The organism is Micromonospora sp. LZ34 (genome assembly GCF_052981855.1).
In genome coordinates this window covers 1-43,444 of record NZ_JBRIQN010000049.1, presented here as the reverse complement: position 1 = coordinate 43,444, position 43,444 = coordinate 1, and the positions used below count along the sequence as shown (strand labels likewise).

The 43,444-nt window shown below is 73.0% G+C and carries 29 protein-coding genes and 2 pseudogenes; 15 read left to right on the top strand and 16 right to left on the bottom strand.

Annotation, left to right across the window (positions count from 1 at the left end):
- Nucleotides 1–2,103 (bottom strand): sensor histidine kinase (locus tag ACVCAH_RS31650; RefSeq protein ID WP_447139908.1); only part of this gene is annotated, 2,103 nt, incomplete at its 3' end.
- 217 nt (nucleotides 2,104–2,320) lie between these two features.
- Nucleotides 2,321–3,811 carry a catalase gene (locus ACVCAH_RS31645; protein ID WP_447139907.1) on the bottom strand — a complete coding sequence of 497 codons (1,491 nt, stop codon included), beginning with the start codon at nucleotides 3,809–3,811 and terminating at the stop codon, nucleotides 2,321–2,323.
- Nucleotides 3,812–4,111: 300 nt separating this feature from the next.
- On the opposite strand from ACVCAH_RS31645, the gene ACVCAH_RS31640 reads away from it, so the two are divergent.
- The 5 genes and pseudogenes from ACVCAH_RS31640 to ACVCAH_RS31620 all read left to right on the top strand — a co-directional run bounded on the left by ACVCAH_RS31640 (nucleotide 4,112) and on the right by ACVCAH_RS31620 (nucleotide 8,431).
- Nucleotides 4,112–4,705 (top strand): hypothetical protein, encoded by a 594-nt coding sequence (locus tag ACVCAH_RS31640; RefSeq protein ID WP_447139906.1) that lies wholly within the window; start codon nucleotides 4,112–4,114, stop codon nucleotides 4,703–4,705.
- A 10-nt stretch (nucleotides 4,706–4,715) separates the two neighbouring features.
- Nucleotides 4,716–5,681, top strand: coding sequence for a hypothetical protein (locus tag ACVCAH_RS31635; RefSeq protein ID WP_447139905.1), 966 nt, complete (start codon nucleotides 4,716–4,718; stop codon nucleotides 5,679–5,681).
- A gap of 221 nt (nucleotides 5,682–5,902) precedes the next feature.
- Nucleotides 5,903–7,560 (top strand): annotated as a pseudogene (locus ACVCAH_RS31630) (sodium:solute symporter family protein).
- 16 nt (nucleotides 7,561–7,576) lie between these two features.
- Nucleotides 7,577–7,894 carry a hypothetical protein gene (locus ACVCAH_RS31625; RefSeq protein ID WP_447139904.1) on the top strand — a complete coding sequence of 106 codons (318 nt, stop codon included), beginning with the start codon at nucleotides 7,577–7,579 and terminating at the stop codon, nucleotides 7,892–7,894.
- Between the two features lie 156 nt (nucleotides 7,895–8,050).
- A complete protein-coding gene (locus ACVCAH_RS31620) occupies nucleotides 8,051–8,431 on the top strand; it encodes a hypothetical protein (RefSeq protein ID WP_447139903.1) in 381 nt (126 codons plus the stop codon).
- 123 nt (nucleotides 8,432–8,554) lie between these two features.
- Here the strand turns inward: ACVCAH_RS31620 and ACVCAH_RS31615 are convergent, their stop codons facing one another.
- Nucleotides 8,555–10,330 carry a glycoside hydrolase family 6 protein gene (locus ACVCAH_RS31615; protein ID WP_447139902.1) on the bottom strand — a complete coding sequence of 592 codons (1,776 nt, stop codon included), beginning with the start codon at nucleotides 10,328–10,330 and terminating at the stop codon, nucleotides 8,555–8,557.
- A 593-nt stretch (nucleotides 10,331–10,923) separates the two neighbouring features.
- Here ACVCAH_RS31615 and ACVCAH_RS31610 point away from each other — a divergent pair.
- The gene (locus ACVCAH_RS31610; RefSeq protein ID WP_447139901.1) at nucleotides 10,924–12,066 is read left to right on the top strand and encodes a hypothetical protein; all 1,143 of its coding nucleotides are present in this window, start codon (nucleotides 10,924–10,926) and stop codon (nucleotides 12,064–12,066) included.
- A 1-nt stretch (nucleotide 12,067) separates the two neighbouring features.
- Nucleotides 12,068–12,745: a class F sortase gene (locus ACVCAH_RS31605; RefSeq protein WP_447139900.1), complete on the top strand. Its 678-nt coding sequence runs from the start codon at nucleotides 12,068–12,070 to the stop codon at nucleotides 12,743–12,745.
- A 58-nt stretch (nucleotides 12,746–12,803) separates the two neighbouring features.
- Here the strand turns inward: ACVCAH_RS31605 and ACVCAH_RS31600 are convergent, their stop codons facing one another.
- The gene (locus tag ACVCAH_RS31600) at nucleotides 12,804–17,861 is read right to left on the bottom strand and encodes an NAD-glutamate dehydrogenase (protein WP_447139899.1); all 5,058 of its coding nucleotides are present in this window, start codon (nucleotides 17,859–17,861) and stop codon (nucleotides 12,804–12,806) included.
- A gap of 289 nt (nucleotides 17,862–18,150) precedes the next feature.
- Between ACVCAH_RS31600 and ACVCAH_RS31595 the strand changes: the two genes are divergently transcribed.
- Complete coding sequence (locus ACVCAH_RS31595; protein ID WP_447139898.1) at nucleotides 18,151–20,097, top strand: penicillin-binding transpeptidase domain-containing protein; 1,947 nt, start codon at nucleotides 18,151–18,153, stop codon at nucleotides 20,095–20,097.
- A gap of 531 nt (nucleotides 20,098–20,628) precedes the next feature.
- On the opposite strand, the pseudogene ACVCAH_RS31590 reads toward ACVCAH_RS31595, so the two are convergent.
- From ACVCAH_RS31590 to ACVCAH_RS31565, 6 genes and pseudogenes are all read right to left on the bottom strand, one after another.
- Nucleotides 20,629–21,750 (bottom strand): annotated as a pseudogene (locus ACVCAH_RS31590) (arginase family protein); the annotation flags it as partial.
- A 66-nt stretch (nucleotides 21,751–21,816) separates the two neighbouring features.
- Entirely contained in the window at nucleotides 21,817–22,722 is a 906-nt protein-coding gene (locus ACVCAH_RS31585; RefSeq protein ID WP_447139897.1) for a tetratricopeptide repeat protein, read from the bottom strand.
- A 198-nt stretch (nucleotides 22,723–22,920) separates the two neighbouring features.
- Nucleotides 22,921–24,609, bottom strand: coding sequence for an acyl-CoA mutase large subunit family protein (locus tag ACVCAH_RS31580; RefSeq protein ID WP_447139896.1), 1,689 nt, complete (start codon nucleotides 24,607–24,609; stop codon nucleotides 22,921–22,923).
- A gap of 109 nt (nucleotides 24,610–24,718) precedes the next feature.
- Nucleotides 24,719–25,132 carry an Asp23/Gls24 family envelope stress response protein gene (locus ACVCAH_RS31575; RefSeq protein ID WP_447139895.1) on the bottom strand — a complete coding sequence of 138 codons (414 nt, stop codon included), beginning with the start codon at nucleotides 25,130–25,132 and terminating at the stop codon, nucleotides 24,719–24,721.
- Between the two features lie 128 nt (nucleotides 25,133–25,260).
- Nucleotides 25,261–26,196 (bottom strand): methylmalonyl Co-A mutase-associated GTPase MeaB, encoded by a 936-nt coding sequence (gene meaB, locus ACVCAH_RS31570; RefSeq protein WP_447139910.1) that lies wholly within the window; start codon nucleotides 26,194–26,196, stop codon nucleotides 25,261–25,263.
- 80 nt (nucleotides 26,197–26,276) lie between these two features.
- Nucleotides 26,277–27,476, bottom strand: a complete 1,200-nt coding sequence (locus ACVCAH_RS31565; protein WP_447139894.1) for an acetyl-CoA C-acetyltransferase — start codon at nucleotides 27,474–27,476, stop codon at nucleotides 26,277–26,279.
- Nucleotides 27,477–27,538: 62 nt separating this feature from the next.
- Between ACVCAH_RS31565 and mce the strand changes: the two genes are divergently transcribed.
- From mce to ACVCAH_RS31540, 5 genes are all read left to right on the top strand, one after another.
- Entirely contained in the window at nucleotides 27,539–28,009 is a 471-nt protein-coding gene (gene mce / locus ACVCAH_RS31560; protein ID WP_447139893.1) for a methylmalonyl-CoA epimerase, read from the top strand.
- Between the two features lie 339 nt (nucleotides 28,010–28,348).
- On the top strand, nucleotides 28,349–29,704 hold the full coding sequence (ccrA, locus tag ACVCAH_RS31555) for a crotonyl-CoA carboxylase/reductase (protein WP_447139909.1): 1,356 nt from the start codon (nucleotides 28,349–28,351) through the stop codon (nucleotides 29,702–29,704).
- Between the two features lie 288 nt (nucleotides 29,705–29,992).
- Entirely contained in the window at nucleotides 29,993–31,255 is a 1,263-nt protein-coding gene (locus ACVCAH_RS31550) for a cell division protein DivIVA (RefSeq protein WP_447139892.1), read from the top strand.
- A gap of 174 nt (nucleotides 31,256–31,429) precedes the next feature.
- A complete protein-coding gene (locus ACVCAH_RS31545; RefSeq protein WP_447139891.1) occupies nucleotides 31,430–33,625 on the top strand; it encodes a hypothetical protein in 2,196 nt (731 codons plus the stop codon).
- Between the two features lie 190 nt (nucleotides 33,626–33,815).
- Complete coding sequence (locus ACVCAH_RS31540) at nucleotides 33,816–35,075, top strand: AI-2E family transporter (RefSeq protein ID WP_447139890.1); 1,260 nt, start codon at nucleotides 33,816–33,818, stop codon at nucleotides 35,073–35,075.
- 7 nt (nucleotides 35,076–35,082) lie between these two features.
- On the opposite strand, the gene ACVCAH_RS31535 is transcribed toward ACVCAH_RS31540, so the two are convergent.
- From ACVCAH_RS31535 to ACVCAH_RS31515, 5 genes are all read right to left on the bottom strand, one after another.
- A complete protein-coding gene (locus ACVCAH_RS31535) occupies nucleotides 35,083–35,892 on the bottom strand; it encodes an alpha/beta hydrolase (protein ID WP_447139889.1) in 810 nt (269 codons plus the stop codon).
- Nucleotides 35,893–35,958: 66 nt separating this feature from the next.
- Nucleotides 35,959–36,285: a hypothetical protein gene (locus ACVCAH_RS31530; RefSeq protein ID WP_447139888.1), complete on the bottom strand. Its 327-nt coding sequence runs from the start codon at nucleotides 36,283–36,285 to the stop codon at nucleotides 35,959–35,961.
- Between the two features lie 88 nt (nucleotides 36,286–36,373).
- Nucleotides 36,374–38,164, bottom strand: a complete 1,791-nt coding sequence (locus tag ACVCAH_RS31525; protein ID WP_447139887.1) for a 3-hydroxyacyl-CoA dehydrogenase family protein — start codon at nucleotides 38,162–38,164, stop codon at nucleotides 36,374–36,376.
- 172 nt (nucleotides 38,165–38,336) lie between these two features.
- Nucleotides 38,337–39,407, bottom strand: a complete 1,071-nt coding sequence (locus tag ACVCAH_RS31520; protein ID WP_447139886.1) for an alpha/beta fold hydrolase — start codon at nucleotides 39,405–39,407, stop codon at nucleotides 38,337–38,339.
- 129 nt (nucleotides 39,408–39,536) lie between these two features.
- Nucleotides 39,537–40,073 (bottom strand): FHA domain-containing protein, encoded by a 537-nt coding sequence (locus ACVCAH_RS31515; protein ID WP_447139885.1) that lies wholly within the window; start codon nucleotides 40,071–40,073, stop codon nucleotides 39,537–39,539.
- Nucleotides 40,074–40,350: 277 nt separating this feature from the next.
- Between ACVCAH_RS31515 and ACVCAH_RS31510 the strand changes: the two genes are divergently transcribed.
- Nucleotides 40,351–41,847 carry an aldehyde dehydrogenase family protein gene (locus tag ACVCAH_RS31510; protein WP_447139884.1) on the top strand — a complete coding sequence of 499 codons (1,497 nt, stop codon included), beginning with the start codon at nucleotides 40,351–40,353 and terminating at the stop codon, nucleotides 41,845–41,847.
- A gap of 51 nt (nucleotides 41,848–41,898) precedes the next feature.
- Here the strand turns inward: ACVCAH_RS31510 and nucS are convergent, their stop codons facing one another.
- Complete coding sequence (gene nucS / locus ACVCAH_RS31505; protein ID WP_447139883.1) at nucleotides 41,899–42,558, bottom strand: endonuclease NucS; 660 nt, start codon at nucleotides 42,556–42,558, stop codon at nucleotides 41,899–41,901.
- 71 nt (nucleotides 42,559–42,629) lie between these two features.
- Between nucS and ACVCAH_RS31500 the strand changes: the two genes are divergently transcribed.
- Complete coding sequence (locus tag ACVCAH_RS31500; protein ID WP_447139882.1) at nucleotides 42,630–43,247, top strand: DUF4126 domain-containing protein; 618 nt, start codon at nucleotides 42,630–42,632, stop codon at nucleotides 43,245–43,247.
- The last annotated feature ends 197 nt before the right edge of the window (nucleotides 43,248–43,444 follow it).

The window sequence follows — 43,444 nt, the reverse complement described above, 5'->3', positions numbered from 1 at the left end:
GATCTCCCCCGCCGGCGCGGCCGGAGCCGGGCCGCCGAGCGGTCCGGCCGGGTCGGCCGGCCCGTCGCCGGGCGCGACCGCCGGCGGGCGCGGCCGGGTCGTCCGGGCGGTACGCGGACGGGGCAGGCCGGCCAACCGGTTGGCCCGGTCCATCCGGCGCCGCCCCGGCGTCGCCCCGGCCGGCGCCGGCTCCGCGTCGGCCGGCCCCGGCAGCGGGGACGGCTCGGCGGTGACCAGGTCGGCCGGAAGGAGCACCACGGCGGTCAGCCCGGCGGGGTCGGCCGGACGCAACCGCACCCGGACCCCGTGCCGGGCGGCAAGCCGGGCCACCACGAACAGGCCGAGCCGGGCCGTCTCGCTGGCCTCGAACTCGGGCGACCGGGCCAGCCGCCGGTTCGCCTCCTCGATCGCCGCGGCCGACATGCCCAGTCCCCGGTCGGTGATCTCGATGGCGTAGCCGTTGGCCACGTGCTCCCCGGCGACCTCGACCCGGGTGTCCGGCGAGGAGAACGCGGTGGCGTTCTCGAGCAGCTCGGCGAGCAGGTGGATCACGTCGCCGACCGCCCGCCCCAGGGCGCCGGCGGACTGCACGGTGGTGATGTCGACCCGGTCGTACGACTCGACCTCGGAGATCGCGCCGCGGATCAGGTCGACCATGGCGACCGGGTTGCGCCAGCCCCGGCCCGGCGCCGCGCCGGCCAGGATGACCAGATCCTCGGCGTGCCGGCGCAGCCGGGTGGCGAGGTGGTCGACCCGGAACAGCTCGGCCAGCTCGTCCGGGTCCTCGGTGTGCCGCTCCATCCGGTCGAGCAGGGCGAGCTGCCGGTGCACCAGCCCCTGGCTGCGCCGGGCGATGTTGAGGAAGACCTCGTTGAGCCCGCGGCGCAGGGTTACCTCGTCCACCGCGGCCCGCACCGCCGTCCGCTGCACCTCGTTGAAGGCCCGCCCGACCTGGCCGATCTCGTCCGCGCCGTACTCCAGCGGGGGCGCCTCCCGGGCCACGTCGACCTGCTCGCCCCGGCGCAGCCGGGCCACCACGTCCGGCAGCCGGTGTTCGGCCATCTCCAGCGCGGCCGTGCGTACGCCGGTGAGCCGTTGCGCGAGGGACCGGCCGACCCGCAGCGCCACCACGATCGCGACCACGACGGCGGTCAGGCCGAGCAGGCCGGCGGCGGCGAGCCGGACCAGGACCCGCACCGCCAGCGGCACCGACCGCTCGGCCAGGCCGTCGGCCTGGGCCAGCTCGAAGTCGCGCAGCGCCTGCTGGACGGCCTCGTAGCTGGCCTGCCACGCCGGCCCGTCGACCGGTGGCCGGTCGGACCGGTCGGCCGCCACCAGCGTGTCCTGCATGGCGCGCAGCCGGCCGAACGCCTCCTGCTCGGTGAGCCGCTGGTAGCCGGCGCGGTCGGCGTCGGGCAGGTCGGCCACCGCCGTCTCGGCCAGGAACCGCTGGTTGCCGATGGTCTGCACCAGCTGGGTGTGCTCCCCGTCGGCGAACCGGCCGGCGGCCAGCGCCCCGGCCAGCAGCGCGTCGGCCTGGCCGAGCAGCTCCCGGGCGCGGCCGAGCGCGGTGACGGCCAGCGCCTGCCGGTTGAGTTCCTGGTCGGGCAGGGTCGCCATGGCGGCGAAGGTCTGGAAGGCCGACGAGATCATCCCGCTGTAGAGGTTGAGCGCGCCGACCCGGTCCACCTCCCGCCGGTCGATGAACCCGCGCCCGACCGGCACCGCGTCCAGGGCGGTGACCAACTGGTCCAGTCGGGTGTCCAGGCGGTCACCGGCGGCGTCCCGCAGGTCGTCGCCCGCGATCCGGCGGCGCAGCTCGGCCAGCGCCCGGTCGGTGCGCGCCCGCTGCTCGGCCAGCGCCGGCAGCGGCGTGGACCCGGCGAGCTGGACCACCGAGAGCCGGCGCTCCCGCTGCAACTCGGCCACCACCGCCTCGCCCGGGCGGCCCAGGTCGTAGAGGAGGGTGCGGGCGGCCAGCAGGTCGAGGGCGGGCCCGAAGGTGAGCGTGGTGGCGAAGATCCAGAGCGCCAGCAGGGCGGTGACCGGAACGACGACCAGCGCGGTCAGCTTGGACCGAATCGGCCAGTCGCGGGTGTTCAATCAGACCTCGCCCGGAAGGATGGCAGCAGCGGCAACCACACCGACCGGGTGGCTCCCGGCCGGCCGGAGCCCGGCCGCGGCGCCGGCAGGGCGCCCTCGGCAGGATACGTAATCTGCGCCCGATGCACTACCGTCCGTCGCGCCCTCCACCGTGGACCCGGACGGACGACGAGCGCCCCGCCGGTCGGCCGGCGGGGCGCTCGTGAGCTGGCGGGGATCAGGCGTTGACGGAGAGGCCGAGCCCCTCGGCGACCCGCCGGCCGTAGTCCTCGTCGCACTGGCTGAAGTGCCAGACCATCTTCTCCTGGATGTGCTTGTCGCACTGGGCCAGGTTGGTGACCAGGTTGAGGATCAGGTCGTCCCGCTCCCAGTCGGCCATCTCGCGGTAGCGGCGACCGGCCTGGGCGTAGTTGTTCTGCCGCTCGATCGGGGCCTTCATGATCTGGCCGGAGACGAACGGGCGGTACTCCCGGTAGGACTCGTCGGCCTCCCGGAGGCCGGCGACCGAGGACGGCTCGAAGTTGATGTGCGGGTTGGCGCCCCGGTTGTCCACCCCGTACGACATCTGGCCACCGCCCTGGTTGGTGCTGACCGGCACGTCCTCGCGGGGCCGGTTGACCGGCAACTGGAGGTAGTTCGGGCCGACCCGGTAGCGCTGGGTGTCCGAGTAGGAGAAGGTCCGCCCGACCAGCATCTTGTCGTCGGAGAAGTCGATCCCGTCGACCAGCACGCCGGTGCCGAAGGCGATCTGCTCGTTCTCGTTGTGGTGGTCGGTGATGTTGCGGTTGAGCGTCATCATGCCGACCGGCAGGTAGGGGAAGTCCTCCTCGGGCCAGATCTTGGTGTCGTCGAGCGGGTCGAAGTCCAGCTCCGGGTGCTCGTCGTCACTCATGATCTGCACGTTGAGCTCCCACTGCGGGTACTCGCCGCGCTCGATCGCCTCGTAGAGGTCCTTGGAGGCGTGGCCCAGGTCGGTGGCCTGGATGGCGTTCGCCTCGTCCTGGGTGAGGTTGTGCTCGCCCTGCTGGGAGAGCCAGTGGAACTTGACCAGCACGCCCTCGCCCGCGGCGTTGACGAAGCGGTAGGTGTTCACCCCGGAGCCGCGCATCGTCCGGTAGTTGCGCGGGATGCCGTACGGGGAGAAGAGCCAGGTCAGCATGTGCATCGACTCGGGCGTGTTGGACATGAAGTCGAAGATCCGGTTCGGCTCCTGGCGGAAGGTGACCGGGTCCGGCTTCAGCGCGTGGATCACGTCGGGGAACTTGATCGCGTCGCGGATGAAGAAGACCTGGAGGTTGTTGCCCACCATGTCCCAGTTGCCGTCCTCGGTGCGGAACTTCACCGCGAACCCGCGCGGGTCGCGGGCCGCCTCGGAGGAGTCCCGGCCGCCGATGACGGTGGAGAACCGGATCGTGACCGGGGTCTTCCTGCCCCTGGTCTGGAAGAGCTTGGCGCGGGTGTACTTCGACGCCGGCTCGTCGCCGATGGTCCCGTACGCCTCGAACTCGCCGTGCGCGACGAAGCCGCGGGCGTGCACCACCCGCTCCGGGATGCGCTCCCGGTCGAAGTGACTGATCTTCTCCAGGAAGTGGTAGTTCTCCAGCGTCGCCGGGCCGCGCGAACCGACCGTGCGCTGCTGCTGGTTGTTGTGCACGGGGTGACCCTGGCGGGTGGTGAGGGTCGGCTTGCTGGCCTGGGGGTCGCTCATCGCTCTCCTCCTGATCGTGTTGCGGCATGCCTCGCGGGGCGTTACGACTGGCGGTCGGGGCAGCGGCCCCGGTACGTCACCTCGGTGGACGCCAGCGCGAAGGCGGCGGCCCGGGGTCGACCGGCATCACCCACCCAAGCGCGTTTTCTGGAATGAGTCAAGTTTTGGGCTGCGGTGACTCTGTGTGACGCGTCATCACCGCAGGTGGGGGACCGTCCGCCGGATCGGTCAGGAAAGTGCCGCGCAACGGGATTGGCGATCAGCGAGCCGAGGGAATACCACCAGGCGAAGGAGGAGGCCATGTCGCCCACGCAGATAATCGTCACAGTCCTCGTCGTCCTGGTGATCGTGGCGCTGGTCGCGGTCGCCCTGGTGGCCGCGCGACGCCGGTCGCTGCGGCACCGCTTCGGGCCGGAGTACGACCGGGTGGTCGCCGAGCGGGACAGCCGCACCGCCGCCGAGCGGGAGCTGCGGGACCGGGAGCGCCGGCACGCCGAGCTCACGCTCACCCCGCTATCCCCCGAGTCCCGGGCCCGGTACGCGGCCGCCTGGGAGGAACTCCAGGTCCGGTTCGTCGACTCGCCGGGCGAGACGGTGGGCGACGCGGACGAACTTCTCACCCGGCTCATCGCCGAGCGCGGCTACCCCACCGGGGACTTCTCCGACCAGATCGCCCATCTCTCCGTCGAGCACGCCCGGACGCTCACCCAGTACCGGGACGCGCACGAGATCCACCTGCGCAACACCCGGGGCGAGGCCAGCACCGAGGAACTGCGCCAGGCGGTGGTGCACTACCGGGCCCTCTTCGCCGACCTGCTCGGCGAGGAACCCGTCGCGCCCCGGCCACCGGAGCAGCGCCACCCGGACACCCCGCACGACGTCACGAACCGCTGAGGAGATCACCATGCGCCACGAAGAGCAGCAGGTGAGCAAGGAGAACCCGGAGGCCGTCCGGTCGGCGCCGGTGCCGGTTCCGCCGCCGGAGAACCGGGCCGGCCGGGCCGACGTGCCGGAGGACGTGCTCGAGGACCGGGGCACCTTCGACGACCCGAGGGTCGCCGGCGAGCGCGACGGCGGCCGGGCCGCCGACCGGCGGGAGAGCACCAACGCCGACCGGCGGGCCGGCGCGGCGGACGAGGAGCGGACCGAGTTCCACGAGCCGGGCCCGGTGCCCACGGCGTTCGGCGCCACCAGCGTCGGCGGCGCGGTCGCCGCGTCCGCGCTGGCCAGCCCCCGTCCGGAGGACGAGCCGGACCCCCGGACGGAGTGGACCGCCCGGCCCGGCGACGGAGCCGCCGACGGTCCGCGCGAGGGGCGACGGGCCGATCCGACGGCCGAGTTCCACGTGCCGCGCGGCGCCGCGGAGCAGCGGCCCGGCGGTGATCCCGAGCCGCCGTCCGGCGGCGGGACCGTGCTGCCGCCGGACGCCACCGAGGGCGCCCCGGAGCGGCGGGCGGACCTGACGGACTGGGCCGGGAAACCGGACGCGGCCGGGGCGGCAGGGTACGGCAGCGCGACCCCGGCCATGGTCGACCCGGACACCGCGCGCCCGGAGGCCGGACCCGCGACCGGCGTCCGGCCCGCACCCACCGTGCCGGCCGAGCCGGCCACTCTCTTCGAGCCGGACGCCGCGCAGCGGTTCCGGGACCGCTGGCGCGATGTCCAACTGCGCTTCGTGGACGACCCGCGGGCGGCCACCGGCGAGGCCCAGGCGCTGGTCGACGAGGCCATCCAGGCCCTTGCCTCGGCGCTGTCGGCGCAGAAGAGCCGGCTCGGCGCCTGGCAGGACGCCGGATCGGTGGACACCGAGCAGTTGCGGGTGGCGGTCCGCCAGTACCGCGACTTCCTGGACCGGGTCCTCGGCCGCTGACCGTCGCGAGGGCGCCCCCGGCTTGTTCCGCCGGGGGCGCCCCGCCCTGTCCGGGACGGCCCGGGGTCCGGACGAGCGGCTGCCGGGCCCGTCCGGCGGAGTCAACCGGAGGCGGCCGGGGAAGGACGGACTCGGGCGACGACAGGCGTGAAAGTTCGCGTCCGGGGTACCTGGGGCGCGCGCGGACAACCGGCGCGCAGGGCGGACGAAGGGCGACGGGGATGGACGGCGGCGGCCTCCGGCTGAACATGAACGTCCTGGACTACGGTCTCCTGGCGCTCTACTTCGTCACCGTGCTCGGCGTCGGCTTCGCCGCCCGGCGGGCGATCCGGACCAGCGTCGACTTCTTCCTCTCCGGCCGTTCGCTGCCCGCCTGGGTGACCGGCCTCGCCTTCGTCTCGGCCAACCTCGGGGCGTTGGAGATCATCGGGATGGCGGCCAACGGCGCCCAGTACGGCGCGATGACGCTGCACTACTACTGGATCGGCGCCGTGCCGGCGATGGTCTTCCTCGGCATCGTGATGATGCCCTTCTACTACGGCTCCAAGGTCCGCAGCGTGCCCGAGTACCTGCGGCTGCGCTTCAACCGCCCGACCCACCTGCTGAACGCGATCAGCTTCGCGGTCGCCCAGGTGCTCATCGCCGGGGTGAACCTCTACGCGCTGGCACTGATCATGCAGGCGCTGCTCGGCTGGCCGCTCTGGGTGGCCATCGTGGTCGGCGCGCTGATCGTGCTGGCGTACATCACGGTGGGCGGGCTCTCCGGGGCGATCTACAACGAGGTGCTCCAGTTCTTCGTGATCGTGGCCGGCCTGCTGCCGATCACCATCCTCGGCCTGGTCAAGGTGGGCGGCGTGGCCGGGCTGATGGACGCGGTCCGCGACTCCAAGCTCGGCGAGGCGGGGCTGCACACCTGGCAGGACACCGGCACCACCGCCAACCCGCTCGGGGCGCACTGGATCGGCATCGTCTTCGGCCTCGGCTTCGTGCTCTCCTTCGGCTACTGGACCACCAACTTCGCCGAGGTGCAGCGCGCGCTGTCGGCCAAGAACATGAGCGCGGCCCGGCGTACGCCGATCATCGCCGCGTACCCGAAGCTGCTCATCCCGGTGGTCACCGTGATCCCCGGCCTGGTGGCGCTGGTGACCGTGCAGGGGCTGGGCGCGGAGAGCGGCGACCTGGTCTACAACAACGCGATCCCGCTGCTGATGCGGGACCTGCTCCCCAACGGCGTGCTCGGCATCGCGGTGACCGGCCTGGTCGCCTCGTTCATGGCCGGCATGGCCGCCAACGTCAGCGGCTTCAACACCGTCTTCACCTACGACATCTGGCAGGCGTACGTCCGCCGCGACCGGCCCGACGAGTACTACATCCGGATCGGCCGCTGGCCACCGTCGCCGGCGTGCTGATCGGTATCGGCACCGCGTTCATCGCGGCCGGCTTCAGCAACATCATGAACTACATCCAGGCGCTCTTCTCGCTGTTCAACGCACCGCTGTTCGCGACCTTCATCATCGGCATGTTCTGGAAGCGGATGAGCGCCGCGGCCGGCTTCCTCTCCCTGCTCCTGGGCACCCTGGCGGCCCTGGCCACCTACCTGCTGTACAAGGGCGGGGTGGTGCACTTCAACTCCGACCTAGAGGAGAGCTTCTGGGGCGCCGGCATCGCGTTCGTCACGGTGGCGGTGGTCGCCGCGATCGTCACCCCGTTCACCTCGCCCCGGCGGGACGAGGACCTGCGCGGGCTGGTGTACGGAATGGGCGGGGTCGACCTGAAGGGCGACGTGCTCACCGGCGACGCGGTCTGGTGGCGCTCCCCCGTCATCCTCGGCGTGATCGCACTGATCCTGTCCGCCCTGCTCTACGTGCCGTTCTTCTAGGAAGGGGCGCTCGGCCATGGCCATGGACAACCTCGACCCGCGCGGACACGACCAGATGGTGGCGGCCACCGAAGAGGCCCGCCGCCGGTCGGCGGCCGCCCGGCTGTTCGACATCCGCCGGGTGATCGGCGGCCTCTTCACGGTGTACGGGGCGATCGTCACCCTGGTCGGCGTCTTCGACGGCGCCGCCGCGGTGGAGAAGGCCGAGGGGGTGCGGATCAACCTCTGGGCCGGCCTCGGCATGCTCGTCTTCGGGGTGTTGATGCTGCTCTGGCAGTGGCGCAACCCGGTGGAGCCGCCCGCGTCCCCGGACGAGGATCGTCCGTCCTCCTGAGCCCGCACGGGGATCGCCCCGAGGTTGGCCGAACGCCCGTCGTCGGACATACCGCCCGCCCGGGCCGGACGAACGCCCGACGGCGGGCATGCCGCCCGCGTCCCGGGGTAGGCCAGGGGGATCAGGGAACGCGCCTGGGGACAGGAGGGCAGCGACATGACGGACCGTGACCGTGACCGACCGCTGGAGGAGAGCCCCGAGGTGGCCGCGGCGGTGGAGGACGACACCGGCGTCCCGCAGCTGATGACCGGGGGCGGCGCCGACCGGGACAATCCCGCCTTCGCCGGCCCCGGCGAACGCGTGGAGCGGAGCGCGGGCGAGAACCTGATCGGTGATCCGTACGCGGCCGGCACCGGCGCCACCGGAACCGGCACCGGCGCCGCCCCGGACAACATCCGCACCGGTGGCGAACAGCCGTGGGATCCGGAGGACCTGGTGATGGCCCGGGGCCAGGACCTGACCCCGGAGAACCTCGAACGGGCCCGGCGCGACCTGGCGGAGCTGGGCCAGGCCGCGATCGAGAAGACGGTGCCCTGACCGGGCGCACCCGCCGGGCCGAGCGAGGGGCCCCCGGCCCGACCGGTGCGCGGTCGGGCCGGGGGCCCGGGGAACCTGCCGCTGGAGCGCCTCACCTACTGCCAGCGGCCGGTGGGCGTCGGCTCAGGAGAGCGGCGGGTACGCGTTCTGCATGAGCTGCGCGAACTGCGCGGGGAACCAGGCACCGGAGATCGGCGCGTCCGGCAGGGCCCCGGTGGGGTTGTTGCCGTTGCGGGGGTTGCCGGTGTAGGTCGGGTCGCACATCCGGTCGAAGCCCTTGCCCTCGTTGTTCGGGATCTCCCGGCTGGAGCCGTCCGACTCACCCGGCGGCTTCACCCAGACGTACGCGTCGATGCCGGGCTCCGGCGCGGCCTTCGGGCGCTCGCCCAGGCCGGCCCCGGACTGGTTGCACCAGTTGCCGGCGTGGATCCGGCGGTCGACCCGGCCGCCGTTGACGTAGTCGTTGACGCTGGTCATCGGGCCCGGACCGGTGGGCCGGGCGGAGCCGCCCCAGCCGTTGCGGGAGGTGTCGATCAGCATGCCGATGTTGCTGTCGAAGCCGACCTGGACCAGCTTGTTGCGGAACGCCTGGGCGAAGGACAACTCGTCGACGTACTGGTTCCAGTCGATCCACGTGGACTGCCGCACCGTCTGCCCGTTCACCGTGTCTGTGACCTTGACGTACGGCTCGCGCAGGGCGGAGTAGTTGGCCGTGTTCACGATGAAGCCGTGCACGTTCGCCACCGTGCTGCCGGAGGCGACGGCGGCGCTCTTCAGCATGTCGGCGGTCGGGCCGAAGTTGCTGTCCCAGCCGATCCAACCGTGGTGCGCGGCGTCGATGTAGTTGTAGACGTTGCGGATCGCGCCGAGCTTGGCCAGCGCGTAGCCGACACCGTTGACGTACGCGCCGTTGGCCTTGACCGTGTCGCACATCGTGGTGCCGCCGGGCTGGCCGGAGGTGTTGGTCACCAGGTTCGGCAGTGAGTCGATCTCGATGATGTTGATGATGCGCAGGTTCGCGTACTTCGGATCGCCCTGGATCGCCGCGATCGGGTCGATGTACTCGGCCTTGTACCTGGGCAGCTCGTCGGGGCCCAGCTCACCGTTGGAGGCGAGCGCCGCGCAGTCCCGGCCGGGCAGGTTGTAGATCACGAACTGGATGTAGTTGGCGCCCTGGCGCAGCGCCTCGTCCAGGTGGTCACGCACGCCCATCGCGCCGTTGGAGCTGCTGTCCGGGGTGCCGTTGATGGCGGCGATCCGGTCCAGCCAGACCGCGGTCGGGTTGTTGGAGACCCGGTTGCCGCCCGCGACGGACTCGGCCTTGGCCTTCCATTCCGGGTTCACGTAGCCCCGGGCGTTCAGGTACGGGTTGTCCACCTTGGTGCCGGGCGGCGGGGTGGTCGGCGGCGGCGTGGTGGGGGGCGGCGTGGTCGGCGGTGGCGTGGTGGGCGGCGGCGTGGTCGGGTTCGTGCCGCCGTTGCAGGTCACCCCGTTCAGAGTGAACAAGGTGGGCTTCGGGTTGCTGCCGCTCCAGGCCCCGTTGAAGCCGATGCTGACGGTGGCGCCGCTGGCCAGGGAGCCGTTGTACGACTCGTTCTGCGCGGTCACGTTCTGGCCGGACTGGGTCCACCGGGCCGACCAGCCCTGCTGCACGCGCTGGCCGCTGTCCGGGAAGGTGAAGCCCAGCGTCCACCCGTTGAGCGCGTCGCCGATGTTCCTGATGTTGACGGTGGCGGTGAATCCGCCCGGCCAGTCGTTGGTCGTGTACGTCACCGCGCACTGGGTCGCGGCGTGGGCGACGGTGACCGGAAGCGTCACCAGCCCGCCCGCGACCAGGGTGCCCGCGCCGGCGAGCGCGAGGGCCCGGCGTGGACCGGACATCCTTCTCCACACGTTCATGCCACTGATCTCCTTGGGCGAGACCGGACCCGCGAACGGCCCGGCAACGGTGGCCCGATGGGCGTCCTGCGCGGACGACCGCCGGCGCCAACGGGATTCTTCGGGGGTGCCCGACCCGGACGGGCGGTGGTGGTGGTGCGACGGCCGGCGACGGCCGGCCGGGGGCGGGAGGTCGTCCGGCGGACCGGTGCCCTCGACTCCTGCCTGCGCGGTGTGGCTCCCCGAACCGCGTGCGCCGATTCTTGCATGGGAGCGCTTCCATGGCAATGCCTCGATATCCCTCCCGCCGCCCCCGTTCGGGCGGTGCGCGCGGCGCGGGCCAAGGCTCGCAGGACGGGCGCTACCCGGACGATCCCGCCGAGTCGCCCCGGTGGGCGTGGGCCGGCCACTAGAGCGTCGGCGGTCGGCAACCCCTCGATGCCCACCAGTCGACGCCCGACGCCCCTAAAGCCGCGTACCACCCCTAGGGCCCGTACCCTGCATAAACTCCTAAACACGAATCTTTCCCTTCATAGGTCATGAAACGGTCTAACGTCGGTCGTAGCTCGGATGTCGCCGAGCTGAGGACAACAGGGGATGGAGTGACGCAGGTCATGGCTAACAAGATGCTCGGGAAGGTCGTTGCGGGTGCCGCGCTCGGTGGCGCGTCCCTGCTGGTGTTCGCGCCCGGGGCAGCGTTCGCTGACGACCGGCACGACGAGGAGGGCAAGGTCTTCGCCAAGCCCCACATCGTGAAGGCCGGCGAAGAGGTCAAGCTCCTCCAGGTCTGCGAAGAGCCGCAGAAGCACGCCTTCGTCTGGTCCAAGGTGACCGGCAAGGTCAAGCTCAAGGAGGTCGACGACCGGGGCAAGGACCACGGCGACTGGCGTGGCGGGGAGGGGGACCGTCGCGACGAGCACGGCAAGGACCACGAGGACAAGGGCAAGGACCACGACGGCAAGGACCACGACGGCAAGGACCACGACGGCAAGGACCACGACGGCCGCGAGGACCACGACAAGGGCAAGGACCACGAGGACAAGGGCAAGGACCACAACGGCAAGGACGAGCACGGCAAGGACGAGCACGACAAGGGCAAGGACCACGAGGACAAGGGCAAGGACCACAACGGCAAGGACGAGCACGGCGAGCGCTCGTACGGCATGGGCGGCGGCGCCGCGGACTCGGGCAAGGACGAGGACCGCAAGGACTGGAAGGGCGACGAGCACGGCCAGGACGCCGAGCACGGCCGCGACGACAAGGGCCGCGACCACGACGACAAGGGCCGCGACCACGACGACAAGGGCCGCGACCACGACGACAAGGGCCGCGACCACGACAAGGACCGCGACCACGACGACAAGGGCCGCGACCACGACGACAAGGGCCGCGACCACGACAAGGACCGCGACCACGACGACAAGGGCCGCGACCACGACAAGGACCGCGACCACGACGACAAGGGCCGCGACCACGACAAGGACAAGGACCGCTGGGAGCACAAGCGGGACTTCGTCTACTACGGCGAGGCCAAGGTCGACAAGCACGCCAAGCCGGGCCGCTACAAGCTCGAGGGCTCCTGCGGCAAGGGCGAGCTGGTCGTCCTGCCGCGCGGTGGGGTCGACGGCGGTGACGGCGGCGCCGGCGCTGGTGCCGACCGCGAGCTGGCCGCCGCGGGGGCGAGCCTGATCGGCGCCTCCGCCCTGGGCGGCATCGTGCTGCTGCGTCGTCGTCGGACCGATGAGTCCTTCGCCTGACGTGACGGCGACACGGGCCGGCGGCCGTCACGGGAAACCGTGGCGCGCCGCCGGCGCGGCCGTCGTCGTCCTGCTCGCCATGGTGGGCGCCGGCCTGGTCGGTGCGTCGCTCAAGAGCACGCCGACTCCCCGCCCGCCCCAGCCCCTGGCCCAGACGGCTCCTGCGCCGACCGCCACGCCGTCGTTCGACACGTTCGACGAGGCGCCGGCCGCCGTTGGACTGCCCCGCTCCACCCCCACCACGATCACCATCCCCCGGATCGGGGTCGACGCGAGCATCATGAAGCTCGGCACCAACCCCGACGGCACCGTCCAGGTCCCCCCGCTGGAGCGGGCCGAGCTGGCCGGCTGGTACGAGCCGGGGCCGAGCCCGGGCGAGGTCGGCAACGCGGTGATCGTCGGGCACGTCGACTCGAGCAAGATCGGCCCGGCGGTCTTCTTCTCGCTCGGTGCGCTGCAACCCGGCGACACCATCACCGTCGCTCGCGAGGACGGCCGGTCGGCGACCTTCACGGTCGAGTCGGTGCAGTCGCACCCGAAGGACTCGTTCCCGACCGAGCTGGTGTACGGCCCCAGCGAGCAGCCGGGCCTACGGGTGGTGACCTGCGGCGGGGTCTTCGACGAGGCCGCCGGCAGCTACCAGGACAACGTGATCGTCTTCGCCACCCTGCCGGAGTGATCCCCGGCGCGGTCCGGCCGGTCGGGGAACCGACCGGCCGGACCGTCGCGTCGACCCCTCAGGCGGCGGCGGAGGTCCGCACCAGGGTGCGGATCTGGCGCAGCAGCACCGACAGGGCGGCCAGGTCCGCCCGCGACTCGTCGAACTCCCCCATCGCCCGCTCGGCCCGGTGGATCGAGGTCGCGTTCGACTGCTCCCACTGCAGCACCCGCTCGTGCGGGGGCAGGGTCTCCGGGGTGGAGTCGAGCACCTCCGCGGTCAGCGCGGCCAGCGCGGCGTACAGGTCGTAGCGCAGCGCCATCCGGGCCAGCGTCTGCCAACGGTCCTCGCGCGGCAGCAGGGAGATCTTCGACAGGAGCGAGTCCACCCGGAACCGGTCGGAGAGCACGAAGTAGACCGAGGCGACCTCGCCGACGTCCCGCCCGCTGCTCGCCGCGGTCTCCACCACGTCGAGCAGGCCGAAGCTGTACATCAGCCGGGTCGCCTGCTCGGCCAGGTCCCGCGGCAGCCCGCGCTCGGTCATCGAGTCGATGTGCGCCGCGATGGCCTCCCGCTCGCTGCCGTAGAAGAGGTTCTCCAGCCCCGGTAGCAGCCGGGCCACCCCGTCGCGCAGCCGGGCGATCTCCGCCGGCACGTCGATCGGCGAGCGGCGGTTGGTCACCAGCCAGCGCACCGCCCGGTCGACCAGCCGCCGGGTGTCCAGGTAGACGCTGGTCTGCAACTCCGGGGCGATCCGGTTGTCCAGCGCCTCCACCGCGTCCCAGAGTTCGCGCAGGCCGAACACCTCGCGGACCACCACGTACGCCCGGATCACGTCCGCCGCGCTGGCCGCGGTCTCCTCGACCACCCGGAAGACGAACGAGATGCCGCCCCGGTTGATCGCCTCGTTGACCAGCACGGTGGTGACGATGTCCCGGCGCAGCCGGTGCCGGCCCATCCGGTCGGCGAACCGCTCCCGCATCGGGGTCGGGAAGTAGTTGACCAGGACCTCGGTGGTCCAGTCCTCGTCGGCCAAGCCCTCGTTCAGGATCTCCTTCTCCAGGACGATCTTGACGTACGCGAGCAGCACGGCGAACTCCGGCGCGGTGAGGCCGGACTCGCTGCGCACCGCCAGTTCCTCGTCCGGCGGCAGCGCCTCCAGGGCCCGGTCCAGCGCGCCGGAGCGCTCCAGGTCGGTGATCATCCGGCGGTGCACCGGGAGCAGCGAGGCGGCCTGCGCCTGGGCGTTGTTGAGCGCCCGGGCCTGGTCGTAGTTGTCCCGCAGCACCAGCTCGGCGACCTCGTCGGTCATCTCGGCGAGCAGCTCGTCCCGCTCGGGGACGGTCAGCTCGCCGTCGGCGACCGCCGTGTTCAGCAGGATCTTGATGTTCACCTCGTGGTCGGAGCAGTCCACCCCGGCCGCGTTGTCGATGAAGTCGGTGTAGATCCGGCCGCCGGTCAGGGCGTACTCGATCCGGCCGAGCTGGGTCCAGCCCAGGTTGCCGCCCTCGCCGGCCACCCGGCAGCGCAGGTTCTTGCCGTCCACCCGGATCGCGTCGTTGGACTTGTCGCCCACCTCCGCGTTGGTCTGGCTGGACGCCTTGACGTAGGTGCCGATGCCGCCGTTCCAGAACAGGTCGACCGGCGCGGTCAGGATCGCCTTCATCAGCTCCTGCGGGGAGAGCTGCTCCACGTCGTCGTCCAGGCTGAGCGCCGCGCGGACCTGCGGCGTGATCGGCACCGACTTCGCGGTACGCGGGAAGATGCCCCCACCGGTCGAGATCAGCTCCGGGTTGTAGTCCTCCCACGACGACCGGGGCAGCTCGAACAGCCGCTTCCGCTCGGCGTACGAGGTCGCGGCGTCCGGATCCGGGTCGAGGAAGATGTGCCGGTGGTCGAAGGCGGCCACCAGCCGGATGTGCTCGCTGAGCAGCATTCCGTTGCCGAACACGTCGCCGGACATGTCGCCGACGCCGACCACGGTGAAGTCCTGCGTCTGGGTGTCGTGGCCCAGCTCGCGGAAGTGCCGCTTGACGGACTCCCAGGCGCCCCGGGCGGTGATGCCCATCTTCTTGTGGTCGTAGCCGGCCGACCCGCCGGAGGCGAACGCGTCGCCGAGCCAGAAGTTGTGCGCCGCCGAGATCTCGTTGGCGATGTCGGAGAAGGTCGCCGTGCCCTTGTCCGCCGCGACCACCATGTACGGGTCGTCGCCGTCGTGCCGGACCACGTCCTCGGGCGGCACGATCTGGCCGCTGACGATGTTGTCCGTGACGTCCAGCAGCGCCGAGACGAACTCCTTGTAGCAGGCGACCGCCTCGTCCCGGTCGCCCGGCTTCTGCTTCAGCACGAAGCCGCCCTTGGCGCCCACCGGCACGATCACGGCGTTCTTCACCATCTGTGCCTTGACCAGGCCGAGCACCTCGGTGCGGAAGTCCTCCCGCCGGTCGGACCAGCGCAGCCCGCCCCGGGCCACCGGCCCGAACCGCAGGTGCACGCCCTCGAACCGGGGCGAGTAGACGAAGACCTCGAACTTCGGCCGGGGTGCCGGCAGGTCCGGGATCGCCTGCGGGTCCAGCTTGAACGCCACGTACGCCTTCGGCCGCCCGCCGGAGCGCTTCTGGTAGAAGCTGGTGCGCAGGGTGGCCTGGATCAGCGTCAGGTACGAGCGCAGGATCCGGTCCTGGTCGAGGCTGGCCACGTCGTCCAGCGCGGCCCGGATCTCGGCGACCAGCTCGCCGCTGCGCTGCTGCCGCTGCGCGGTCTCCGTCGTGCCCGGCGCGAACCGCAGCTCGAAGAGCTCGACCAGCAGCTGCGCGATCCGCGGGTAGGCGATGAAGGTCTGCTCCATGTAGTCCTGGGAGAAGACCGTGCCGGCCTGGCGCAGGTACTTCGCGTACGCGCGCAGCACCACCACCTGCCGCCAGGTGAGCCCGGCGCGCAGCACCAGCTCGTTGAAGCCGTCCACCTCGGCCTCGCCCCGCCACGCCGCCGCGAAGGCGTTCTCCACGTGCGGGCGCACCTCGGACAGCTCCTGGTGCCCCTCCGGCAGCTGCAGCCCGAAGTCGTACAGCCAGATCCGGCCGTCGATCCGCTCCACCTCGTACGGGTGCTCGTCGACCACCCGGACGCCGAGCGAGTGCAGCACCGGCAGCACCGCGGAGAGCATCATCGGCTCGCCGTACCGGTAGACCTTGAACCGCACGTCCATCGCCTCGGCCGGCTCGGCCTCCGGGGCGCGTGCCCCGGGTCGGGGCGCCAGCTGCTTGCGGAACAGGTGCATCTCCAGCTGGCCGGGCTCCTCCAGCAGCTCCAGCTTGGCCAGGTCCTTCATCGCCTCGTACGGCGTGTGCCCGTCCTTGTAGCCCTCCGGGAACGCGTCGGCGTACCGGGCGAACAGGTGCTTGGCCTGCTCGTCGCCGAGCTTGCGCTCCAGCACCAGCCGGTAGTCGTCGTCCCAGAGCCGGGTGGCGTCGGCCAGCTCCTCGGCGAGCAGGTCGGCGTCGACGTCACCGGGCGGGTTGTTCGGGTCGGTGCGGACGATGAAGTGCACCCGGGCCAGCATCGACTCGGTGACCCGGGTGGTGTAGTCGACCCCCACGCCGTTCAGCTCGCGCAGCAGGATGTCCTGCATGCGCAGCCGGTTCTGCGTGGTGAACCGGTCCCGGGGCAGGTAGATCAGGCAGGAGATGAACCGCCCGTACGCGTCCCGGCGCAGGAAGACCCGCAGCTGCCGGCGGCCGGCCATGCGCAGCACGCCGATCACCGCGTGGTAGAGGTCGTCGGTCTTGATCTGGAACAGCTCGTCGCGCGGGTAGGTCTCCAGGATCTGCAGCAGGTCCTTGCCGGAGTGGCTGCGCTGACTCAGGCCCGAGCGGTCGAGCACCTCGGCCACCTTGCGCCGGACCACCGGCAGCTCCCGCACGCTGGTGCGGTACGCGGCGGTGGAGAACAGGCCCAGGAAGCGCCGCTCCCCGACCACCTCGCCGGCCTCGTTGAACACCTTGAAGCCAATGTAGTCCAGGTAGGCCGACCGGTGGACGGTGGCCCGCGAGTTGGCCTTGGTGATGATGAGCAGGCGCTTCTCGGTGACCTTCTCGTGCGCCTCCGGGGTCATCGAGGAGAGCGACCGGGCCTCGGGGGAGTCCTGCCGCAGGATGCCCAGCCCGGTGCCGAGCACCGCCTCCAGCGCCTGGCCACCGTCCCCGGTCGCCACCAGGCGGTACTCCCGGTAGCCGAGGAACGTGAAGTGATCGTGCGCCAGCCAGCGCAGCAGCTCGACCGAGTCGGTGATGTCCTTCTCCGGCACCGGCGGCCGGTTGTCGCTGGTCCGGGCGGCGGCCAGCTCGTCGGCGAGGGAGAGCGCCCGCTGGCGCATCTTCGGCCAGTCCTCGACGGCCTCCCGCACGTCGGTGAGCACCCGCTGCAGCTCCCGGCGCAGCGTGTCCCGCTCGGCGGCGTCGCGGACCGGGTCGATCTCGATCCGCATCCAGCTCTCGACCAGGTCGCCGGCGATGGCGTCGTCGGGCTCGACGTCCGCGGAGACCTCGGTGAGCCGGCCGAGCGGCTCCCGCCGCACCACCACCAGCGGGTGGACCAGCAGGTGCACGTCGAGGTGGTGCGAGTTGAGCAGGGCGGTCACCGAGTCGACCAGGAACGGCATGTCGTCGGTGACGATCTCGATGACGGTGTGGTGCTGGTCGGCGTCGGGTTCGTGGATGCGCAGCTTCAGCTCACCCGGGACGCGCTGCTGGGCCAGGTCGCGGTGCGCGCGGGCCGCGGCGAGCATCTCCTCGGCGGTGAAGCCGATCAGCTCCTCGTCCGGGGCGAACCGCCAGAAGCGGCTGACCAGGGTCGCCGCGTCGTGGTCGTCCCCGGCCAGCGCGACCGCCTGGGCCACCAGGCGCTCCGCGTTCGGTACCGGTTCGTCGAGTTCGGTGTCCTCCACGTCCTCGGCCAGCGAGTCGGCCGGCAGGCCCAGGTCGTAGATGGTGTCGACGCTCGAACCGGTCATCCCGGTCACTCCTGTATCGAGTCGGCCGAAACCGTCCCCGTCGGTCGCCGAATCGAAGCTGTCGTCCCGGCTGGTGTCATCCTGCCGGAGGTCGGGTCCCGGTTTGATCGCCGGACGCCGGTCCATCGGTGCCACTCCCCTCGACCCACCGCGTTGTGGGTCACTCTGCCGCCCAGCCTAGGCCCTCCCACTTCGGTCCTTCCGAGGCGGACCACCGGCCGGACGTCCGGATCCGGACTCTGTCCTTTCACCCGTTGCGGGTACGAGGTTGGCTGGCCCAGGAGTACCCCGCCCCGCGATGTTCATCACACCGTCACGGGTCCGTCTTCCCGCACGTCCGCCCCCAACCGGGGACGATGCGGACAGCGGGCGCGTACTACCGTGCAGGGCAGTGGAAGATCCGAGGAGCTGCTCCATGCGTCTGTCGTACCCCCGTCCGCACCGCCCGCTCGCGGCGCTGGCCGCGATCCTGCTCGCGGCCGCCGCGCTCACCGGATGCTCCGACGGCGACGGTCCGGAACGCAGCGTCGACGCCTTCCTGGCCGGCTGGCGCTCGGGCGACCTGCAGGCGGTCGGGTTCGTCGACCCGACCGGCGCGAAGCTGCCGGCGGCCGATGTGGCGCGGGAGATCAAGGAGCTCTCCGGCGAGCTTGCCGCAAGCCCGCCGGCGCTCACCCGTCGGGGCGAGCCCAAGATCACCGCCGACATCGCCGCCGCGACCGTCAAGGTCGAGTGGACCCTGCCGGGCGACACCCGCTGGGCGTACGACCGGACGATCCGGCTGGCCCGCGGCGACGACGACCAGTGGCAGGTGATCTGGGAGCCGCAGGTGGTGCAGGAGCAGCTCACCCGCGGTGACCGGCTCGGGCTGCGCCGCCAGACCGGAACCCGGGCCGGGGTGCTCGACGACGCCGGCCAGCCGATCGTGGCGCCCCGACCGGTGGTCCGGGTGGGGGTGCAGCCGAGCGAGGTGACCGACGCGGCGGGCCTGAGCCGGAAGCTGGACGCCGCCTTCCGGGCGATCCGGCCGGCGATCACGCCGCCGGTCGACCTCTCCGGCCTGCCCAAGCGGATCGCCGACGCCGACCCGGGCGCGTTCGTCGAGGTGGTGACCCTGCGCGAGGACGCGTACCGGCAGATCAAGTCGCGGATCTACGACCTGCCGGGCACCAAGTTCCGCTCCGACAAGCTGGACCTCGCCCCGACCCGTGAGTTCGCCCGGGCGGTGCTCGGCTCGGTCGACCCGGCCCAGGCCGACGACCTGGCCAAGCACCCCGACCGGTACGCGGCCGGCGACCTGGTCGGCCACGGCGGTCTGCAGGGGCGCTACGACGAGCGGCTGCGCGGCGCGCCGGGGCTGAGCGTGATCATCGAGCGCCCCGGGCCGGACGGCACGCTGGTGCCGACCGACACCGAGGTGTTCCGCCGGGACCCGCAGCCCGGTCAGCCGCTGAAGACCACCCTCGACGTGGCGACCCAGAACGCGGCCGACGCGGCGCTGCGCGGCGAGCGGCGGCGCTCGGCGCTGGTGGCGCTGCGGATCAGCGACGGCGCGGTGCTCGCCGCCGCGAACGGCCCCGGCGCGGCCGGAGAGAACCTCGCCTTCACCGCCCAGGTCCCGCCCGGGTCGACCTTCAAGATGGTCAGCGCGCTCGGGCTGCTGGACCGGGGCGCGGTCACCCTGGACGCGCCGGTCGACTGCCCGAAGACCCGCACCGTCGACGGCCGGGCGTTCAAGAACTCCGACAACTTCGCGCTCGGGTCGGTGCCGTTCCGCACCGACTTCGCGAAGTCCTGCAACACCGCGTTCGTCGCGCTGGCCCCGCAGCTGGGCGCCGACGGGCTCGCGGTGACCGGCCGGTCGCTGGGCCTGGAGGGGCAGTGGGACGTCGGCCTGGACGCCTTCACCGGCAAGGTCTCCGCCAACGGCGGCGCGACCGAGCAGGCCGCCGCCGCGATCGGTCAGGGCACCACCGTGGTCAGCCCGCTGGCGATGGCCTCGGCCACCGCCGCGGTCGCCCGGGGCCGTTTCGAGCAGCCGAAGCTGGTGCTGGACCCGGCGCCGGCGCAGCCGGCCGCCGCCGGCCAGCCGCTGAAGCCGGAGTCGGTCGAGGCGGTGAAGACGATGATGCGCGAGGTGGTCACCGCGGGCACCGGCACCGCCCTGAAGGACGTGCCGGGCGACCCGGTGTACGGCAAGACCGGCACCGCCGAGTACGACAACAACCCGGCGCACACCCACGCCTGGTTCGTCGGCTGGCAGGGCGACGTCGCGTTCGCGGTCTTCGTCGAGCAGGGCGGTGCCAGCACCGCCACCGCGGTCCCGATCGCCGAGCGCTTCCTCCGCGCCCTCCCCCGCTGACCCCCGTCCACACAGGGCGGGCCCTGTCGATCTTTGGCGGTGGGTCGTCGGCGATGTGCCGGTGGTCCATTCGGATCCCTTGAGCACTCCGCCCCCCTGACCCCCGATGATCATGGAGTTTGCGTCATTCCCGAGCCGGATCCTGACGCAAACTCCATGATCACCCGGCGGGACGGGCCCGGGGCGGGAGAGCGGTGGGGCGGGCGGGCGGTGGGGCGGGGCGCCGCCGGGGTGCTCGGGTCAGGCGATGTCGGCGCTGGAGTGGGGAGTGCTGTCGTCGGGTGCGGGCAGCGCGTCCTCCGGCGTCGGGCGAGGCTCCGGGTCGGGCCCGGGCAGCGGGGCCCGACGCAGCAGGCCCGGGCCGACCCCTGCGGGCGGGCCGACGGGCTCCAACCCGGCCGGGACAGTCGGACCCGCGGGCGCCAACCCGTTCGGCACCGGCGGACCGGCGGGTTCCAGCCCAGCCGGGGCGGGCGGAATGACGGGTTCCAGCCCAGCCGGGGCGGGCGGCATGACGGGTCCCAGGCCGGCCGGGGCGGGCGGACCGACCGGTTCCAGCCCGGCCGACGCGGACTCAGGCCCGGCGGGAGCAACGCCGGCCGGGTCGGGAGCGACCGCCGGCCGGTCGGCATTCGCACCGGGACGCGGCTTGGCGGCCCGGGTGCCGGACCGCCCGTTGCCCCGACGGGGAGCCGGGGCGGCCGACGGGCCCGGCAGCAGCCGCGGCGGCACCGCCTCCGGAGCGGAGACCGGGGCGAGCCCGGCCACCACGGTGTTGACGATCTCCGCGGCGTACGCGCCGTCGGGGTCGTAGTCGGGGTCGAAGACGGTCAGCTCGACGCCGAGGCAGTGCGGGGTGTCGACCAGCCCGGCCAGCAGGATCTCCAGCTCGGCGAAGGCGATGCCACCCGGGTCCGGCGCGTCCACCGCCGGCATCACGGCCGGGTCCAGCACGTCCACGTCGATGTGCACCCAGTAGCCGGCGCAGTCGGCGAGCTGCTCGTGGGCCCACTGCGCGGTACGCGCGGCGCCCTCGGCCCGCAGTGCCGGCACCGGCCGGGTGGTGATCCCGGCGGCCTGGAGGTCGAGCCGGTACTCGTCCTGGGCCCGGATGCCGAGCACCACCACGTCGATGTCCCGGAAGTAGGGGCGGCGGCCCTCGATGGCGGCCAGGTCGGCCTGCCCCCGGCCGGTGACCAGGGCCAGGTCCTCACCCGCCGCGGCGCCCACGTAGGAGGCGTTGCCGGGGTGCCGGAAGTCGGAGTGGCCGTCGACGAAGACCAACCCGATCCGGCCGCCGACCGCCTCGCCGAGCCGGTGCATGGCCAGCGCCGAACCGAGCAGGATCGAGCAGTCCCCGCCCAGGACCAGCGGGAACTCCCCGCGGTCGATGATCGAGCCGATCCGGTCGGCGAGCGCCACCGAGTAGTCGGCGATCTCCCGGGCGTGGCAGACCCCGTCGCCGGGCCGCCAGTCCCCCGGGTCGTAGCGCGGCGAGGTCAGGCAGCCGGCGTCGCGGGCCCGCAGCCGGGCGAGCAGCCCGTGGTCGCGTAGCGCGCCGGGCGCCTTGGCGCAGCCCGGCACCGTGGTGGGCGTGGGCGGGCGCAGGCCGAGGTTGGACGGCGCGTCGAGGACGGCGATCCGGCGCATCATGGGCTCCCGTCCTCGGTGGTCGGGCGGGCCGGCCGGGTCGCCGGCCCGCGCTGGCGTGCTACGTGCTCAGAACAGGGCGCTGGCCAGGGCCCGCCGGGCGGAGGCCACCGCGGGGTCGTCCGGACCGGCGATGGTGAACAGGCCGACCAGGTGCTGGCGTACCTTCTCCCGGTCGTCGCCGGCGGTGCGGCGGACCAGGGCGACCAGGCGCCGGTAGGCCTGCTCGGCCAGGCCGCTGAGCACCTCGATGTCGGCGGCGAGCAGGTGCGCGTCGACGTCGTCGGGGTTGGCCTCCGCGGCGGCGAGCGCCGCCTGCGGGTCGGCGCCGGCCACCCGGCGGGCCAGGCCGACCTGGGCCAGGCCGGCCTCGGCCGCGGCGTCCGCCGGCGACTCGGCCAGGATCTTCCGGTACGCCCGCTCGGCGGCGTCCAGGTCGCCGCTCATCAGCGCGTCGTCGGCCTCGTCGAGGCGGGGGTCGGTCGGCTCCGCGACGCTCACGCCACCGGCCTTGAGCACCGCCTGGATCCACTGCCGCAGCTGCGCCTCCGGCACCACCCCGGAGAAGGCGTCGATCGGCTGACCGCCGACCACCGCGTAGACCATCGGGATGCCCTGTACCCGGAACATCTGGGCGATGCGCGGGTTGGCGTCCACGTCGATCTTGGCAAGCACCCAGGCGCCGCCGCCCTCGACCGCCAGCCGCTCCAGCACCGGGGAGAGCTGCTTGCACGGCTCGCACCACTCGGCCCAGAAGTCCACCACGACCGGGGTGCTCAGCGAGCGTTCGAGGACCTCGGACTGGAAGGTCGCCTCGGTCACGTCGATGACGGTGACTCCGCCGACGGCGCCACCGGGCGCACCGGCGGGGGGACCGGACTGGACGGGGGTCTGGCTCGGGGCAGGGGTGCGCAGCGCGCTGAGGTCGACCGCGCCGCGGGTGAAGATCGACGAGGTGATCCGTGGGTCGCTCATGGTTATCTAGTCTCGCACGTACGCCGCCCAACTCCGATCAACCGCGACGGCGACAGTTGCAGTTCTCACCCTGCTCACCACCCCTGCCCGCCCCCGCCGCACCCGCTGCCCGCGATCGTGCACTTTCGGCCCGCGGTACGCGGCATCCGCGGCATTTGCCGGGCGGAAAGTACACGATCGCAGGGAGGTCGGCGGGGGTCAGAAGCGGGCGGGCTCGCGGTAGGTGCCCCACTCGGCGCGGAGGGCGTCGCAGATCTCGCCGAGGGTGGCCTCGGCGCGGACGGCGTCGAGCATGGCCGGGATCATGTTCTCGCCGGTCCGGCCGACCTCGACCATCCGCGCCACGGCCGCCTTGACCGCCGCGTCGTCCCGGGCCGACTTGCGCTCGGCCAGCACCCGGCGCTGCTCCAGCTCGACCTCGTGCGAGATGCGCAGGATCTCCAGGTCCTTGGCCACGGTGTTGGTTTGGCAGTTGACCCCGACGATCTTCTTCTCGCCCTTCTCCAGCGCCTGCTGGTAGACGAAGGCCGACTCGGCGATGTGGCCGGTGAACCAGCCGTCCTCGATGCCGCGCAGGATGCCGGAGGTCATCGGGCCGATCTGGTGCGGGCCCTCGCCGCCGAGCTGGCGGATCCGGGCGAAGATCTCCTCCGCCTCGGCCTCGATCTTGTCGGTGAGCGCCTCGACGTACCACGACCCACCCAGCGGGTCGGCCACGTTGGTCACCCCGGTCTCCTCCATCAGCACCTGCTGCGTCCGCAGGGCGATCTCGGCCGACTCGTCGGTGGGCAGCGCGAGGGTCTCGTCCAGGGCGTTGGTGTGCAGCGAGTTGGTGCCGCCGAGCACCGCGGCGAGCGCCTCGACAGCGGTCCGCACCACGTTGTTCACCGGCTGCTGGGCGGTCAGCGAGACCCCGGCGGTCTGCGTGTGGAACCGCAGCCAGAGGGCCTTCTCGCTGGTCGCGCCGTAGACGTCGCGCAGCCAGCGGGCCCAGATCCGGCGGGCGGCCCGGAACTTGGCGATCTCCTCGAAGAAGTCGACGTGCGAGTCGAAGAAGAAGCTCAGGCCGGGGGCGAAGACGTTGACGTCCAGCCCGCGGCTCAGGCCCAGCTCGACGTAGCCGAACCCGTCGGCGAGCGTGTACGCCAGCTCCTGCGCGGCGGTCGAGCCGGCCTCCCGGATGTGGTAGCCGGAGACCGACAGCGGCTTGTAGCGCGGGATCTCCCGGGCGCAGTACTCCATCAGGTCGCCGATCAGGCGCAGGTGCGGCTCCGGGTCGAAGAGCCACTCCTTCTGCGCGATGTACTCCTTGAAGATGTCCGTCTGCAGGGTGCCGTCCAGGGTGGACAGGTCGGCGCCCTGCCGCTCGGCGGCCACCAGGTACATGCAGAACACCGGCACGGCCGGGCCGGAAATCGTCATCGAGGTGGTCACCCCGGCCAGGTCGATGCCGTCGAAGAGCACCTCCATGTCGGCGGCGCTGTCCACCGCGACCCCGCAGTGCCCCACCTCGCCGAGCGCCTGCGGGTCGTCCGAGTCGCGCCCCATCAGGGTGGGCATGTCGAAGGCGACGGAGAGCCCGCCGCCGCCGGCGCCCAGGATCATCTTGTAGCGCTCGTTGGTCTGCCGGGCGTTGCCGAAGCCGGCGAACTGCCGGATGGTCCAGGCCCGCCCGCGGTAGCCGGTCGGGTGCAGGCCCCGGGTGTACGGGTACTCGCCCGGCCAGCCGATCCGCTCGAAGCCCGGGTAGGCGACGCCCTCCGGCGGCCCGTAGACCGGGTCGACGGTCATCCCGGAGAGCGTGGTGAAGTCGGCGTCCCGCTTGCGCGCGGCGTCGTACCGGGCCTGCCAGCGTGCCCGTCCGGCTGCGATCTCGTCGGCGTTCATCCGCAGGGCTCCTCCTCGAGCTCTCGACTGCACGTCGAGTGTAGAGCCCTGGCCTGAACGATCGCTAAGGAAAGTCGTACCGGCCGGTAACCTGAGCTGCGCGGAGCGCTCAGGCGGTCGGCGCCGCGGGCTCCCCCAGGGCCACGTCGTCGACCCGGATGTTGACCTCGTCGACCCGTAGCCCGTACGCCTCGACCGCCTCGGTCACCTTCGCCCGCACCTCGTCGGTCACCTGCGGCACCGGCCGGCCGCCCTCGATCACGATGACCAGGTTGACCACGGCCGCGCCCTTGGTGACGTGCGCCGAGCAGCCCCGCCGGGCGTCGCCGACCTGGTCCAGCCCGACCCGGTCGAGCACCGCGTTGAAGAACCGGGCGACGTCGCCGCCCAGCTCGGCCACCCCGGGCACCGCCCGCGCGGCGGCCACCGCGATCTTCTCCACCACCTCGTCGGAGACCTGCGTCGTCCCGCCCGCCACCGCGTCCGGCGTCACCGACAGTTCCCGCGTCGCCTCGTCGCTCATGCTCTCCACCCGGCCGAACACCCCGCCCCACGCCGATCGTGGAGCGGTGCGAGCGTACTAGTTCCCGGTGGCGTCGGGTGGCCGCGGCACGGGCCTGTCGGGGCCGGCGCTCCGGGGCCGGCGGAGCGTCAGGAGCCGAGCTGGCCGAGCAGCTCGTCCGCAGCCGCGTACGGGTCCAGCGCCCCCTCGGCCACCTTCGCGGCGAGCGCCGGCAGCTCCGTACCGTCGCGCAGCGAGCCGATCCGGTCGCGCAGCGTGCCGAGCGCGATCGCCTCGACCTCGGCGGCGGCCCGCGCCTCCTGCCGGCGGCGCAGCTCGCCGTGCTCGACCAGCCAGCCGCGGTGCTTGTCGATCGCGGCGGCGATGTCGTCGATCCCCTCGCCGCGGGCGGCGATCGCGCGCACCACCTGCGGCCGCCACTGGCCCGGCCCGCGCTCGCCCAGCGCGATCATGCCCTGGATGTCGCGGACCGTGGCGTCGGCGCCATCCCGGTCGGCCTTGTTGACCACGAACACGTCGGCGATCTCCAGGATGCCGGCCTTGACCGCCTGGATCGCGTCGCCCATGCCCGGGGCGAGCAGCACCAGCGTGGTGTCGGCCAGCGAGGCGACCTCCACCTCCGCCTGCCCGACGCCGACGGTCTCCACCAGCACCACGTCGCAGCCGGCGCCCTCGAGCACCCGGACGGCCTGCGGCGTGGCCGCGGAGAGCCCGCCGAGGTGGCCCCGGCTGGACATCGACCGGATGTAGACCCCCGGATCGGTGGCGTGGTCCTGCATCCGGACCCGGTCGCCGAGGATCGCCCCACCGGTGAACGGGCTGGACGGGTCGATGGCCAGCACCCCCACCCGGTGGCCGCGGGCGCGCAGCGCCCGGACCAGCTCGTTGGTGGTGGTGGACTTGCCCACGCCGGGGGAACCGGTCAGCCCGACCACCTGGGCCTGGCCGGCGTACGGCGCCAGCGCCGCGGCGATCCGCGGCAGCGTCTCGTCACCGGACTCGACCAGGGTGATCAGCCGGGCCACCGCGCGGGGGTCACCCGCGCGGGCCCGCTCGACCAGCATCGGCACGTCCCGGCTGCGGCGCACCGATCCGGTGGCCGCCGCCGGGACGCTGTCGACCGTTCCGCTCACGGTTCCGTCGCTCACTGACCGCTCTCGCCGGCGGCCGGGACGTGGATGATCAGCGCGTCGCCCTGGCCGCCACCGCCGCAGAGGGCCGCGGCGCCGGTGCCGCCGCCCCGGCGCTTGAGCTCCAGCGCGAGGGTGAGCACCAGCCGGGCGCCGGACATGCCGATCGGGTGGCCCAGCGCGATCGCCCCGCCGTTGACGTTCACCTTCTCCGGGCCGACCCCGAGGTCACGCATCGACTGGATGCCGACCTGGGCGAACGCCTCGTTGATCTCGATCAGGTCCAGGTCGGAGACGCTCAGCCCGCCCTTGCGCAGCGCGTGCTGGATGGCGTTGGACGGCTGCGAGTGCAGGGAGTTGTCCGGGCCCGCGACGTTGCCGTGCGCCCCGATCTCGGCCAGCCAGGTCAGCCCCAGCTCCTTGACCTTGGCCTTGCTCATCACCACCACCGCGGCCGCGCCGTCGGAGATCGGCGAGGAGCTGCCGGCGGTGATGGTGCCGTCCTTCGTGAAGGCGGGACGCAGCTTCGCCAGCGACTCCGCCGTGGTGTCCGGCCGGACCCCCTCGTCCTCGCTGATCACCAGCGGGTCGCCCTTGCGCTGCGGGATGACCACCGGGGCGATCTCCTCGGCGAAGTGGCCGTTCTTCTGGGCGGCGGCGGCCCGCTGGTGGCTGGCGGCGGCGAAGGCGTCCTGCTCCTCGCGGCTGATGCCGTGCTTGGCGCCGAGCCGCTCGGTCGACTCGCCCATCGAGCAGCAGTCCCAGGCGTCGGTGAGGCCGTCCAGCGCCATGTGGTCCTTGACCACCACGTCGCCGTACTTGTAGCCGCCGCGCTGGCCGAGCAGCAGGTGCGGGGCGTTGGTCATCGACTCCATGCCGCCGGCCACCACGATGTCGAACTCGCCGGCCCGGATCAGCTGGTCGGCCAGGGCGATCGCGTCCAGGCCGGAGAGGCAGACCTTGTTGATGGTCAGGGCCGGTACGGACATCGGGATGCCCGCCTCGACCGCCGCCTGCCGGGCCGGGATCTGCCCGGTGCCGGCCTGGAGCACCTGACCCATGATCACGTACTGCACCTGGTCGGGGGCGACGCCGGCGCGCTCCAGCGCCGCCCTGATCGCCACGCCGCCGAGTTTGGTCGCCGGGAGGTCCTTGAGGTTGCCCAGCAGGCGCCCCATCGGGGTCCGCGCGCCGCTGACGATCACCGAAGCCATACCTGCCTCCGAGGGGGGTGCCGACCTGTACGCCTTAACGATTGTTCGGCCAGACTAGCGCCATGGCTGAGAACTCCCCCGTCGAGACCGCTGCCGACTATGTCACAGACATCGGGCTGCGGCGGATCGACCACATCGGGGTGGCCGTCGCCGACCTGGACGCCGCGATCGACTTCTACCAGCGGACGTTCGGGATGCGCTGCGTGCACACCGAGACCAACACCGAACAGGGCGTCCGCGAGGCGATGCTGGCCGTCGGGCCGACCACCGAGGGCGGCTGCCTGCAACTGCTCGCCCCGCTGACGCCGGAGTCGACCATCGCGAAGTTCCTGGACCGCAACGGCCCGGGGGTGCAGCAGGTGGCGTACACCGTGGCGGACATCGACGCGGCCTGCGCGGCGTTGCGCGAGCGCGGCGTCCGCCTGCTCTACGAGACCCCGAAGCGCGGCACCGCCAACTCCCGGATCAACTTCGTGCACCCGAAGGACGCCGGCGGCGTCCTCGTCGAGCTGGTCGAGGCGGCCGAGCATTGACGTACGCCGCGCCCCGCCGCGCGGGCGGCGGGGCGCGGCGGCGGGCAGGCCGGTCGGCACGGCCGGGTCCCGGCGCGAGCGGCGCCGGAGCCACTCGCGGGCCGGCGCCGAGCACGGCACTGCGCGGTTCAACGTTCACCCGGACACCTTCACGCATCGGTCGATGCGGTTTTTCACAGAGGACTTCCGGCCCTAGCTACCGTTCAGTAACGTCCGCCCCACCGGAGCGCGGCCGGTGCCGGATGTGTCGGACGCCGACATGGTGGACAGGCCGCACCGGCGCCGACGATGGCAGCACCCAGGCCCGTGCGCGCGGGTGCGGACGAACCGGAGGTCACCGTGCAGGACATCCTCGAAGCGATCATGTCGGCGGAAGGCTCCGCGCAGCCGGAGCGGGAACTCGCCGCTCTCGCCGGGCTGCCCGTGCCCGAGTCCTACCGCGGCGTCGTGGTACGCGCGGACGAGACCCGGATGTTCGAGGGCATGGCCACCCGGGACAAGGACCCGCGCAAGGCGCTGCACGTGCAGGAGGTGCCGACGCCCGAGCTCGGCCCGGGCGAGGCGCTGGTCGCGGTGATGGCCAGCGCGATCAACTACAACACCGTCTGGACCAGCATCTTCGAGCCGCTGTCCACCTTCAAGTTCCTCCAGCGCTACGGCCGGCTCTCCGAGCTGACCCGCCGGCACGACCTGCCGTACCACGTGGTCGGTTCGGACGCCGCCGGCGTGGTGCTGCGGACCGGGCCGGGGGTGACCCGGTGGTCCGCCGGCGACGAGGTGGTCGCGCACTGCCTGTCGGTGGAACTGGAGGACGCGGCCGGGCACGACGACACCATGCTCGACCCGCAGCAGCGGATCTGGGGCTTCGAGACCAACTTCGGCGGCCTGGCCGAGCTGGCGGTGGTGAAGGCCAACCAGCTGATGCCCAAGCCGCGGCACCTGAGCTGGGAGGAGGCGGCCAGCCCGGGCCTGGTCAACTCGACCGCGTACCGGCAGCTCGTCTCGCACCACGGCGCGAACATGAAGCAGGGCGACGTGGTGCTGATCTGGGGCGCCTCCGGCGGGCTGGGTGGCTACGCCACCCAGATGGCGCTCAACGGCGGCGCCATCCCGGTCTGCGTGGTGTCCAGTCCGGACAAGGCGGAGCTGTGCCGCAGGATGGGCGCGGAGCTGGTCATCGACCGGGCCGCCGAGGGCTTCCGGTTCTGGAAGGACGAGCAGACCCAGGACCAGGACGAGTGGCGGCGCTTCGGCGAGCGGATCCGGGAGCTGACCGGCGGCGAGGACCCGGACATCGTCTTCGAGCACCCCGGCCGGGAGACCTTCGGCGCGAGCGTCTACGTGACCAAGCGCGGCGGCACCATCGTCACCTGCGCCTCCACCAGCGGCTACCAGCACCAGTACGACAACCGCTATCTCTGGATGCACCTCAAGCGGATCGTCGGCAGCCACTTCGCCAACTACCGCGAGGCGTGGGAGGCCAACCGGCTGGTGGCGCTGGGGAAGATCCACCCGACGGTGTCGAGGACCTACCCGCTGGAGCAGACCGGCCAGGCCGCGTACGAGGTGCACCGCAACGCCCACCAGGGCAAGGTCGGCGTCCGCTGCCTCGCCCCGACCGACGGGCTCGGCGTACGCGACCGCGAGCTGCGCGCCCGGCACGAGGACGCGATCAACCGGTTCCGCGGCCACTGACCCGACAGGGGCCGCCAGGCGACGATTGCCGCAACGTCGATCGCCATTCCGCACCGGCGTCGGGCACGCATTCGAGTGCCCGTGCCCGGGCGGCGACAAAGGGCCGCGGGGCCTTGCCCCGCGGCCCTTTTCCGGGTCTCCGCCCAGGCCGTCCGACCCGCCCGGGACCTGCCAAGATCGCCGATTGGTCCGGTCCCCGGGAGCCGCCGAAGTTGACCATGTAAACAGGACAGCAAAGCTCGCCACCGCTCTTGCGAAGGACCCTGGGGCGTCTGCGAGTATGTCCCAATGCCCCAGCAGCAGTCCTCCCCTCTCGCGTTCTTCGATAACGCGAACTCGCAGCCAGATTTCACCGTCGGCCTGCGCGGATACAACACCCACCAGGTCGATGACTTCATCGGCCGGATGACCGCCGCGCTGACCCAGTCCGAGCAGGCCCGCGCCGAGGCCGAGCAGCGGATGAACGACGCCCAGCGTCGGCTCCGCCAGGCCGAGCAGCGCATGTCCGCGCTGGAGCAGAAGCTCACGGACACCAACAAGCAGCTCGAGGAGAACAGCCGGCCGACCCTCTCCGGCCTCGGCACCCGCGTCGAGCAGATCCTCCGCCTCGCCGAGGAGCAGGCCAACGACCACCGCAACGAGGCCAAGCGCGAGTCGGAGGGCATCCTCTCCGCCGCCCGCCTCGAGGCGCGTGAGATCACCGACAAGGCCCGGGCCGAGGCGGCGGCGATGAAGGCCACCGCCGAGCGCGAGGCGGGCAACGTCCGTACCGCCGCCGAGCGGGAGGCCGCCGAGGTCCGGGTGCAGGCCCGCCGCGAGGCCGACACGCTGCGCGCGGACGCCGAGCGGGAGACCAAGCAGCTGCGCACGGTCACCGCGCACGAGGTCGCCGAGCTGAAGTCCACCGTCGAGCGGGAGGTCGCCACGCTGCGCGCCACCGCCGAGCGGGAGATCACCCAGCAGCGGGCCAAGGCCGCCCGCGAGGCCGAGGAGAAGCGCGCCGAGGCGACCAAGCTGCTCACCGACGCCCGCGACAAGCGCGACAAGGACCTCCAGGCCCTGGAGCTCCAGCTCGCCGAGCGCCGCGAGAAGGCCGAGCGCGAGGAGTCCGAGCGGCACGCCGCCCAGGTGGCGCAGACCCAGAAGCTGGTCAGCGAGGCCGAGCAGCGCGCCCGGGCGGCCCAGGAGCGGGCCAAGGAGATCGAGCAGCGGGCCGAGGCCCGCCGGGTCGAGTCGGAGCGCGGCGCGACCGAGACGGTCGAGAAGGCCAAGGCGCTGGCCGACAAGACGCTGAACGAGGCGCGGGCCGAGTCGCAGCGCCTGCTCAACGAGGCGCGCACCGAGGCCGAGCTGACCACCCAGGCGGCCCGCCGCGAGGTCGAGGACCTCACCCGCCAGAAGGACGCGGTCACCGCGCAGCTGGGCCAGATGCTCTCCGGTCTCGCGGGCATCGTCCCGGGCGTGCCGGCGCAGGCCGCGCCGGCGCAGGGCGAGGCGAAGAAGGCCGCCGGCGACGCCGGCGACAAGGTGGCCGCGGAGACCGCCAGCTGACCGGCCCGGCCGGGGCATGACACGGCGCGGGGTGACACCGGGTGACCGGTGCCTCCCCGCGCCGTGTGCGTTTCCCGGCCGGCGGGAACCGGGCACCGGAAACGCAGTGAATCAGGTCCCAACAGGGGCGTCCGTATCGCCCCAGGAGCGGCCGATGCGTGTGAGGATGGGAGCATGTCGCACGGCGAGGAACTGTTCGCTCTCGGCGGGGACGTGACCACGGAGCCCAGCTTCGAGTCCGCTCTGCGGGGGTACGAGAAACGACAGGTCGACCGGTACGTCGCGCGTGCGGAGCACGAGATCGCGACCCTCGCGGCCGAGCGGGAGCAGGCCTACACACAGATCCACAAGCTGGCCGGCCAGGTCGAGGTGCTCCAGCGGGATCTCGCCCAGGTGCGCAAGCAGGTCGGGGTGGTCGACCGCGCCTCGTTCCGGCACCTCGGCCCCCGGGTCGAACAGATCCTCACCCTCGCCGAGGAACAGGCCGAGGCCATCCTGCGCGAGGCCAACGAGGAGATCGAGGCCCGCCGCGCGGCCGCCGAGCACATCATCGAGGAGGCCCGCGCGGAGGCCGCCAAGGCGCTCAAGGACTTCGAGATCGCGCTGTCCGCCCGCCGCGCCGAGGAGGAGCGGCACACCGCCGCCCGCAAGGCCGAGGCGGACGCCGCCGTCAAGGCCGCCAAGGCGGAGGCCGAACGGCTCCGCAAGGCCGCCCAGGAGGCGCTGAGCAAGGCCCAGCAGGAGGCCACCCAGCTGCGGGACGCGGCGAAGGAGATCCACACCCGGGCCCAGCAGGAGGCGACCAAGCTCCGCGAGGCCGCCAAGGAGGCGCACGCCAAGGCCCAAAAGGAGGCCACCGAGCTGCGCGAGGCGGCCAAGGAGGTGCACGCCAAGGCGCAGCAGGAGGCCAAGCGCCTGGTCGACCAGGCCACCGAGGCGGGCCGGGCCACCCACGCCAAGGCCCAGCGCGAGGCCAAGCAGATCATCGACGACGCCAGCACCGCCGGCCGGGCCACCCGCGAGAAGGCCCGCCAGGAGGCGGAGCGGCTGACCACGCAGGCGGCCGAGTCCGCCCGGCGCAGCCGGACCGAGACCGAGGCGTACGTGCAGCGGATGCGCAGCGAGACCGAGGCGTACGTGCAGCACGCGCGGGCGCAGACGCAGCAGGAGCTGGGCGCCTGGCGGGCCGGCGTGGAGAAGGAGGTGAACAGCCGGCGCGAGGCGGCCGACCGGGAGCTGACCCAGCGGCGGGCCGCCGCCGAGCAGGAGTTCACCACCCGCCGGGCCGAGCTGGAGAAGCAGTACAAGACCCGGCACGCCGAGGTGGAGAAGCAGCACAAGACCCGGCAGGACGAGCTGGAGTCGACGTACACGAAGCGGCGCGTCCAGCTGGAGTCCGAGTACTCCACCCGCAAGAACGAGATCGAGCAGGGCGCCGCGGCGGTCCGCGAGGCCGCCGAGCGGGACGCGCTCACCATGCGCCAGCAGGCCGAGGAGGAGGCCGCGGCGCTGCTCAGCCGGGCCGAGTCGGAGGCGACCGAGAAGCGGCGCAGGGCCGACGAGCACGTCGCAACCTCCCGCCGGCAGTTCGAGGAGTACGCCGCCACCACCCAGCAGCACCTGGCCACCACCCAGCAGCACCTCGCCGCGACGCAGCAGGAGGCAGCCGCCGGCCGGCAGCAGCTCGCCCAGGTGATGCTGGAGATCGCCCAGGCCCAGCAGCAGCTCGCCGACCTGCGCCAGGAGACCTGGCAGTCCCGGCAGGAGTCCGACGAGCTCCAGCGGCAGGTGGCCGAGCTGCGGTTGCAGCTGGCCACCGGGGCGACCGGCCCCGCCGGCAGCGACGGCGCCACCGTGGCCGCGCCGACGACCGGTCCGAACGGTAAGCGGAAGGACGCCGCGTTGCGGCCGGCCGACGTGGACGGCCGGCCGGGGGTCGACGGGAAGCCGGCGTCCGGGATTCCGGCGGGCGCGGCGGCCCGCCCGGCCACCGAGGCGGAGGCGAGCGCGAAGCCGGCCACCGGGCCGGGTGCCGGCACGAAGCCGACGGGGGGCGCCGGGGCCAAGCCGGCCGGTGGGCCGGGCGGAATGCCGGCCGGCGCCAAGCCGGCCGGGAAGTCCACCACCGAGCCCGCCGATGCCGGGCAGGCCGAGGCACGCCCGGTCGCCGAGCCGGTGACCACGGTGGACGGCGGCGCCCCGTCCGGCGTGGACGGCGAGCCGACGGTGGCCGCGGTGCCGGGTGAGGGTGGCCGGGGCGCCACCCCGACGAAGATCACCAGCACCGGCGAGAACGGCAAGCGGCCCACCAAGCCGACCGTCGACGAGCGCAGCGCCAAGCCCAGCACGGTCAGCGCCGAGAAGGACTGACCGGGGCCGGGACGGCGCGCCGACCGGCCGGGCAGCCACCACAGCTGCCCGGTCCGCGGGTGCCGGGGCGAGCGCACGCCGGCTTCGCCGTACCACCCCGCGCGCCCGCTACGCTCCTGGCTGGAACCCGCTCGCGCGGGTCGGCAGCGGTGTCCGGCGGATCCGCCGGACGTGACCGGAGGAGGTCCTGGTGGCGCAGGGCGAGCCGACGACGGACGGACCGGACCCGGAGCAGCCGGGCGCGTCCCGCCCCGACGAGAAACCGGGCCGGCCCGCGACCTCGCCCGAGGGACCGGCGTCGGCGCGGGCACAGGGCGGGCGGCCGGACGCGGCGACCGAAGCCGGGGCGCCGACCGGGTCCACCGACCCGTCGGACGACGACCCGCCGGTCTTCACCGTCTCCGGACGGTTCGGCCGGCCCGGCCGGCCGCTGCGCCGCAACAGCTTCCTGCTCGGCTTCACCGGCGCGCTCGGCGTGCTGCTCGCGTACACCGTCTACCTGGGGCTGCGCAACGCGGCCGGAATCCTGGTCCTGGTGGTGATCGCGCTCTTCCTCGCCGTCGGCCTGAACCCGGCGGTGGTACGACTGCGCAGGTTCGGGCTGCCGCGCGGCCTGGCCGTGGCGGTCGTCGCGCTGACCGTGCTGCTGCTGCTCTGCGGCGGCGTGGTGGCGCTGGTGCCGCCGGTCGTCACCCAGTCCGGCCAGTTCATCGAGCAGCTACCGAGCTACGTCCAGGAGCTGCGCCGCAACCAGGCCGTCAACGACCTCGTCGAGCGGTACGACGTGATGGAGCGGGTGCAGAGCGCCGCCAACGCGCAGAACGTCGGCCGCGCCCTCGGCGGCGTGCTCGGCGGCGCCCAGTTCATCTTCGGCACCATCTTCCGGACCCTGACCGTGCTCGTGCTGACCATCTACTTCCTGGTCTACTTCGACAAGCTCCGGGCGCTCGGCTACGCGCTGGTGCCGGCCTCGCGGCGGGAGCGGGCGCGGCTGATCGGCGACGAGATCCTGGCCAAGGTCGGCGCGTACATGGTGGGGGCGCTCAGCATCGCGGTGCTGGCCGGGGCGAGCACCTTCGTGTTCGCGCTGATCGCCGGGCTGCCGTACCCCTTCGCGCTGGCCGTGGTGGTCGCGGTGGCCGACCTGATCCCGCAGATCGGCGCCACCCTCGGCGCGGTCATCGTGAGCCTGGTCGGCTTCGCCACCGACCTGCCGGTCGGCATCGCCTGCGTGGTGTTCTTCGTGATCTACCAGCAGGTGGAGAACTACGTCATCTATCCCAAGATCATGCGACGGTCGGTGGAGATCAACGAGGTGGCCGCGCTGGTCGCCGCGCTGCTCGGGGTGGCGCTGCTGGGCGTGCTGGGCGCGCTGCTGGCCATCCCGCTGGTCGCCGCCGTCCAGCTGATCCTGCGCGAGGTGGTCCTGCCGCGGCAGGAGTCCCGGTGACCCGCGCTCAGCCGGCCTGACCGGCGGGCGGCCCGGGCACCGGGCGGTCGGCGAACGAGGCCACCGTACGGTCGGCGTACGCGCTCACGTCGCCGGTCTCCATCGGCCCGTCCCAGGCGGTGGGCAGCGGCACGGAGGCGGCCGGGTTGACCCGGCGGACCACTTCGTCCAGCACGGTCTCGGCGTCGCCGACCCAGAGGTGCTTCGCCCCCGGCACCCCGACCACCTCGGCCTGCGGCACCGCCGCGAAGCGTTCCCGCGCCTCGTCCGGGCGCAGGTAGTCGTCGAACTCCGGCACCAACGCGACCAGCGGCTTGCCGGCGTCGGCCCACTGGGCCAGGTCGGCCGGGGTGGAGAAGCGCAGCGGCGGGGAGAGCAGGATCGCCCCGGTCACCGCCGGGTCGCAGCCGTACTTGAGCGTCAGGTCGGTGCCGAACGACCAGCCGAGCAGCCAGATGTTCGGCAGCTCGTGGAACTCGGCGTACTCGATGGCGGCGGCGACGTCGAACCGCTCGCCGACGGCGGCGTCGAACGTGCCCTCGCTGGTGCCGCGGAGGCTGCTGGTGCCCCGGGTGTTGAACCGGAGCACGGCCAGGTCGGCCAGGGCCGGCAGCCGCCAGGCCGCCTTGCGGAACACGTGGCTGTCCATCATCCCGCCGTGCGTGGGCAGCGGGTGCAGGCAAACCAGGGTGGCCACCGGCTCCCGGTCCAGCGGGCGGGCCAGCTCGCCGACCAGCCGCAGACCGTCCGCGGTGTGCAGCTCGATGTCCTCACGGCGCCCGGGCAGGATGGAGGACGCGCGGATCGGTGTGCTCACCCGACCAGTCTCCCGCGCCGCGGCACACGCCGCCGGGCGGGGCGGGAACGGGGTGATCCAGATCGCTCAGCCGTAACGGGGGGCGCCGCGGCCGCGCTGCACCGCCGGCCCGCGCCGGTCCCGCGCCCGCCAGCACCCGCTGTGCCAGTGCCGGCGGTCGCTCAGGTCGCCCCGCCCGTCCGCCGGCCAGGCCACCACGTGCGCCACCCCGGGGCGGATCTCCTGGTCGCATCCCGGGCAGCGGTACGTCTTCACCGCCGCCCCGCCGGTGATCCCGCGTACCTGCCAGTCGCCGTCGCGCCACTGCTGCACCGACGCGACGCCCTGCCGCGCCCGGTCGGTGTCCAGGTGCGCGGTGTCGTCACGGCGGGGTCGGTTGCGACGCGGGCTCACGCTTCCCAAGCGTACGGTCCGGCCGACGGGACGCCCCGCCGGCCGGGTCCGGTCAGTCCCAGGTCTCCGGCCGGGGGCGTTGACCGGGTCAGCGGTTGGTGTGGTCGCGGAACCCGCGCCCGCTCTTGCGGCCCAGGTAGCCGGCGGTGACCAGGTGCTCCAGCAGCGGCGCGGGCGCGAAGCCCGGCTCGCGCAGCTCCAGGTAGAGCTCGCGCTGGATGGCCAGCGAGACGTCCAGGCCGACCACGTCGAGCAGCTCGAACGGACCCATCGGGTAGCCGCAGCCGAGCTTCATGGCGTAGTCGATGTCGTCGGCGGTGGAGTAGCTCGCCTCCAGCATCTTCACCGCGTCGTTCAGGTACGGGAAGAGCAGCGCGTTGACGATGAACCCGGACCGGTCGCCGCAGACCACGCCGGTCTTGCCCAGCGCCCCGCAGACCGCGCGGGCGGTGGCGGTGGTCTCCGCCGAGGTGCGGATGGTCTGCACGATCTCCACCAGCGGCATGATCGGGGCCGGGTTGAAGAAGTGCAGCCCGACCACGTCGGCCGGCCGCTGGGTGGCCATCGCGACGTCGATCACCGGCAGCGACGAGGTGGTGGTGGCGAGCACCACGCCCGGCTTGCAGATCTCGTCGAGGCTGGCGAAGAGGGCCTTCTTGACGCTGAGCTCCTCGACCACCGCCTCGACCACCAGGTCGACGTCGGCGAGGTGGTCCAGGGTGGCGGACCAGGTGATCCGGCCCAGCGCCGCGTCCCGGTCGGCCTCGCTGAGCTTGCCCCGCACCACACCCTTGTTCAGCGAGGTCTTGACCGCCTCGCAGACCTTGGCCGACTTCTCCGCGCCCCGGGTCACCGAGACGACCTCGTAGCCGGCCTTGGCGAAGACCTCGATGATCCCGGTCGCCATCGTCCCGGAGCCGACCACGCCGACCTTGGCGATGGCCCGGGCGCCGTCGGCGAGCGCCGACTCCGTCGCCACCGGCGTCTGCTCGTCCGGTACGACCACCGGGGAGCCCGGCCGCTCGTAGGTGTAGAAGCCGCGGCCGGACTTCCGGCCGAGCAGCCCCGCGGTGACCATCTGCTTGATCAGCGGCACCGGGGCGTGCCGGCGGTCCCGGCCGCCCCGCCGGTACATGGTGTCCAGGATCTCGTACGCGGTGTCCAGGCCGATCAGATCCATCAGGGCGAGCGGGCCCATCGGCAGGCCGCAGCCGAGCTTCATCGCCGCGTCGATGTCCTCGCGGCTGGCGTAGTGCGACTCGAACATGCCGACGGCGTGGTTGAGGTAGCCGAAGAGCAGCGCGTTGGCGATGAAGCCGGCCCGGTCGTTGATGGTGACGTCGACCTTGCCCAGCCGGGCGCAGAGCGCCTCCACGTCGGCGACCACGTCGGCCGAGGTGACCACCGTCCGGACCACCTCGACCAGCTTCATCACCGGGGCCGGGTTGAAGAAGTGGATGCCGATGACCTGGTTGGGCCGGGTGGTGGCGACCGAGATCTCGGTGACGCTCAGCGACGAGGTGTTGGTGGCCAGGATCGCCTCGGGCTTGCAGACCCGGTCCAGCTCGGCGAAGATCCGCTGCTTCAGGTCGAGGTGCTCGGGCACCGCCTCGATGACCAGGTCGACCGAGTGCAGCGCGGCCAGCCCGACCTGCCAGTCGACCCGGGCCAGCAGGGCGTCCCGGTCGGCCTCGGCGAGCTTGCCCTTGGCCACCGCCCGGTCGGTGGAGCCGGTCAGGGTGGCCCGGCCGCGGTCCAGCGCGGCGTCGGAGATCTCCACGGCCACCACGTCGATGCCGTTGCGGGCGAAGACCTCGACGATGCCGGCACCCATGGTGCCCAGTCCCACCACGCCCACGCTGTTGAACTCGCGCGCCACGACCGGCCTCCCCAACGCTCCGCACGGCCGCATGAACGGCCACTAAGGTTATGCGCGCGAGTCTGCCACGTGACCGTCGGTTGTCGAGACGCCGTGGGATATTTCACCACCTTCGGCGCTGCCGTCGATCGATGTCCGCCCCGGCGCGGCCGGGTGGCGAAGGGTGGGCCGCTCAGGCCGTCGGGGCGGTGGTGAGGGCGAGCAGCTCGGCGACGAACTCGGCCGGCCGCTCCAGGTGCGGGCTGTGCCCGCAGCCGGGGAGGAGCACCTCGCGGTAGCTGCCGCCGGCGGCCGCGTACCGGTCGAGCACCGCCCGGGTCTGGCCGACCATCGGCTGCGGCGGGCAGTCCACCTCGCCGGGCCACCCCGGCACCGCGCCCAGCGACCCCAGGTACGCCAGGTCCATCAGCGCGGTGTCCGAGACGATCACGTCGGCGTCCCCGTGGATCCAGGTGACCGGCGGCTTGTCGGCGACCCCGACCAGGTCGTCGGCGATCCGGAAGTGCACCGGGGAGAGGGCGTTGAGCACGCCCCGCCGGCCGGGTGCGGTGCCCGGCCAGTTCGCCGAGGCCACCGCCGTGCCCGGGTAGTTGTCGTCGCCGGTGGCGGTGGACAGGACGCTGTCCAGCAGCAGTTCCTCGTCCTCGCCGAGGGAGGCCGGGTCGGCCACGTAGGTGGCCCGCAGCACGTTGCTCGGGCTGGTCGGGGCGTCCGCGCCGCGGTCGCCGGCGGCCAGCCGCTTGACGAAGTCCTGGTTGGCGGTTCCGCCGCCGGTGCCGGCGAAGTCGGGGGTGGTCGGCGTCCCGGCCAGGTCGCGGGTGCCGCCGTAACCGTAGGGCGAGACGGGCGCGGAGAGCAGCAGCGCAGCCACCCGGTCGGGGTGGTCGACCAGCACCTGCATCGCCACTCCCCCGCCCAGCGAGTGACCGGCCACCACCGGCCGGGCGCCGGCCGGGAACAGCGACCCGTCGTCCAGCAGGGCGGCCACGTCGTCGGCGAAATCGCGCAGCCCGCGGGTGCCGTCGACCGGCGCGGTGTCCGTCTCGCCGTAGCCACGCAGGTCGGGCGCGACCACCCGGAGCGTGGCCGGCAGCCGCCGCACCAGCGGCTCCCAGAACAGGGCCGACGAACAGTTGCCGTGGATCAGCAGCACCGGTACGCCCTCCGGCGGCCCGGCCACCCGTACCGCCTGGGTGATCCCGTTCGCCGTCACGACATGCTGCACGGTCTCCATCCGCGGCATGCTGCCACGCGGCCGCCGGCCCGTCCATGTGCCCGATCGCCATGCCCCGCCCGGCAAGGGTGGGACCTCAAACCACGCGCCCGGCCAGTCGACCGACGGGACGCGTCCGGGACGGAGCGCGCTCCCGGCCTACGGGGCGCTCGGGACGGCGGGCGCGGCCGGCGCCACCGGCTCCGCCTCCCGCTCCGGCGCGGGTGGCGCCGCCGCCCCGGCCGGCACGACAGGTGCGGCCGGCACGGTGGGCTCGGCCGGCAGCGCGGCGGTGGCCGGTGCGGCGACCGGCAGCGGCAGGGTCGGCCGGTGGTCCCGGCGCGGCGTGCCGAAGAGCAGGCCCACCGGGTCGGTGCGGGCCACACCCGGGTCGAAGAACCGGAGTTCGGTGCGGCCGATCCGGATCACGTCCCCGTCGCTGAGCCGCTCCAAGCCGGTGATCCGCCGGTCGTTCAACCAGGTGCCGTTGGTCGAGCCGAGGTCCACCAGCGACACCCCCTCGGGGGTGAGCCACACCTGGGCGTGTCGTCGACTCAGATGCAGGTCGTGCACCATAACGTCCGCGGTCGGGGCGCGGCCGATGACCAGCGGGGCCGGGCGGACCCGGAAACTCGCCCCGCGCATCGGCCCACCGGCCACCGTCAGGACCGGCAGCAGCTCCGGATGTTCCTCCATGGACAGTCAGCCCTCCACTCGCACGGTCACCCCGCGCGTCAGCCTGCCATCAGACAGTAGTTGTCTCCACCGCCCGCGCGGTCATCTCCGCTTCCCCGGCCGGTTCACGTTCTGTTCGCCGGAACGGCATGCGGCCCGCGTACCGGACGGTCCCTCCGCCCGTTCAACGAAGCTGGCGACCCGACCGGTTCACCGGGCGCGCGGCGGCCCGCAACCGGGCGGCAGGCCTCGACCGCTACCCCTACCGGCGAGTAATCCTCGGGTCTAGACTTCCGCCATGACGGCAGTGCAGGTCCCGGGCGCCCCCCGCATCGAGGACGGCCGGCTGGTCTCGACCAGCCCCGCGACCGGCGCCGAGGTCGGGCGCTATCCGGTCGCCACCGCGGAAGACGTGACCCGGGCGGTCGAGCGGGCCCGTGCCGCCGCCGAGTGGTGGGCCGGGCTCGGTTTCACCGGGCGGCGGCAGCGGCTGCTGCGCTGGCGTGCCCTGCTCGCCCAGCGGATCGAGCAGCTCACCGAGCTGATCCACGCCGAGGGCGGCAAGCCGGTCGCCGACGCCGTCGTCGAGCTCGTCACCGCCGTCGAGCACATCGACTGGGCGGCCCGCAACGCGCGCCGGGTGCTCGGCCCGCGCCGGGTGCGCTCGCGGCTCGTGCTCGCCGAGTTCTCCGCCCACCTCGAATACCAGCCGTACGGGGTGGTCGGCGTGATCGGCCCGTGGAACTACCCGGTCTTCACCCCGATCGGCTCCACCGCGTACGCGCTGGCCGCCGGGAACGCCGTGGTCTTCAAGCCCAGCGAGTACACGCCCGCGGTCGGGCAGTGGCTGGTCGACAGCTTCGCCGAGGTGGTGCCGGAACACCCCGTGCTCACCGCGGTGCACGGGTTCGGCGACGTCGGCGCCGCGCTCTGCCGCTCCGGGGTCGGCAAACTCGCGTTCACCGGCTCGACGGCGACCGCAAAGAAGGTGATGGCGGCCTGCGCTGAGTCGCTGACCCCGGTGCTGCTGGAGGCCGGCGGCAAGGACGCGATGATCGTCGACGCGGACGCCGACCTGGACGCCGCCGCCGAGGCCTGCGTCTGGGGCGCGCTCACCAACGCCGGCCAGACCTGCATCGGCATCGAGCGGGTGTACGCCGTCGAGCCGGTCTTCGACGCCTTCGTCGGCAAGGTGGTCGAGCGGGCCGGCCGGCTGACCGTCGGTGTGGACGGCGCCGACATCGGGCCGATCACCATGCCGAGCCAGCTCGACGTGATCCGGCGGCACATCGACGACGCGCTGGCCCGGGGCGGGCGCGCGGTGCTCGGCGGCGCGGACGCGGTGCAGCCGCCGTACGTGCGGCCGACCGTGCTGGTCGACGTGCCCGAGGACTCGGCCGCGGTCCGCGAGGAGACCTTCGGCCCGACCCTGACCATCAACCGGGTCCGCGACGCCGAGGAGGCGGTCACCCGGGCCAACGCTCTGTCGTACGGCCTGGGTGGTTCGGTCTTCGGGCGGCGGCGCGCGGTGGCGATCGCCCGCCGGCTGCGCTCGGGCATGGCCTCGGTCAACTCCACCCTGACCTTCGCCGGGATGTCCACCCTGCCGTTCGGCGGCGTCGGCGACTCGGGCTTCGGCCGGATCCACGGCGAGGACGGGCTGCGCGAGTTCGGCCGGGCCAAGGCGATCACCCGCCGCCGGGCCCGCTCGCTGCTGCCGTCGACCACCTTCGAGCGGACGCCCGCCGACGTGGCCCGGCTGGTGAAAGCCATCAAGGTGATGTACGGGCGCTGACCGGCGCCGGATCGCGGTGCGGCTGACCGCCCTCAGATCGCCCGCCGGCGGTCAGAAGAGGGTCAGCTCGTCCCGCTCGATGCCGCGCAGCTTGTCGTAGTCCACCACCACGCAGCGGATCCCCCGGTCGGTGGCGAGCACCCGGGCCTGCGGCTTGATCTCCTGCGCCGCGAAGACTCCGGTCACCGGGGCGAGCAGCGGGTCGCGGTTGAGCAGTTCGAGATAGCGGGTGAGCTGCTCGACGCCGTCGATCTCGCCCCGTCGCTTCACCTCGACGGCGACCGTGGCGGCCTGCCCGTCCCGGCAGAGCAGGTCGACCGGGCCGATCGCGGTCATGTACTCCCGCCGGATCAGCGTGAACCCCTCGCCCAGGGCCGTCGGGTTGGCCGCCAGCAGCTCCTGCAGGTGCGCCTCCACCCCGTCCTTGCGCAGGCCGGGATCGACGCCCAGCTCGTACGAGGTGTCCTGGAAGATCTCCTCCAGGGTGATCCGCAGCTCCTCGCCGGCCTTGTTGACCACCCGCCAGACGCCCGGGGCCTCCTCCAGCCGGCACGGCGGGCTCATCCAGTTGAGCGGCTTGTACGCCCGGTCGTCGGCGTGGATGGACACCGACCCGTCCGCCTTCACCATGAGCAGCCGGGTGGCCGGCGGCAGGTGAGCCGAGAGCCGTCCGACGTAGTCCACCGAGCACTTCGCAATCACCAACCGCACCCGACGAGGGTAGCGGAGACCCCGGCCGTCGCCACCGAGCGCCACTGGCGTACCGGTGCGATGCTGAGACGGTGTTCGAAGTCCTCACCGGCACCGGCCTCGCCGCCTCGGCGGGCCTGAACGCCTACATCCCCCTGCTCGCCATGGGGCTGCTGGCCCGCTACACCGACCTCATCGACCTGCCCAGCGGCTGGCAGTGGCTCGGCAACGGCTGGGTGATCCTGATCCTCGCCGTGCTGCTCGCCGTCGAGGTGGTCGCCGACAAGGTGCCGGTGGTCGACCACGTCAACGACGTGGTGCAGACCGTCGTCCGCCCGACCGCCGGCGGCCTGGCGTTCGGTGCCGGAGCCAGCTCGGAGACGGTCACGGTGCGCGACCCGGGCAGCTTCTTCACCTCCAGCGAGTGGGTCCCGGTGGTGACCGGGGTGCTGATCGCGCTCGGCGTGCACCTGCTCAAGTCCGCCGCCCGGCCGGTCATCAACGCGACCACCGCCGGCGTGGGCGCGCCCGTGGCGAGCACCGCCGAGGACGCGACCAGCGTGGCGATGTCCCTGGTGGCGATCATTTTGCCGGTGCTGGTGCTGGTGTTCCTGGCCGGCCTGGTGCTCTTCCTCTACTGGTTCCTCCGCCGCCGGTCCGACCGCCGCCGGGAACGCCGGGCCGCCCGCGCCGCCGGCTACCGCGTCTGACAGCGGGTGTGGCCCAGCTTGCGGTGGTGGGGTGTGGCCCGCGTGGTGGTCGTGCCCGCGTCGTAGGTCGCGGTTGGTGGTCGGCGCATCCGCTGGTGCCCGCGTCTGCGGACAGGACCTGGATGCGCCGCTGGCCGGCACCCGGGAGTGGGTGCCGGCCAGCGGTGGATGTGCTGCTGGCCGGCACCCGTTGTGGG

What these genes read in the sequence shown, in the direction of transcription:
- ACVCAH_RS31645 (WP_447139907.1), bottom strand. Translation starts at nt 3,811, where the DNA reads ATGAGCGACCCCCAGGCCAGCAAGCCGACCCTCACCACCCGCCAGGGT.
- ACVCAH_RS31640 (WP_447139906.1), top strand. Translation starts at nt 4,112, where the DNA reads ATGTCGCCCACGCAGATAATCGTCACAGTCCTCGTCGTCCTGGTGATC.
- ACVCAH_RS31635 (WP_447139905.1), top strand. Translation starts at nt 4,716, where the DNA reads ATGCGCCACGAAGAGCAGCAGGTGAGCAAGGAGAACCCGGAGGCCGTC.
- ACVCAH_RS31625 (WP_447139904.1), top strand. Translation starts at nt 7,577, where the DNA reads ATGGCCATGGACAACCTCGACCCGCGCGGACACGACCAGATGGTGGCG.
- ACVCAH_RS31620 (WP_447139903.1), top strand. Translation starts at nt 8,051, where the DNA reads ATGACGGACCGTGACCGTGACCGACCGCTGGAGGAGAGCCCCGAGGTG.
- ACVCAH_RS31615 (WP_447139902.1), bottom strand. Translation starts at nt 10,330, where the DNA reads ATGAACGTGTGGAGAAGGATGTCCGGTCCACGCCGGGCCCTCGCGCTC.
- ACVCAH_RS31610 (WP_447139901.1), top strand. Translation starts at nt 10,924, where the DNA reads ATGGCTAACAAGATGCTCGGGAAGGTCGTTGCGGGTGCCGCGCTCGGT.
- ACVCAH_RS31600 (WP_447139899.1), bottom strand. Translation starts at nt 17,861, where the DNA reads ATGGACCGGCGTCCGGCGATCAAACCGGGACCCGACCTCCGGCAGGAT.
- ACVCAH_RS31595 (WP_447139898.1), top strand. Translation starts at nt 18,151, where the DNA reads ATGCGTCTGTCGTACCCCCGTCCGCACCGCCCGCTCGCGGCGCTGGCC.
- ACVCAH_RS31585 (WP_447139897.1), bottom strand. Translation starts at nt 22,722, where the DNA reads ATGAGCGACCCACGGATCACCTCGTCGATCTTCACCCGCGGCGCGGTC.
- ACVCAH_RS31580 (WP_447139896.1), bottom strand. Translation starts at nt 24,609, where the DNA reads ATGAACGCCGACGAGATCGCAGCCGGACGGGCACGCTGGCAGGCCCGG.
- ACVCAH_RS31575 (WP_447139895.1), bottom strand. Translation starts at nt 25,132, where the DNA reads ATGAGCGACGAGGCGACGCGGGAACTGTCGGTGACGCCGGACGCGGTG.
- meaB (WP_447139910.1), bottom strand. Translation starts at nt 26,196, where the DNA reads ATGCTGGTCGAGCGGGCCCGCGCGGGTGACCCCCGCGCGGTGGCCCGG.
- ACVCAH_RS31565 (WP_447139894.1), bottom strand. Translation starts at nt 27,476, where the DNA reads ATGGCTTCGGTGATCGTCAGCGGCGCGCGGACCCCGATGGGGCGCCTG.
- mce (WP_447139893.1), top strand. Translation starts at nt 27,539, where the DNA reads ATGGCTGAGAACTCCCCCGTCGAGACCGCTGCCGACTATGTCACAGAC.
- ACVCAH_RS31550 (WP_447139892.1), top strand. Translation starts at nt 29,993, where the DNA reads ATGCCCCAGCAGCAGTCCTCCCCTCTCGCGTTCTTCGATAACGCGAAC.
- ACVCAH_RS31545 (WP_447139891.1), top strand. Translation starts at nt 31,430, where the DNA reads ATGTCGCACGGCGAGGAACTGTTCGCTCTCGGCGGGGACGTGACCACG.
- ACVCAH_RS31520 (WP_447139886.1), bottom strand. Translation starts at nt 39,407, where the DNA reads ATGCCGCGGATGGAGACCGTGCAGCATGTCGTGACGGCGAACGGGATC.
- ACVCAH_RS31515 (WP_447139885.1), bottom strand. Translation starts at nt 40,073, where the DNA reads ATGGAGGAACATCCGGAGCTGCTGCCGGTCCTGACGGTGGCCGGTGGG.
- ACVCAH_RS31510 (WP_447139884.1), top strand. Translation starts at nt 40,351, where the DNA reads ATGACGGCAGTGCAGGTCCCGGGCGCCCCCCGCATCGAGGACGGCCGG.